A 57671-nucleotide genomic window follows, 5' to 3' on the forward strand; every position below is an offset into this window, starting at 1 on the left:
ATCAAACTTTTTTTGAGTTTGATCCAGAGAAAACATTTCAATGGTCTGTGTCCGATCCGAATTGTTCCTATTCTGCCAATTATTCCATTTTATTAAATTTTGGTTTAATGGACAACCATACTAATCTTTCTTGGTTTGAATCAGCGCAAATACATTTTTCTGCTGCAGATATTTCTCCTGGTATATACAACTTGACACTTCAAGTAAATGACGGATGGGGTGCAGAGGCTAACGATACCATTATTTTAACAATCACACCCAATGAAGCACCTACGATTACTGGGAACAGAGGAGTCTTTATTTTTCTGGATGAAGAATACAACGGCGCCCCAATCAGTTTGAACTGGACTATTAAAGATAATCATACAAATAATTCTTTTTATTCAATTTTCTGTGATTCTAATCCGATCCCGAACCATCAGAATATATCTTGGAATTCTGGAGACCAAATAGCAATAAGAACGTGTAACATAACAGAAAATGAATACACTTATGTTTTGAGGGCATTTGATGGCTATGGTAAAAATTCATCGTATATAGTAGAAATTTTTTGGGATAAAACAGGGTTTGTTGAAGAGATAGTAGAGGAAGTAGCGGAAGAAGTGTTGGAAGAAGTTATCGAGGAACTTTTTGATGGAGATGGGTATTTCCCAGGATATGATGTCTTATGGATTTGTTTAATTGGATTATCTACAATCTTCCTATGTGTTAGAATTGAAAAGAGAAAAAGAATTGTAAAATAACGGCAATAATAGGTGAAATTAAAAACAAACAATTTAAATATCAATAAATTGGTTTTATTCATCTTCTGAATTAATTAGAGCAATTTGATATAAATCACGAAATTCTTCGGAAAGCGAATAGACATAGCTGCCATGGGAGTATTGCTTTTGAACCATGTCTTCCCCAAAACTTTCGATCATATTATACAGAATCATTCCTAAAGCAACAGAGCCTAAATATCTACCTGACTTCTTAATCTTTCTCAACATTTGGCAATCAGCAATTCCTTCAGTAGAACTATGTAAAATTTTCAATATTTGGTGTTTTAGAACTTCACTTTGTTCAAAGAATTGTAGTTTTTCAATGATCATTGTTTTACGTTCTTGTGGATCCATATTTTGAAGTGAATTTTCTGGAACAAGAGTTGATTGTGCAATACTATTATCAAAAGGTGAATTACTTGGATTTTGATGAAATAAGGCAGAATTCAACTGGTTTCTATTTGTTTTATACACATCATCAGATTGGATCGAATTCATTTCCTGAGTGAATTTTCGTTGCACATAAGATGAAGGATCAGGTGATGATATTTCATCATTAGAGATAGGTGATTGATACAGAGGTCTATTTAATGTAAATTGACTTGTAGATTGGTTAGATGGATCATCAATTTGGCTTTGTGAGGGGTATTTTGAATAATTTGAATTGACATTTGAATTGACATTTGAATTAACATTTGAATTAACATTTGAAATGACATTCGAATTGGCAGGATAATTCAAAACATTTTGATTAAATCTAATTCGTCCATTTGAATCGTTGTGATCTTCAGCTAAATGATTTGAATCATTATTTTGGAACGTTTTTTGTTGGCTATTTCGGAAAGATGCACTAAAACGTGAAGGTGCTGTTGTTGTTTTATATTCATCATCTATTCGTGGTGCTTGCCTAATACTAGAATGCTTTTCAGTAAAATTATAGGAATTTTGTAACTTTTTTGACTCATTTCTATTTGTTTGTTTTTTGAAATTAGATGAACTGGATGATTTAGGAAAAACTAAGCTTTGTAAAGGTCTAGTTTGTTGCAAATTTTGACTTGAAATTGAGTTGTGGGCGTCTTCAGATGATCTCTTGTGAGATTTCGCTTGTATATTATGTATATTGGAATCATTCTGCTGATATTCAAATCTTCGGTTAGAATTTAAAGTAGAGTTTAACTTTGCAGTTATGTCAAAGGATTTCGGATTCTTATGTGCAATATGTTTTGGGTTAATTTGATTATGGCCTTGAAAATTCGAAGCGGAAGCAAATTTTTCGCCAGAATAATTCATTTGATTAATCTTGGGAGGCATAATTGGAGGTGGGGGTTGAAGACGTCTTTCAGAAGAAAAGTTCTTAAAATTTAACGAATTTGCATTTTGCATAGAATTTCGAGAAATGTTTTGAATTGTCCTACGCTTAATTAAAGAGTTAACAGACTGATGAGTATGTTCATTTTGATTGGAAAAATTATCTTGAGAACGAAAAGAAGCATTTTGAGACAGATTCAAGTTAGAATTTGATCCTAAGTTTCTCCTTTGGTTGATTTCAGAAACATTTTTCCTTGTATTTTGCTGAGAATCAGGGAACGAAGGATACTCACTTGGAGTTGAATTTTGATAATTTTTTGAATCTTGGGAAATTTCTCTATGTGCTTGACTGTACAAATTTGTGCGATTATGAAAATCGGATCCCATGGTACTTTGATTACATCCCAAATTTGAGGATTGTTGCTTACTAGTAATTTCCCTCATTTGAATTCTTCGGAGCATATTTTCTAATGCTTTATTCCGTTTGGATGGAATAGTGGGTTTTACTATTGGAGAAGATCTCTGAATTTTTTGTTGAGGGGTATTTTTATTTTTTAAAAGAGAATGTGATGTATCTTCCGTTGAATTGCCCTTACACTCGGGTTCTTGGAACATTGTATTCATAAAATAAACTTCATCACTTTTTTGAGGTGCTTTTTTAATAGTCTGAGTATAATCGAGCAAGTTATTTGATTTAGTTTGATACTTTTCCATAGTCTGAATTTCCCCTACACTCAAAAACAATGGTATGAATCTGAAAATAACAAAGATGATATCATGTAGATAATATGGAAATGTGAAAAAATTACTTGAAAAAAGGAAAAAAAAGAAAAAAATGGTTGATTGATATGCAGCGTAATGTTGTAGGTGTTTGTGTGTGATTAAATAAGATTTATTTTTGAATCTGTTTCAATTTTCAATCGTGAGGTCGTAGGATATACATTATTAGAAATATTGATGTGAATATATAGATTTCCAAATGGTAGACTGATTTTTTTTGTGCATAATGGTTCCTTCTTGTGGGTTTTTAAAAAAATTGTTAGTAGTAAGTGGAATGAAAATCAACAGTATTCCATATTTTATTATGAGTAGAATTGGTTTTGATCATAGTTTTTCACTTCGATTGAATGTTAACATATTTTTTATGTTAAATAATTATTCTCTGATCTATATATAGTGTGTATTGTATATAAATATATGTACTTTTGATGTGTATCTATGTGATGCTATTTTTTTTTAAACTTGATTTTGCCCAAAATAAGATTCCATAATTAAAACATTGAAATCTAAAAGATATGCAGATGATTTTGAGCCATTCACATATTTAAGAAAGAAATTTGCAGCTCAATGTTAATATTTGGAAAGTTCGGCAGACCTATTTTTCTTTTCAGTTGATAGGGAAGATTGTCAGTGATATGATTGGAAGAAATCACAACATCAACAATAATTGGATAGTAAAGTGAATAATGAAATGAAATAGATCGTATTCTGCAATGTTCAGAACAATATGAAGAAATTATTTTGTCAACTCTTTTTTTAATGGCCTTTTCAATGTGATCATTTTTTGCTGGATCATAATAGGCTTTATTATCACTCAGGTTGATCTTGTGTTTTAACATTTATTGCATATAAATAATAAAAAAACTTATTAAAAAATGTGTGGATTCTTAATAAGGTAGTTTCTTGTTGAACCTTGTTTTACAGTCTAAAAAGATTATTTAATCTCACTTTTTAAACGATAAGTCAAAATACATTATTTAAGTTAGAAAATATAGTGGAATGACGTAAAATAACTTATATTGGATAGAAAGGGAAGAGATAAAAAAAAGGAACATTGGCCCAAAATTGGTACGATCAATTAAATATATTATTCTGTTTCATCTTTTTTTTTTTTTCTTGAGAAGGGATTCTTGATTTTCTTTCCTATTACTTTGATTTTATCTCCTACGATTTTAACTCCTTGAGTAAATGAATAGTGATTTGTGGCCAATTCTCTAAAATTCTCTGAAGTTACGTAAAAGATCATCATGATCAATAAAATAACTAGCGAGGCTAAAGCAAACAATCGATGACTGACCACAGGAAGCCCAAGATCCACTTCAAAGAAAGTTCCAAAGGGTAAAGAAGCATCTACAGTTACATTTAATAAAATCAATGAATAACCTAAAGCAAATCCTATAGCAATTATAATCAATGATAATTCACCCAACATTTTTTCGATGCGAGCCGAAAATAATAATTTTTTCTGGAAAAAGACTTTTCGACCGGAATCAACTTTTTCTAAACGAGAATCATCAATACTTGCCACAGTATTCGTCTTACTTTGAATATAATAGAAAGCAGTAAAAATCAAGAGAAATAGTTCAGTAAAAGCATTTTCAATTCCTTGTGAAGGGGTGATTGCGGCAGAAAGTTGATAGGTTATGTATATATTAAATAACCCGAGAATAGCGATGAAGTTGCTTGTAGATGCATTTTTTTTTGCTGTAAAACCAAAAACTAAATATAAAATATTAACTCCAATTCCAATGGCTCCAATTATTATTGCATTTAAAGACATGTTTAGTAAAATAAGGGCTATACATAATCCAATAGAGCCGATGGAAACTAATCGTAAAATTCCACCCATAAATAAGTGGTCATCTGATTTTCCTGCAGTGAGTAATTTTCCTTCGATTCCAGTGAAAAAATAAAAGATGATGAAAAACATGGAGATGGACGAAATAAACACCCAAATTAGTAAAAAGACCACTTCTATTGCATCAAAGCCCACCCATACTTCTGGAATACCTATTACAAAGATTAAAATAAAAGCAACAATGATTCCAACAAACACGACGATTACTTGGAATAGATATTGCTTCCAGATTGCAGCAATAATCCCAAAAACCACGAATACAATAGCAATAAATAACCCCAAATGATATAGTGTTGTAACTAGAGAAAGGCTCATCCAGTTAACTTCAAATGAATATAGTATAACAGCACCGATATTGATACCTAAAGTGAGAAACAAAATCATACTAAAGGGCAATAAGCGTTTGGTCAAAAGCGTTCTAAATCCACCAAAAATTTGGTCGACGAAAAATTTTCCCAAGGCGCGTTCCACATAACTTGATTTTGACATAACTTGAATTTGACATCTTGGTCTAATATATTTTTTTATTTTTATCGATATCTTTTCTCTTCTCTTATAAGTCTTGTTTTTCATCCTTTCATAATCTTTTTACTAACTTCTCCTTCAAATTTCAGTTTCATTAAATATTCCTAATGAGAAAAAAATCTTTTAAGCACAGAGAATATTATTATTAATACGAGAATGCTATTTTGGTAAGATAAAAAAAATCAAGCAAGCATAAGATTTTTATCCAAAATACTCAGAATATTAAACAGTGATAATTTATGGCAAAAAAAGAGCTTTTTATTAAAAGAGTATATGAAATAGTTCAAGAATTGAAAATCCCCTTAGTGGACGAACGTGTTTATAATCGTGCAGATATTACAGATGCCAGATATGGATCCACGGTCATTTTTACCTTTGAAGAAGATGAAAGTGTGATTCGTGGATTTCTCGGTTTAGCCGAATATTACCATACAATTGTCTTGAAAAAGAAAGAAGTATTTTATATTTCGAGTGGTAGTATTCTTTTCAAATTGAATTCTAAATAATTTACTAGTTAGAATAGATTATATGATTTTTTTCTATCTATAACCTTCTTTTTTACATCCTTTCTCATAAAACCTTAGAATATTTCTACAAAGATAAATAAAAGAAGTCTTTCAACTGAGGAATTAGTTAATTGAAATATTAAAATTGGTTTTCTGATAAATGACATCGGATTTACTTAAAGAAGGGAGTTTTCTCAAATTAAAAGATCAATATTTAGTGGATAAATTTTTAATTGCAGGAGGATTTTCCGATGTTTACACGGGTATTCGAGTAAAAGATTCGAAAAAAGTAATTATTAAAGTATTACGAAATATCGATTTTGATGATCACATTCAGGCAGAGAATTATTGGAGACGGGAATGTGCGTTTATCGATATTGGTTCTTTTTTCTCTCCCTTGACTATGAAATTACTCGACAGCATGGCCGATAAACGAAATTTTGATCATTTTAAATTTATTCTGGTAACAAATTTTATAGAAGGGCCTGAATTTGGAATTTGGTATGAAAAATGGATAAAAAATGCACCATCAGGAATAGAACAGATAACATTTCTATTGAATTTTGTCTTTATTCCGTTATGTGAGCACTTACAGTTTTGTTCCAATCATGGATTAATCCATCGTGATTTTTCCACCACCAATTTTATTATGAGCACCAATAAAGATAATGGGCTAGTCTATCCTGTGATTATTGATTGGGGTGCTGGTCGAAATTTCGATCCCGCCACATTATACGATAATCCACCCTATATCGAAGAGATGGAAGGCATTGGTACTCAAATTTATACTCCTGGTTTTTCATCTCCCGAGGTTATGGAAGGAAAACCTCCTGTTCCACAAACTGATATCTACAATTTTGGAAGCATCATGTACTTTGCTTTTTCGGGGGGAAAATATCGTAAAAATGATATTTTAACAACTGATTATATACTCAATCCTCGTGAAGAAGTTGAAGATTGTCCCAAATTAATCGCAAATATTGTTAAACGTTGCACCCAATATCAACCACGAGATAGATATATCACATTTAATGAACTTTTGGAAGATTTAAACGAAGTATATGAACAACTATCGGAAGAAACTACGAGTTTTTAAATTCAATGAATTCAAAAATAATTTTAAGATAGATTTTAAAAAATTTTGGACCTAAGGCCCAGGATAGAAAATATTCCAGAAGGTTAAGAGTGCTCCAGAAATAAAATAGCTGAATAAAAACGAAATAATTGCTAACACTACTATAAATATAATAAGTGCCCCAAAAGCACCCAAGAAGGTAGTATTGTGACGTGATTTTAAGATAAATAGACCAATAATCAAAGAAATTATTGAACCTAAAAAGCTCAAACTTGGTTGGAAAAATCCCGTGGCAAATGTAATTAGAATAAATAATGTAATCATTAAAATACCGGTTATAAAAACTTCACCTAATCCAGTTTGCTCACCTTTTACTGCATTAATTCCAATTTTTAATGCTAAGGTCATTACCACAACTACGATCAAGAGCATTATAAGTACCATTCCAATGCCTCCAAGATCAGTGATAATTTGTTGAAAATCGATTTGTGCCATGTATTTTTTAACATATCGTTAAATAAAAGGATTAAGGTTTCGATAATACATGAATTGCTTGAAAAGGTATTAGAAAAAGAGAATTTATAAAAAAAACGTTACACTAGTTCCAACGTTGTCATTAATCTGCATATTTTTCTTGCATTTCTTGAATTTTTTCTTTGTCCAATTTTTTACTTTCACTTTCTTTTTTAACCCCAAACATTAAAATAATGGCAAAAATTTGCCAAATTAAGACGAAAAAGAAAAGCATTCGATATTGGTATCCTTCACCAAATATTGCAATATTTTCAGGATAAAGAGCGATGTATAAATCAAATTCAAGACCCATAACAACAGGACTTAAAATGGCAGCGGTTTGGGTAAACAAATAATACGCTCCGGAATAGGTTCCAATTTGACCATCAGGAGCCATTTGCCAAACCATAACAATGGCGTTCACAGAAATCAGAGCATAAAATAACCCTAAACAAAAAATGACTATCATAGACACAATGAAAGCTGATTCTTCAAAACTTTGGGTATAGTGCAATATTTCAACACATACGGAGAGTCCAACTAAACCAATCATGAATGATCGTTTTCTCCCCAATCTATCTGAGATTTTTCCAGCAGGTACAGCAAATACAAATAAGGAAACCGGAGCCATGATTAAAGCGGTACTTGCCATGGCGTCACTCCATCCAAGAAAAACTGTTGCATAACTGCTATAATATGTTTCAATAGCATTAAATCCAAAAGCACTGGCGAAGATAGCCATTAAAAGGAAAATAATACTTTTATCTTTACTCTTAAATAATAACTTCAAATAATCCATTTTTTTATGTTGAGTTACTTTTTTATCTTCAATTTCCCCAAGGAATTCCAAAGTTGTAGGATCAACAGACATATTATTATTTGAAACTTGTAAAAATTTTGTGCCCGTTGGAGTTTCTTTTATAGTTGTATAAAGAATAACCAAAGCGATTAACATAATAATAGAAATATAATAAAAACCACCAGTACGAGCCGCAGTTCTCCCTTCTGGAATAGATGTGTCATAGAAAAGTTCCATAATAATTGGTCCCAGCATCCCCAAAATAAAGGACAAACCCCCCATAATTTGAATTATAGCATTGCCGGTGCTTCGGACTTTCGGATCTGTAAGATCAGGCATTAAAGAAATCGAGCAACTACGATAAAAAGCCATAGATAAATTAAAAAATGTAATAACGGCGAATAACAATCCAAGTACTTTAACTTGAGGAATAATTGAGAATGCAATTGCGCCAAAAGTACAACCGATCATAATATAAGGCATCCTTCTCCCGTGTTTCGATTTTGTATGATCAGAAAGTACCCCAAAATAGGGCAACATTAGGATTGCAACAACATTATCCAAGATCATTATTAAGCCTACAAAAGTATCTGTCCCCAACCAATAAAACTGAGCATCTTGTAAAAACTCCCGTAAGACTATTGGCATCATAAAATTGTAGTAAGCCCAAGCGGTCTGAGACGAGAGAAATGCTAACCCGATCAAAAAGGTCCGCCCATAATTTACTTTTCCGGGCGTATTTGGTTTCATTCGAGGTGAAAACAATTCATTTTCTGGACGAGAAGGATTGTCCATTGGTTGAGTAGCCATAATATATCGTTGGATAAATTAACCTAAATTCTTTAAGGATTTTCAAGAAATTACTTTTTTTCTTAGATAATGTACTAAAAAGATGAATTTTTCCCAATTTTCTTTGGGAATGACCATTCATAAGTAATTTATAGGAAATCGTGTTTATGTATGTAGGGAATTGCATTCATGCCAAATAACTTAGATAATCTTATAAAAAGAGCGGCAAAAGCATTAAAAAGGGCAAATTATGCAATAGCATTTACGGGTGCAGGTATTTCTGTTGAAAGTGGCATCCCTCCTTTTCGAGGTCCAACTGGACTCTGGTCGAAGTATTCTCCAACCATATTAGATCTATATCATTTTAGAGATTTTCCCGAAGAATCATGGCCAACTATCAAAGAGATATTTTATGATTATTGGGAAACCGCAAAACCGAATCCTGCTCATTATGGATTAGCAGAATTGGAAACAAATGGAATAATCAAAGAAATTATTACCCAAAATATCGATAATTTGCATCAAAAAGCAGGTAGTAAACGTGTACATGAATTTCATGGAACATTGAAAACTTTAACCTGCATGGACTGTTATCATAATTTCAAATATGATCCCATTTTGCTAAAGAAATTGCCTGCCAGTTGTCCTGATTGTCATGGATTATTAAAACCCAATTTTGTTTTCTTCAGTGAAGCAATTCCAGAACAAGCAAAAATATCTTCGATTGAAGCTATAGTGAAAGCAGATTTGATTCTTGTTATAGGAACATTGGGAGAAGTTATGCCTGCTTGTCAATTACCTTATTTGGCAAAAAAAACGAACAATGCGACTATTATCGAAATTAACATAGAAGAATCAAATTTTACAAGAAAAATTACGGACATTTTTCTCAAAGGAAAAGCGGGGGAAATTCTACCAGAAATATTACACTATTTTTGAGGTATTTGGGATTAAACCAGTATTTCTATTACAAATGGTATCTGAAGGTTTTCAAAATCCTCATATAGTTATGACAATAAAGTCATTTCCAAAAAAGTCATTTCCAAAAAAGATATACAACATTATTAAGATTAAAAAAGAAAATTTCTATAATACTTAAAAGGAGGAATTTGTCAAACTGAAAACTCAATTTCTAAAAGCAGAACGAAAATCTATTGAAGAAATATTAGAAATTAATAAAAAAGTTATAAATATACCAATGCTAGAAGAAATATTCAACAACTTACCTCACCTACTAATGGTTTTGAATTCAGAACGGCAATTAATATTTAGTAATCCAAGCTTGCTCGATTTTCTTAGTCTAAAAGATTATCAAGAAATATTAGGGGATAGACCAGGAGAAATCTTTAAATGTGTACATGCTTGGGAAAATCCAGGAGGATGTGGAACTAGTTTAAACTGTCAATATTGTGGAGCGGCTCAAGCACTAAAGAGAGCTCAAGAAACAAAACTAATAGCCGAGCATGAATGTCGTTTATCACACAATGCAGATGGAAAAATAATTACAAACTATTTCAAAGTAATAGTCTATCCCCATAATATGAAGAATTTGGATTTTTACTTATTTTATATTGAAGATTTATCTTCCTTAAAACACAAAGAACAGTTAGAAAAAGCATTTTATCACGATTTGAATAATCTTCTTACAATGCTTCAAGGGAATATCGAAATTTTTTCTACTAATGGTCTTACAGCGGAGCAAGAAGAAAATTTCAATGTAATAAATAACATTAGTAATCGATTGATTGAAGAAATACAGATTCAAAAAGATTTAAGTAATGTTTTAGTTAATCAATATTCTCGAGGATATGAGACATTTTTCTCCTTACCATTTCTTCTGGAGTGTGAAAACTTAGTTAAATTTTCATTTGCAAGAAAAAAAGTTATTCTTAAGCGGGACAAGTCTTCAAGTAACATTGAATTATCAACTGACAAAGTTCTACTACGTCGAACGATATTAAATTTGCTTAAAAATGCCTATGAAGAGTGTAAGATGAAGGATATTATTCAAATAAGATGTTTCAACCAAGATAATGATGTAATATTTTGGGTTCAATCCCCAACTTTAATTTCCCAATCGATTAAAAATAATTTATTCGAATATGGAGTCTCTACAAAAGGGAAAGGAAGAGGAATTGGATTGTATAGCTCAAAACTTTTTGTAGAACAAATTTTAAGGGGTAATCTTAGCTATGATTCCAATACTGAAGAAGGGACAGTTTTTCGCATTCATATTCCTTCCTACTTAGAAAAATAATGTAAGTAGATATAGAGTTTTCACTCCCTAAAACTGTTTTTTTTTAAATCTACATTAATGAGAGTACTACAAATTACACTATTCCTTTTAGGAATATTCATCTAATGCATCATTAATAACTTCTTTTGCATTACCAAACTAGAACAACAGAGTTAATATTGGTTGGTGAAAAAGTATGACTTTAAGTACAGATTACGAAAGTAAATGGAAAAATCCAGAAGGATCTCCTGTCGCCAATAACAAAGCGAAAAAATGGAGGATCTTTTTAGGGCTCTCTTCATTCCAAATTTTAGCCATGTTTCGTCGTGGTCTTTTCTATACATATTTATCTATTTATATGCGCAGTTATTTGCAGTTAAGCGTCACAATCACTACACTATTTGCAACAATTCCTATGCTCTGTAGTGGTTTTTTACAGGTTTTTATCTGGGGAAGATTATCTGACAAACTACAAAAGCGCAGAACCTTAATTATCGTGGGTGAAATTATTGCAGCAATTCTAATTTTAGCAACCTATTTAATACATGCTCAGATCTCTGATTTTCTAATCGCAGGATTTGTAATCATTATTGGGTTATCTGTCACAGAAATATTTTGGTCAATGTCAAATATCAGTTGGAGTGCATTGATATCTGATCTTTATCCTTCTAAAGATAGATCCAAAATCATGGGCCAATTAACAAGTCTAGGTGGAGCCGGAAGAATAGTTGGTGCATTACTAGGAGGGCTTTTATATGATGGATTTGGAAGTAAATATCCTGGATGGGGATTTAGAGAAGGAAGTTTATTTATTATTACAGTAATTATCATGGGATTATCAACAATCCCTATGTTGCTTGTTCCAGAAGGGGGGATTGGTAATCTTCCTGTAACTCAAAAATTTGAACGAGAATTAATAAAATCAAAAAAAAACACTCCATCTAATAAACCAAAAATCCCATTTTTAGGTTTTTTTATTTTGTTTATTATCGCCCTATATGTATCTAACTTCGGAAGGAATAGCACTGAGGTTATTTATTCTCAATTTTTGGTTTTGAAAGATGGATTTGCCCTTTCAAGTCAATTATTAAGCTATGTAGTAAACATTCGATCTGTTGCGGTAATCATTGTAGGAATTACCATAGGTTTCTTAAGTAATAAATTAGGACATGGGAATACATTTTTGATCGGAATAATCATTGGCATCGGTGCTTTACTTCTAACTGCGTTTACAAATAGTCTTGTCTTTGTCTTCATCGGTAGTTTCTTCTTGGGCGCCTCAGAAGTAATTATAGGCGCCAGTTCTTATGCGTATGCCGCTCAATTAATTCCAGAAGAACATCGAGCGAAAATGTTTAGCGTGTATAATGCTGCTTTCTTCCTTTCTTGGGGGATTCCAAGTACATTAGTAACTGCGCCAATTATTGACAAAATGATTAACTCAGGAAACGCAGAAGTGTTTGCCTATCAAACTTCATTCTTGGTTGGATCAATTATTGCTTTGGTGGGCTTTTCATTCCTATTAGGCCTGGAGATTTATCGAAAAAAACACCGAATTGCTGTAAACGAAAATTAGGATCACATTAATCCATTTTTTCTTTACTTTTTCTTTACTTTTGTTTCTTTTGAATCATACAATAGTTATTTAGGGATGTTTATCATTGTGGTGATAATAATATTTCACACTTTCTTAGAGCGTAAAATTATAGTTAGTGTTTAGCTAAGAAATTTCGGAAAATATATCCACAAAATTTAAATCTACCTATTGTCATTTAAAAATTATATGTAGTTCTACATATCCATATAAAAGGAGGGAACTTGTTGTCAGACATAATAAACGTGGAGACAAACCTAGCAATAAATTTTGAACATATATATGTAGGCTATGGAAAGAAGACTATTCTTTATGATATCAATCTGCAGATTAAAAAGGGAAATATGGTCGCAGTTATTGGAAATTCAGGAGCTGGAAAATCAACTGGTATTCGCTGTATGACGGCTCAAATTATTCCGCAAAACGGCAAGGCATACACATCAGGAATTTCGGTTAAGAACCGCGAAGATGTCCAAGGAATGATCGGATATGTTCCACAACTTGAATATGTCTCCCTCTACTATGATTTTAATGCAATTCAAAATGCCTTATTCTTTGGAAGAAATTATGGTATCAAGGACGAAATTATCAAACAACGATGCCAAGAAATTATGGAGATTTTGGGGTTATCCCAAAAAGAATTTCTCAAAAAAAAGATCAAACTTCTCTCAGGTGGGGAACGAAAAAGAGTATCTATAATGATAGGGTTGATTAGTAATCCCGAAATCTTATTTTTAGATGAACCTACCACCGGATTAGATCCCCACTTGCGGATTGAAGTTTTGAATTTTTTACATAAGATCAACAAGAAATATGGAACCACCATTATGATCGTGTCCCACGATTTGGAATGCGTCGATTATTGCGATCAGGTTATAGTCTTCTCTGAAGGGGTCTTAGTAGACTCACGTAAACCACGTAATTGTGTAGAATCTTTACCGAACAAAGGATTCGGATATGAAATCACATTCGAAGAGCTCTCTATTGAACAAGAAGAAATATTAAGTTCAATTAAGAAACTAATCTATTTCTTACATATTGGAAGAAACAAATTCAAATTATTTGTTAATTCAAATACAGATTTTGTAGAAATTGTCCAAATTTTAATTCAAAAGGGATTCAAAATTAAGAAATACAACAAAATGGACTCTACTTTTCTGGATTATTTTCGAATAATGTCAAAATACAAATATCCCGCAATTTCTACAAAGATGAAGCATGATGCAAAAATAAAACAACCTAAACTAAATGGAGAAAATTAAGATGGGATTTGAATTCCAATTACGAAGTGTCAGAAATTCATTTGCTCGTACTTCAGCTCAAATCCATAAAGAAATCGATTGGTTTATTCATGATAAACTATCTTTATCAATATTATTTGGACTACCATTGATAATTTTAGGATTGGTAGGTGGGGGGGCATTTACTGTAACAAATGTAGCAGGAACACCTCGTGTTTTCATTTTGGATTTAGATCAGACGGAATATTCATTGGCTTATATTAACAGTTTTCGCAATTCTACCTATTTTTCAATGGATGTTAAAGATAATTGGCATGAGCCAGAGTTAGTTTCATATGAAAACTGTACGAGCATGATTTTAACTGACAGTTTGGATGCCTTTGTGATAATTCCAATGAATTTCACATCGCACTTGTTAAATAATAGAAGTGCTAATATAAATCTCACGATTGACTATGATTCTGAAACAGGGGCTTTGGTCCCGACATATTTTAGGAATGGACATATCGTTTATCAATCGGAATTTCAAGTTTTTAATAGCGAAATTGTATATGAACCTACATTTCGACCAGATGAAGAGTTTACTTTCATAAAAATAATCCTTCCAATCATTATTCCTCTACTTTTATTTGTTTGTGCCAATTTAGTTGCAAGTCAAAGCATTGTAGGAGATGAACCCCTTAAACGCATCCTCCTTACTCCTGCTCGAAAAATTGAAATTGTATTTTCGAAGTTTACAGCGTACGCTATCATGGGAGTAATACTTGCATTTGCTTCCTTAATTTTACTTAATGTTATTTTTCAGATTGAATTTTATTCATTCTTAAGTACATTTGTAATTGTTGCAGCTGTGCCGATATTCGGAGTATCTTATGGCATATTATTCAGCTGTTTATCCACATCAAAATTGCAAGCTGCTCAATTATCTTTATTTTCGTTTATTTTTCAATTTGTATTTCTAATATTTATCAGAGTAGATCCTTTAGTAAAATTGATTCCGGCGGAAATAATTCGTGAAACTTTTACCCTCGTTGCTTTTCGAGGAGTCCCCTTTACTAAATTATGGCTTCAAATGGGACAAATTTTCTTGCATAACAGTGTTATTCTTTTACTATCTGTGTTATTATACAAACGAAAGAAATTGGAGATTTAAGAAATGGAACTAAACAATTTACCTGAGGCACAAGCAGATCAAACAGGTGATCAAACTTTAAACCCAAAACCAAGTCACGTAGCAAAAAATAAAGCAAAACCTCAAAAAAATAAAACCTTGAATGCTTCAAAACACCTTATTCACTTAAAAAATCGAGTATCACGAATACATTCATTGATAAAGAAGGAAATTTCTGTCTTACTAAGAGATAAAGTTGCAATTATACTGCTCTTAGTTCTCCCAACATCTGTAATACTGTTAACTCACTTCATGAACGGAGATCAAAATGTTAATGCTAATGTTGGTTCTGGAGAAAATGCCATGGGAAGTATGGGATTTACTTTCTCAGTCCCAAAAATTGGAATTATTGACCGTGATAACTCAGACGGGTATTATGGAGCAGATTTATCAGCACAATTTGCCCAAAATTTTGAAATTCTTGAAGAAAATGACCAATGTGTTTTAATCAGAGGCTATACTCAAAATGAATATGAAGAAATGCTGGGAGAAGGGACTTTAAATGGCTATATTGTCATAAATACAGGTTTTGAATATAATTTATCGACTCATTTTGTTGCAATGTTTGATATATTTGTAGATTCCTATGATCAATTTGTAATGCAAGATGTTTTCAACGTTGTTGATAATGCGGTGTCCCTTTTAAAGAAAGACTTCAATTTTACAGGCGCAATAAGCATCAATACGGACTATGTCAATGTTCCAGAAACTGCAGGAGGTTTACGATCAATTTCAGCATTTTTCTATCCACTATTAGTTATGGCTCTTCCCATTCTCATCCAATCTCAATCTTTGATCGGAGATTTACCTAAAGATCGAATGGTTTTAACCCCCACAAATAAAGGAGAGATCTTACTTTCCAAATATATGGGAGGAATCATTGTTAACTCAAGCCTCTCATTTGTTGTTACTTTTGTATCCATAGGTTTGGGATTAAAAGCAGATGCGGGTTGGTTTGTTTATTTAATGCTAATGATAATTACAGTCATTATGGCAATATCCTTCGGTCTTTTAATTTCCGCAATTTCTAAAACCAGTTTGCAAGGTTTCCAATATGCACTTATCGTAATCATTATGCAAGAGATGTTAATGCTGTTTATATCCAATGATAATTTTCTATCCGTTTTTCCTCTATATTGTGTGCAAGAACTGTATCGTGTTGGGGTTTTAAAAGGAATTCCTCTATTTTCTCTAACAAATTCAATAGGTATCCCTTATCTTGTAATTTTATTAATCGAAATCATTATGTTAGTTGGTCTTTCTTATCTATTCTATAAAAAATCACGGAGTGTTATTTAAAATGAATCTATATGCGACAGATGCAGATCTTACAGGCAACAATAATCAAGATTTTGGAGGATTAGGGGAACATGGCTATTTCACAGCATCTCAATTTGAAGAATTATGGGAATGGGTCGATAAACGAATCCAAAATATGTTAAATATTTCAATAATTGGGACATATGGAAAAACAGGAATGGGATTTCAATTAAAAGGAAGAATTATCCCTCAACGCCACTCCTTAGAAAGAAAATCACTTATAATACTTTCATCCAATTTTGAGACATCAGATTCATCAAGTTCGATTCCCTACATCCTTGAGATTCATGGGAAATCTGTGAAAGGATTAAAAATACAGGGAAGAAAAGAAAAACTTTTGATAATCAATTATGTTGTCGAAAATACCTTTCAGAAACCAAAAAAGAAAATGCGTGCATTCTCAAAAAGATATCTCTTTAGAGCATTTGAATATCAAGATCGATACTTGGTAGATTGGCATATTCGCATGGTGGCAATCGGTAAAATAATGGAAGTTGGGATTCCGCAGTATTCTATCATTGATGGTATGGTAGTCTCCAGAAAAAAATATAAAAAAAAAATTCATCTTAAGGACTTCCACCTTCATTCAGATTTTTTGAGAACCGGTGATGATTCCGAATTGCCTTTCAAAAAAGCAGAACTATCGATTTATCTAAGAAAAATGCGAACTCGCGATTATGAATATCACTATTTTGAACCAGAATTAGTGGTTGTGGTATTGGAAAAATCACGATTAATAAAACAAAACATCATCTCGGTCAGAAACTTGACAGTGAAATTTGGAAAACGAGTCATAATTGATAAAGCTTCCTTTGACATTCGCCACGGGTCAATAATCGGAATCATTGGAGAAAGTGGAGCAGGAAAGAGCACGACGGTAAAATCAATGCTCGCACAAGTTCCATATAAAGGTGAAATCTCCATCATGGGAATCAATGCGCAAGAAACAAAAAGAATTGCACCTCATATTGGATTTGTTCCCCAAGATTTAACGATGATTTACCATGAATTCAATGCATTTGAAAATATGGTGCATTTTGGGACACAATATAATTTAGAAGAACAAGAAATCACCCAAAAAGCTAAAAATATTCTGAAAGATTTAAATATGTCGAGATATATGGAAAAACCTGTTGAAGAATTATCTGGAGGACAAAAAAGGCGAGTCTCTATAGCAGTTGCATTAGTGCATGATCCTACTATTTTAATTCTTGATGAACCGACTTCAGGATTAGATCCAATGACTAGATTCTCCCTATGGCGTTTTCTTGATCGAATAAACAAGCTTTATGGAATTACTTTAATCGTTATCTCTCATTATTTAGATGAAATTGAGTATTCAGATAAAAGCGCAATATATCTCAAAGGAATCGGGTTTTTTGATTATGATTCACCAGAAGGTTTAAAGAAAAAATTACCTGGGGGAGGAATGGCTCTCGAAATTACTTTGATGGATATAGATCTGCGTGCGAATGAAATATTGGAAAAAATCCCACATGTTGAAGCAGTAATTCAACGTGGTGTCCGTCTTCGAGTTCTTTCAAATATTCATACGGAAGAAATGAAAATAATTGTAGAAAGACATTTGAGGGAAGCTGGAATAGCGGTGTACTCACTCACTGCAGAAATTGAAGTAGATATGATGGATTATTTCACTTATTTCAGTCGTAAGTTGGGATCTGGAAAAAATATGATCGAAACCAATGAAAAAAATAAACAAAAGCATATTAATTCAGAGTTGGAACATAAAAATTCACAAAAACAAATAGATGAGGAAAATCCCGATGAAATTTAAAACGCACAAATTTCTATCCATGGGGATGTTCATCCTAATTTTAGTTGCAAATAGCAACTCTTATGTTTACAACTGGGATCTGATAGATCTTACAGAAGAATCTCAATTTATTGAAAAATTATCATCTCCAACGCTTTTTATTGATCCACGAATACAAACCGCAGCAAGTCAAGAAATAACAGAATTATCTTTAGTTATTTCAACATATGAAGATTCATTTAGTTTTGTTTTAGAAATGTTGTACTCCATAGACGGAATAAGCATTATCCAAGATTTTTCTGTATTTAATCAAATTGTGATTCAATCGAGGGTAAATTCAATTTCAATTCTTGAGAAAATGGCTGGAATAAAAGGAATTTACCTTAATACTGCCCAAAAAATTGAGACGTTTTCTCAAAAACCCCCAATTAGTTCTTCTACTGATCTTGAAGAACAGAAAACCGATTCTATTTTTGGTTATAATGTAAGCGAATTTCTCCGAAAAAATGAACTTTCAGCACTCACAGGTTTAAATGATTCACAACTACAGGGTAAAAATGCTGTGGTAGCCATGATAGATGCAGGTATTGATTATTTGCTAGAGGATATGGATTATTTTGAAGGAACAGAAGGAATCAACGAGAATATATCAGATTATATGACAGATTTTCAGGAAAATTTCCTCGGATTCAACATGTTGAATCAAAATATTAGCTTCAATATCTTAGGAGCAGTAAGTATGATCCCCTACGAACCCCTCGCTTATACGGATTTTCGTGGAACTGGGACAAATTTTGCGGGACTTATTGGAGGAATGGGGGAAAACATTTCAGTTCACGATGATCCTCTGGATTTGAATTCGACAACTAATATTAATTATACTGGTATCGCTCCAGGCTGTCAGTTACTTAACGTAAAAGTATTGGACTCCTTGGGTTTTACATATTATTCTTTCATCTTATCGGGTTTAAATTGGGCATTAGAAAGAGATGCAGACATCGCGTTTATACCTTGGTCATTTCCAGGTTATGCTGATGATCCTATCTGTCAAGCAGTGGATAGACTCAATCAAGAAGGAGTGGTTGTGGTAACTGCGGCAGGTGATGATGGTCCTGCGTATACTTCAGTTTTCTCCCCTGCTCAAGCGAAAACTGCCATTCGTGTTGGAGCTTATGATCAATATCAAGAGATCATCGCAAATTTCAGTAGTCGTGGACCCACTTCAGACATGCGAACAGCGATCGATTTATCAGCACCTGCATTTAATATTGCTGGACCATCAACTTCATTAGCTTATGATGCAAATAATCAGTCTTTAACATTCTTTAATTCAAGTAAAAGTTCTGCTGCAATAGTTGTTGGGGCGATTGCAATTCTGATCGGTGCTTTTCCATCAATAACTCCGGAAATGATCAAAATTGCACTTATGAAAACTGCAACACCACTTTCTTCCTATGCAAATCCTAATGAAGAAGGGTTTGGATTACTCAACCTTGTAGCAGCCATACAATTTATTCAAAGGTACTATGAAACCGATGAATTCCCCGATCGAGTTTTGACAGTAAATCCATATCCAGGTATGATAACCAATATAGATATGCTAGAAGTCAAAGAAAATTTAAATTTGTATAATAGCTCCCAAGATATTAATCTGTTTGCCATCACCGGTAACCAAGCTTTAATGACAGCGTTAGTATGCATGAATTTGACACAACTTCAAGGATTAGGAAATGGAAGTGTTCCAGATATCCACTTACCCTTGAATATTTTTGGTTTTAGTTTCAATACCACTTATGTTTCCTTTCTGGAATTGGATGTTGAACGTGAGATGGATGTTATGTTTAAGACCACAGATCCATCCTTCTATTCTAGATATAGTAGTGTATTATCCTATCAAGATGAAATATTTATCACAGTATCAATAGAATCATGGAGTTATATATATGATACCACAATTCCAGATTATAATCCAGGATTGCCAATTGATCCAGATAGCCCAGAACTTCCCGAAAATATTACTGCGTGGGAAGATTTTGATTTTTCACAAATAAATTCCACAGATTATTGGACTGAACAATTTGGATTCAATTATACAGGGAGAGTGCCTGTATTTAAGTTTAATTTTGGTTTTATTAACTATGGAAACCGAAATTTTGACAATTTGACTCTTCACTCATCCTTCAAATCGGATTTATATTTGAATGAACAAGGGATAACCGATTATAACGACATGAATGCAATGCCAACAGATATTTTAGATGCAGGTATTGACGATATCTGGGAATATAATGCAACAAATGAAATGTTCTTAACCCATGATCAATACACTCAAGGAGAAAATGCAACCTATGAATGGACATCGATATTATTTAATTCGACAACTCATTCCTTATCGGGGTATGAAATTGGTGAGACGACTGATATATTTAATAGCTTGTTTACCACCACAATTCCAGAATATTCAAATAGCATTTCAAGTAAAGTGAATCTCAATCAAACAGATATGGGTTTTAAAGCAGCCTGGTTAATAGATGATTCTTTGGTACCAGGGGAATCACAAATATTTTCCGCGAATTATGTGGTGTCTAAAGGATCTTCGCTCGAAAATTCTAAATTCGCAGCATATGAGAGCCTCCGTTTCATACAAAACAATGTTTCAGAACTCATTATCGAAGATCTTGCAATAATCCGTACACGATCCCAACGGATGATTTCAATTGATGAAAAATACATTTCAGAATTAGTGGTACTTAACTTAGGTAATACTTTACTAAATTCAACTGAAATTTCCTTCACTTCCAATTTTTCTTCCACAGAATTTGAACAAGAAATTTTTAGCAAAGTTTTCTCCATCCCCCAAATTGCTCCCCACGAAATTCAAAGGTTTAGTGCAAAATGGGTGCCAATATTTGTGGGAATTTATGAAGTTAGTTGGCGTATTGGAGGATATGCAGATTTGGGATCCATTCTCGATGATAGTCCGATTAATAATTTTCAAGGACGCTTTGCGGTAGTTTACGATAATTCACCGTTAATTCCAAATTTGAAGGATTTAATTCTGATCACCCCCAATATTTTTCCAGTGGCACCATTTGTGATTCTTCATCCCCTCGATATAGCTATGACCAACCTTACGATCATTTCTCCGATAAAATTCCAAAATTTCACAACAGTTATTGAAGGGCAATTTGGAAGCTTTTTGACCTTGGAAATTCTTGAAAAAGATGCAGTTTCAACATATTCAAAAGTCGATTTACAAATCATGGTACCTATGGCATATCAACCTGATGTTATTGCAATAAACCTTCACATTGTAAATAAGGATGTGGGATTTGATTCAATTTTACCGATACAATTTCAATTAGAAGAAAACCATGGGAGATTTATATTTGACGGAATTCATTCCCAAATCATGCCAAATTTTGCGTTAGACGACTCAATCTTGGGTGAATTTAATATTCAGCTAGAAGGAGCCACAATAAAAGGAGGATTGGATTTTAATAAGTTATTAGCTGATCGAGTTGAAACTATCTACGGAAATTATTATCAATTTCATGAAGATTTATCTAACTTTGCACCAAAAGGAATGTCTATGACCCAATTAATATCCGGATTGGATCTTTCAGACATGGTTGGAGGAGGATTTGATCTTTCCGCACTAGAAGGGGGAGAAGGAGGAATGAATATTGAGGATTCTTTTGCTCTACAACAAATTTTCAGAGGAGACAATTTCTTTTCGTCAATGGGACCGATGACTACGGATTTTTATTCTTATGATTTGATTAAATTCTTTGATGGAATCATAATGATGGACCCTGAAATAACATTTACATCAGAAGAAACCAATGCAATTCAGAAATATTTAGAATTAGGAGGAAGAATATATTTGTTTACGGAAAATAATTCAAAAACAGATATTAATGCGACAAATTCACTTTTATCCATTTTTGATATTACTGTTGGAAACCAAGTTAATGGAACAGTCACTATACCATCAGAGCAATGGTTAAATACATCAATTTATCCAATGAACTCTCTTTCTCAAGGTTTAGATCCTATAAATTTAGTTGACCCCCTTACATTCCAAATTGATTCGCAGAATAATTCAAATTTTACAATAGTTCAACATAACGATTATTCTCTGGAAATTCACTGTGGATTAGGAATTTTGTTTGTTTTGGGAGATGGAGAACTATTTCAAGAAAGAAATATTCAAAGTAATGATAATCTCGTGTATATCAATACTATTTTCGAACAAACGACTCAAAATCGATTTCATTGGGAAGGAGGCTTAACACAGAATGTGGTGGATCGTAATCAATCTACATATTTAGAATTTAATCAAGTCGCGCAAAACATGACCAAATATCTAGAAGAAGATCTGTTAATGATTGCAAATGGTATTGATTTGAACGGAAATTCAATAGATTTTGAAATTTTTGGATATAGCTCTCCTTTTGTCCCTATGATCCAAACAAATTCTACCGGATTTTTTACAGAAATTAGTTCTAAACAAATTGAAGCGGAAGAAATCTGGGTAACAGTAATGATCGATTCTCCTACAGCGCTGGCAGAAACATTTTCTTTTCCACTAAAAGTGAACCAAAATATCAGTTCAGCACAACCACCTGTACAAATCTATGAATTGAAAGAGTATGCTTACCCAAAATTTCTTGAAATCATATTTGTCGGACAACTATTTCTGGTAATAATTATTACCTATTCCTATACTTCAAAGAAGTGGAAAATTCGGCAAAAATATATTCCAATAAATGATGAATTACAAGCTAAAGTGAAGACAAATCTCTCTAGTTTATCACGGATGTTTAAAATGTTAAAAATTGGAATTGATAATGAAGAATTAGATGATTTAGAGAGGATACGCCATATTGTCCAAAATCGAGATCTTATAGACACAACAATCGAAGATGTGTATGATTTAGCATCCGAATTAGGAGAACAATAAAATTTCAGGAGAATAAAAAAAATGAAGCGATTGGAAAAAATTCGGATGTTAGATCGACTATATTTCTTATTCATATTTGCGACTTGTATCTTTGCTGGAGTTGTTCTTACATATAATCAATTATATATCAACAGTAGCCAATTATTTTTGCAGTTTGCCATAATTTTAGTACTAGGAATAATAGGGCTTATGGTATGGCGAAAACATAAAGCTTAGTCGAGGTCGAAAAATCTTTAGGTGCAAACACAATACAAAACCTACTGAAAACCAAATTATAATCACGTTGAAATCTTTGGGGAAAATAAAATGGCCATGGGATTAACTGAACGAGAACAGGAATATATATGCCGTTTAATCAAGGATCGGATCAAATATATCGAATCCCATCTGAACCCGATTGAACGAGATACAATTATTAAAGATTTAAATAATTTAATCCAAAAAATTCAAACATTTTCGATTTCTAACTTAACAATATCAACTAATACTCCAGTTCAAAGCACTTCAGATCGGCAAACCGAACAACTTGACTCAATAAAACAGATTGATCGCCGAATTAAGACTGCTAACGCACCTTCTAAGGAGAAAATAAAAGATTTTCCCAAGAAGCTTAATAAGAACCAAGATAAGATCTCATCTATTGATTCCGAACATCCTAAAGTTAAATCAATTGAAGAAATTAAAGTGGTGTGCGAAAAATGTGACAAGTACATGGATCTATTCAAATCGTTAAAAAGCGAATATTTCCGGTGCCGTAGATTTCCCCGCTGTAATGTGACTGGTGATGTGACGCAAGTAAAAAGAGCTTTAATTGAAAAAATAGTGACCAAGCGGAAGAACGCAGATACAGTAAAATTATATCGCTTTGCTGAAAATGAAGGTGTTGTCTTTGTTTCTGAAGTAACTAAAGAAAAAGGTTTACTAAACTCGATTGATGAAGGAGTTTGGAGATAATAAATAAGTTTATCTTAATAATTTCTACATTTCTAATTCTGCATAGATTTTTTTTTCCAATTCATTAATTTTCTTTAATTTACGATTCCATTTAAGAAAATGTTTCCATTCAAATACCATGTAGAAGAGCAACCCAAATTCTGCGATAATGTTAATATAATGGAAGTAATTACTCGGATTTTGATTTAATCTAGGAATAATCCCAAAAAAGGACAGAAGGAAGGTTAAAGTCCATTGAATGTAGAAAATAAAGGCAATATTCATCAATATGAACACTATACGTATTAGTTGCATGTGATCTACAATATCATAAAAAATTTGAGTAAGTCCAATAGAATTCTGGATATCAGAATAATCATCAGAATTTTCAACTGTATTTTTATTTAATTTTGTTATTAATTTTTGTTGGATCTCGTACCTATGAACTTTTTTCATCCATATATACAAAAAGACAAATTTTACAAGGGCGAAGGAGGCAATAATGATGAAAATTATAATCGGGGCCAATATATTGTAGATATTTTGCGGATGTAATGGTGGTAAGGGAATTTGCTCGGGAGGAGGACGATTAATTTGTCCGATTGTGTGAATTAAATTAAAAACTTGAACAAATAATGCAAAGATGGGGAAAACAGCGGTAGTAATTAAATAATTCTTTTGATGATTGATATACTTAAACCCGTAGGATTCTATATCAGTATAGAGATCTTGATTAATAGAATTTTTAGATACTAAATGTTCTATAGTATCATCGGGTATTTTGTTTTGATTATCCGCCATTTAAGGTCCTCTTGTTTTTTATTCCAGTTCCATATTTAACATTACAAACCATTTATACCGTTCTTTTCCTTTTTCCGTAATATCTACGATGGTTATTTTTCTTTCCCCCCATGGTTCTTCATGGGAAATAATATAACCGGCCTTTTCCATTTTTGAAAAATATTTTTCTGCAGTACTCGCTTTTAATGCACAATATTTAATCAAATGTGATTTAATAATTCCTTTTTTGATTAAGACGTGATTTATGTCAGCCCTCAATATCCCTTCTAATATTTTCTGAATGATCATATTAGTGGAGCGGTATTTTGAGGCTGGCATGATACTTATCACGGGTAGGTATTTTAAATTTATCAGAACAAAGGTAAATCAAAAAGAACCAAAGTTCTAAAACCACTTATTAATCCTATTAATTTTGTTGTATTTAGACCTTTCCTTTCTATTATTTTCAAGACAAGGAGAGGAAAATCAATTAATCAGGTATTGTAATGAAAAAAAAAATGCTAATAAAAACCATAAATTGGAAAAAATTATCAGTATTTCTGAGTTCGGTAATTTTGGCTATTTTGATTCTAAATATCTTGCCATCACTTACAAGTTCTACGTTAGAAGATGGAATAACTACCGATGAGACAGTAATTTATTCTCAATCAGGTAATTTATCCGATTTAAAGGAACCAATTAGTTCAGAAAACGAAAAATGGAGTCAAGCAACCACCCTTTATGATCAAGCGGAAGAATTTTTTGATGATAGCTATGTTCATGAAATCAAGTTGTACTTTGATGATGAAGAAGGATGGTATGATGAACTTCTGGATGCACATGCAAATGATCCTGATGATCCCTACTTTTCGGCTAAATTCGTTTATGATGATATCGAAATAGATCCCATTGGGATTAATTTTAAAGGACATTCATCATTTATGGGAGAATCCTATAAAAAATCATTTCGGATAGACTTCAACTATTATGATTCAGATGCAGAGTTTTATGGACTTCAGAAACTGAACTTGAATAATGGTCATATGGATCCTACGATGTTGCGGGAAAAAATCTTTTGGGATTTTGCAAGTAACTATGTAAGCACGGTAAGATGTGTATTTACCAGGGTATATGTGAATGATGAATACTTTGGATTATATACAGCCATCGAACAAATTGATGATGAATTTATTGAAAGTCGATATGGAAGTAAGGAAGGTGGAAATCTTTATCGGGCTGAAACTGCAGGGACACTTAGCTATTTAGGAGAAGCAGAATCTCTATACGCTTCGAGCTATGAACTGAAAACGAATGAAAATGAAAATGATTTTTCAAAGTTAATCAGTTTAACTAAGATACTCGAAAATACACCAGTAGAAGATTTCGAAGAAGAAATTGAAAAAGTACTCGATGTTGAAGATACTCTATATTGTATGGCGCTTTTGAACATTTTTGCGAGTTTGGATTCCTTTATTGGCTCAGCCCATAATTTCTACTTGTATGAAAATGAAGAAACAGGTTTAATCAACTACATACTTTGGGATGCCAATGAGGCTTTTGGACGATTTACTTTTGGATTAGAAGAAGGGCAAGATGTTCGACTAATTGATCCTTTTTGGACACCTACATCATCATCAATGGGTGTGATGGCAGCATCTGAATCATTAACAGACGAATCCACTTCTACTATTGATGGTCCTGCTCCACCAGAAGGACCTCCCCCTATTGGACCGGATGGACCGGGAAATGAATTCAGCCAATTGGGAACTGATCGACCGCTATTTGAACGTCTAATGGAGGTTGAATCTTATAATCATACTTATTTAAGAATTTTAGCCGAAATGATTCGAGATGGTTTTAATATAGAGTTTATGGAAGGTGAAATACAAGAACTTGCTGATTTGATTCGAGAGGATATTTACGCAGACCCATACAAAGTGTACACAAATGAACAATTTGAGTTAACTTTAACAGATGGCTATTCTAACCAAAAAAATATTTTTGGATTAGAGAGCTTCATTGAGATTCGTTCAACCTACTTGAATGAAACGCTTGACGCTTATGCAAAAAAGATGGATATCCAATTGAATGAAATAAGTTTAGATAACGGAGGAATTATTGCTGATGAAAAGGGAGATTATGACCCTTGGATTGAGATCTACAATTTGGGGCCAGGTCAAGTTAATTTAGATCATCTTTATCTAACAGATGACGTTAATAATCCGGATAAATGGGCTTTTCCCAATTTTACATTGGATGATGGGGAATTTTATCTCATCTGGGCGGATGTAGAATTAACTGAAGGATCCAATCATCTTTCTTTTGAACTTTTGGAAGAAGGAGGTGAAGTTTTTCTATATGTGGAATCAGCCGAGGGAAATTTTAGACTTCTCGATGAAATAACTTACCCTCCAAAAATTCAAAACTCATCTTATGGAAGATATCCTGATGGAGATGGGGAATGGCAAGATTTTGGCGATTATCCAACTCCAAATCATGCTAACCAAGAGAATGATCTAATAGTTAAACTCCCAACCACACTTTTCATAAATGAATTCATGGCAGAAAATCAAAATACTATTGAAGATCCGGATGATGATGGAAATTATGCCGATTGGATTGAATTATATAATTCCGGAAATCAGTCAATAGATCTATCTGGGATGTACCTTACAGATTTCATTCTCGATCCAACTCTTTGGGTATTTCCAGAAGGTAGTATCATCGAAGCAATGTCATTCTTAGTAGTTTGGGCAGATAATGAACCAGAGCAAGGTGAACTTCATACCAATTTCAAGTTAAGTGGGAATGGAGAAGAAATTGGACTGATCTCCAACGATGGTTCGACTCTCATTGATTATATTCAGTTCGTAGAGTCAATTCAAGATTTTTCTATGGGAAGAATTCCCGATGGAAGTGACATTTGGGATTACTCCATCTCCACTCCTACACCCGGTGAAGAAAACTCGGAATTAGAAGTTGAAGATACTACTACAATTGAAACAGGTTTCTTTTATATTTTTGTTGGTGGTCTTGCTAGTTTAACCATTGGAATCAATCTTTTCCATAAAAAAATGCGCCTCAAAAATAATGGAGATTTTTGGATATCCCCCCAAGATCTTAGAAATCCAAGTCCCAAAGATGGTCAAACAGGCATTCGAACGACAGGAGGAAATTAAAAGATGATTCAAAAGTTTTTTAAAAGATTTGAAATAAAATATCAAATTTCAGCCAATGAACGCCAAAAATTAGTCAAATATTTGAAAGCTTTCATGAAACTCGATGGTCATACTCAAAATTGCTTAGATTATGAAGTTCGAAGTCTTTATTTTGATTCTCCCCAAAGAAAGGCCTATTATGAAAAAACTAATGGGGTTGAATATCGAAAGAAACTCCGAGTAAGATATTATCCAAATTCCATTAATGATGAAGAGAAAAGGATGTTCATTGAAATAAAACGAAAAGTTAATGAAAATGTATCTAAAGCCCGGATAAGTGTACCTGCACATCAAGTGTTCCAAATAATTGATGGAAATAATATGATTGCAGAGGATCTCTATCAAAGGTCATCATTTCAAGATCGTAATACTTTAGAAGAAATTTGGTACTTGAAAAAGCGATTCAATCTGAAACCTGTTTGTGCTATCTCGTATAAGCGCCAAGCATTAACAGGAAAAGTGGAAAAAAAATTTCGTGTAACATTTGACACTAATCTCTTGGTGACAAAACATAATTTTGATCTCTTAAAGTTCCATCAAGGATCATCGAAATCAATTCTTCCCCGTGATATTGTAGTCATGGAGGTCAAATTTAATAATATTATCCCCAAATGGGCGGTAAAAATTTTGGAGGGAAATGATTGTATGCAAGAAAAAATCTCCAAATTTGCCACTGGGTTAAAAGAAGCAAATTCTTACTGCACTGTTTAATTTTTTTTAAGTACCAGCTAAACGCTCAATACAATCGTGAAAAATATGATAAATACAGCCACAACATTTGTTGGAAAGTTTATTGAAGATTCATTTATGACCTTCAGTCCTGAAGTAACCTCGCTTACTTTTGCCGATGCGGTAATTGTACTTTTTTGGAGTATAACATTATCGCTTATTGTTTCAATTACTTACCGTGGTACACATAAAGGTGTGTCTTACTCCCAAAGTTTTACCCAAACCTTAGTCCTCTTAGGAGTAGTGGTCTCTATAGTAATGTTAATCGTAGGAACCGATATTGCCCGGGCGTTTACATTAGTAGGTGCTCTCTCAATTGTCCGATTCCGAAATGCTATAAAAGAAACCAGAGATGTCGGATTTATATTTTTCATAATGGCTGTTGGAATGGCTTGCGGCACCAGATTCTACGCTCTTGCATTATTCTTTACCTTCATTGGGTGTTCATTACTATTCTTTATGTACTCATCTCAATTCGGCCAAAAAGGGTTGGCTCAAGATATCTTAGAACTAAATATTCCAACGAAATATGATTATTCCTCAGTGTTAAGTCCACTCTTTATACGGAATTTAAAATATTATTCCATTTTAAGCGTTGATTCAGTCAATGAAGATATTCACCGGCTGAGTTTCATTATTACTTTTAAGAAGAAAATGAAATTGTTCACATTCAAGAAAAGCGAAGAGATATCAGATGATTTGACGTCAAAAGCAAAACTCTTAACGGAGTTGAAAAAAATGGATTATTTGACAGATATTAAGGTTATTAATGGAAGTCATTCTACTGAAATCTAATTTTCAGAAGTTTTTTTTTTTTAACAAACTAGACTTAAACCACTTGTTGTAATCAATAATTCGATTTTAATTTAATATGTCCTTTAATAAAAATGAGAAAATTAAAATCTCCATGAGAAAGGGAAAGAATTCGGATTGGTTGAATAACGGTGTTAAAACCTACTCTATCAATATCATCAAGGATCTGAATTCGATTAATTGCGAGCAGAAATTCTTCAAAAATTTGAAAATAAAAAAAGAAGCGAGAGATAGAAGTCAATTTTTATAAAACAGAACCACAATGAGGACAAAACTTGGCATGTTCATCTTTATTGATTTCAGTTCCACATTCATTACAAAATTTCAAATCACTACGAACTTCTGGGGTAGGAACATCTTGAGGAGGTCGCTTTTGCACTGGAGGTGATGCAAGTTGCATCTGACCGGTTTGAGACGAAAATGTGCCCATTAATGCTCCAGAACCTTTCAGATCCAAAATAATGGCTTTAATATCTTTTCGACTAATGCTTGTATGTTGAGCAATTTCTTCTTGAGTAATGTTCGGGTTTTTTGTAATCTCAGTTAAAACGATATTTTTTAGTTTAGAACGATTTTTAATCGCAGCGATTTGACCGAATAAAGTGCTTAAACCAATTGCAATTAAAATCCAACCCCACCATGATCCACCACGGATATTGTTAAAACCCCAGAAAAGGAACGCTCCCGCTATCACTAAACTACAAAAAGAAACGCCTTCAGAATATTGATTTTTTTCATATTTCATATGTTTTTACCTACATTTGTAAATTAAGAATATATCATAACTTTTCCCTTTAAATTTTCACTAGGCCAATATTTATGAATATATGAATAAATAAACAATAAATAAACAAAAAAAACTTTCAAATTAGTTTTGGCCCTTCTTATTTTGAAGTCATTTCAGGTTCCATTTCTACAGGAGCATCTCTTTCATAAACTTCCTTCATTTTGGGTAAAAACCCAAGAAATACCAGAATGTAACCAATCCCCATAAAAATTCGGGCAATTATCACATATTGTAATAATTCTGTGGGTAAAATTGCATCCATTATTGAACCAAGCCCGAAAAGAGCCCACCCAACTGCTAATTGGGTTATCTTTTTAAGTTCTTTTGATTCAGGGTCTTGCTTTTTTATTTTTCTTCGCATACCAAAAAATCCCCCACTGATCACAAAAATTAAACTTACAATATAGAAGGCTGTTTGATATTTAATTATATGTTCAAGATTGATATCAAGAAGTTCCCCTGCTAAAGGTACATCTGCAGAAAACATCATATCAGTGAAGAAAAACATCGCTACCCAATAATCAATGCATAGAATCGAATAGAAAATAACAAACCGTTTTTGATATTTAGGTCGAAATATATTAAAACCTAAATAGAGAATCGCCACTGTCGCTATCGGAATCAAGATGTAAGACAATTTAAAATAAAGTTCTGGATCCAGATTTTCTCCAAAAAACACTAATTTTAGAAAAGAAATTGCTGGTCCTAAATAAAAAGATCCCATACTGAAAGCAACAAAGCCAACTATTGGTAAGAGTTTCTTTTTTTCGTCAAAATATAATTTCAAATAAATCAATGAAAAAGTTAAGCCTATAAAAACTAGGATTAAAGCACTACCGCCATTTAAATACGTAATAGGAGTTATCGCCAATTTTATTCACCACAAATATCAAAGTGATATAATTGACTTCGGTTTATATCCATTTAAGATTTACATTTTATAAATTAAGATCAAAATAGGAATCATTTTTGATTGAAATCAATATTTTTTTTCTCTTCTGGTGTTAAACAATCCCAACAAGAGAGATATTTGATCTTCTTATAATTCTTTTTACAAGAGGGACATAAATCATGGCCATTTTCCAAGGCATAATGACAAGTTTTACATAATACAATTGTATCTTGGCTGAGGTTCATATAATCAAATGAATCAGGGGCATTTTTTTCGTTTAATAATCGTTCGATTTCCTCCCGATGATTTCTAATAAACATCTTAACACCTGTTCTTCCCAAATTATAGTTATATTCACGAGAAATTGTTGTGTTTAAATCAGTCAAGGCTTGAAAGGTCGAACAATTTTTACAAGTAACATTTTTGAATCTAATGCTTCGAATAATTTGAGAATGACCACACTTTTCACACGTTAACATTCGATATTCTTTACCAAGAAAAGGAATTTCTCCACTATGCATTTTTTCTTTAATTAATTCTTTAACAACCCGCCGTTCCATCATGTTTCGGAGTTTTGAATCAGAATAATTGTGATGCACTTGTAATTCTGCAGCTTTTCCACATTGAGAACATTTAGCACCTTTAATCAATGCTTTACGCTTGGATTTCCACTCTTGTGTATGCCAATCTTTCATTATTACATTGTGTAAAAATTTCTTTTAAAAAAATATATCCACCTTGATTTTATTTGATCTTATAGCTCAAAATTTGAAATTGATAATTATTGGTTGAATAACCATCATTGTGATAATGATTTCAATCTACACCGAAACTTTTATTTATAACAAAAATCCAGATTGAGTGACATAATATGAAAAAATTCACAAAAATGACGCAAGTCCTTTGCTTCTTTTTATTACTTCCAATGATATTTTCTGCAACATTTGTCCAATCCACCAATGTTAATCTCCCAGAATCTCAAAATTTACCCGGATCTGGGACTATTCAAATGTATTTAAGGGTTTCCAGTGCTGTACAAGGAGATATAGATGGAAGTGTAACAACTGCAGGACATGAAGGATCAATTCAAGTATTGGGATACCACCATCAAGTAACAGCTCCACCAAGCGGTGGAAATGTACACTCCCCTTTAAGAACTGTAATAGTTCTAGACAAATCTTCCCCTCTGCTAATGCAAGCGCTCTTAAATCGTGAAAATTTAGATCTGGTGGAATTAAGTTTTTATCGGGAAAGCGCAACAGGAGTGATGTATGAATATTACCGGATTACTTTAAACGATGCAAGGCTAATCGAGAAAGAATCCCATTCCGTAGAAGGAGGAGAAACAACCGAACAATTGGCTTTCGAGTATGACACAATTACATGGAATTGGGCAGACGGTAATATTGAATATTCTGATTCACCAGGAGACAGAACTTAATATTTTGAAATCGCAATTATTTCATTTTTTTTAGCAAACCTATAAGGAACCACGCCAAATGATAAAACGAAAATATTTTCTGACACTGTATCTGTGTTTCTTAGTTGGAATTTTTTCATCAACTCAACTTTCTCGGGCAGAAGGTACAAGGATCAGTATTGCTTCTATAACCAGATTTCAGTATTCAGCAATAATTGTCTATTCGGAAAATATCCAAGATCAATTAGATAACCCTGAAAACTCAAACAAGAATTTTACCACATACATCACCATTGAAGCAAATTCGGAAATAATTGCCTCAATGATATGCATACTAAGTTCAACGGAACAGATGATAGTATATACGCTCAATGACCCCCGAAGTCAAACACCTATTTGGAACAATGGAGAACCAGGAATTCATATCAAATCATTGGATTCAACATCAATTCAAATAAATTTATTGGAAATTACTATGATTTCAACTGCCACATCTCTTATTTTCAAGGCTTATTCCATTTTCGATGAAGGAGGAATTGAGGACTATAAACAAAAATGTGGCACTTTTCTGATGTGGAATTATCCCGATTTTACTGTCAGTTCAAATATGGAAGACTCTACCACATCATCTTCAACAAACACTACAATTTCTGATACTATATCAAATTCTACAAATGGGAATGAAAATGATAGTAAAAGATTATCCATCACGGGTATTCCGTTAAAGTACCTTATATTTTCATCAGTTCCAATAATATTAATATTGATAAGGCAAACAAAAAAGAAATTTTAAATATAATTTATTTTAACAACCTATTTTTTCTTGATTCTTTTCAAATGTAGAAGAAGATGGCATCCTACTGACAAAATAAAAGGATTTTTCACAATTTTTCTATTATAATGCGAGATTAGCTTTTTAAAATTTCCCGTATATTGTTCTTCGATGGTAACGAAAGCATTTACAACAGATTCTATCCACAAGAAATTCTTAAAACCAACTTATTTTATTAATTCCAACCATGATCTTGTACATCAAAAAGCACAAGAATTACTTCAAGGTCTTGATCCTCATGATTTCGTTCAAATTGCAGTGAAACTCTTCTATTTTGTACGCGATGAAATCAAATATGTGGTTAAGTTTTCACCAAGTTATTATAGTAGAAAAAACACTCGAGCATCCTCAACCCTTGCCCGTGGTTATGGATATTGTATCCAAAAAGCAACGCTTATGGCCAGTTTAACTCGTATTGCTGGAATTCCCACCCGTCTTCATTTTGTAGATATGAAGAACCACCTCACCCCCCAATCCTACATTGAAAAAGTAGGAAGCAATTTATTTGTTTATCATGCCTATCCCGAACTTTTTCTTAATGGAAAATGGGTCGAAGCGAATGTTGCCTTCGATAAAGAGTTATGTGAACGAAAAAACTTCCCAATTGTTAAATTTGATGGCATTAAACCAGGGTTATTTGCAAAACAAGATGATTCAGGAAAACCATTTGTGGAATATATCAAAGATCATGGTACTTTTGCTGATGTTCCTTACTGGAAGATTATGTGGGCTTGGAAACAAGAATATAAATTCAAGCTATTGAAAGGATTTAAAAAATAAACGATTAATACGTTTTATATCAATTTTTTTAGACTTCCAAGCAATTTATTATAAAATTCGGATTCATCGAGTTGATATTTTTGAATACCTTGAATTCTCCTAAGGCGCATTTTCATTCCTGGACTTAAATTTGTTTCATGCAGATAAATTCCAAAATAGGGACGATTTTCGTTTAGAGCAAATTCAATCTCATCAATAGTGTTTGTAGACTGAATTGCATTATCAGATATGAAAGATAAAAAAATAGCACAATTCATCAATCTGGTTGCAATATAATCGGCCCAATCTAATCCCGAAGGAATACCATGATCAAACCACACTTTGAAACCTTCGCGATGGAGGCGTTCAATTATAGGGTAAACTTCTAGTTTATCTGCATGAGCGTATGACACGAAAATATATGGTTCAAATCCATTATATGCTTCAAATGGAGGAATATCGACGTCCTTTTTAAGTTCTGATTTCAATTTCGCCATATTTCCTAAATCAGATTTTAGCCACAAGAAAATATCTTCTTCATTTTGAGGTAAATCAGGTAAACCTGCACATTTTTTTATAATTTTTAATAGTAATTTGGGACTTTCGGAAATTTTATTAATCACATTTATACGATCTACTAAAATTTTATACGGTTGGCCTACTTTTTGTTTTTTCTTAATTGGTTTGAGAAGAATATCAACAACTTTGGATGCAATCCATTCTTGAGATGTGGAATATGGGCTAAAATTAGACACTTTTTTCTTTCCCGCAAATTCACCACCCCACTCTATTCGAATAAAATCCGATTCATCATAAATCTTGTAATTATTGGAAATTAGAATATCGGGTTCACTCGAATATAGCTTTTGTGCTTCAACCTTTTGTAATGCAGCCATGCATGCATCGAAATGAGTTTTAGAAATTATAAACGGAAATTCTTTAAGATTTACAAGATTTCTCCGGAACAAACTAATAAAGCAAGCCCCCACATGAAAACAAAAACCCTGAGATTTTCCAATAGAACAATCACATTCATAAGTGATCTCTTGCTTCTTTTTCGTCATACTAGCAGTTAAAATTGTACCTTTTCGATTGAATTTAGCAAAAATTCCTTTTTTTCCCGGCATTCGCTTAAGTTGAATTAATTTGTCAAGTTTATGCTCATTTGCAAGAAAACTAACAGCATTTTGACAAATTTCTTTACTCAAAATAGGAGACATATTCTCAATAATTATAGGATAATACTGTTCATTCATCATTTTTACAACATGATTTGCAAGATTTTTCTTCGTTAAAGCAGAATAGTTGGTAATTTTATCAAAATCTTGTTTTTTTTTCGATTTTTGGTTGAATTCTTTAATGATCTTATGAATTTTAGCTTTTGTTAGTGATAGAAGAATTAGTTTTGTTAATTCTTTTTTTGCCGAGGTGTTAAGTAATGTAGTAATATTTATGCCTCCTTTATATTTATTCTTGGCTTAATTTAGACATTTTTCATTCTAATGGAATTACATTGAATTCTATTGAAATTAAATATTGTGGCATATTTTTTGAGTTCATTTCAATAATGTCAATTATTTAAGTTAGAAACACAATATCAAAGTTATGAAAGAGGATGAACTATTAAAATCCGAAATTTCAACAGGAGAAGGGATTATCCGATATCTGAAAGAACTCGGTGTTTCGAAGGTTTTTGGGATTCCGGATGGACACACACTTGCTCTTTACGATGGGATGTTAAAAACAGAAGGGATCGATCATATTTTGTGCAATGATGAACGAACTGCTGCTTTTGCTGCAGATGCATACGCTCGCGTGACACATTCTATTGGAGTGTGCGATGCCGGGGCAGCAGGTGCAATGAATTTTCCAATAGCATTAGCAGAAGCGAAAGGATTTGGAAGTCCAATGCTTGCTTTAATTGGAGTAGTTAAATCAGAAGATAAACTTCGTAATGTTCCTCACGATATTGATATAGCAGGTGTGTTAAAACCTTTAACAAAATCAACCCAAGAAATTTATCGATCCGAACACGTTCCCCGATTTTTAAAATATTCTATCCGAAAAGCCATGAATGGAAAAGAAGGGCCAACAGCATTAATCATCCCCGAAGATATATTACAATCTAAAGAATTAAGCATTAATGAGTTTATTCCAAAATATCATCATCGTTCTTGTGAAGAAAAATGTGGGATTGCTCCATCAATTTCTGAAATTAATGATGCAGTCGATTTGATTCGTGAAGCGGAGCAACCTGCACTCTTTGTTGGAAGTCAAGCCATTAGTTCCGGAGCGTTTGAAGAAGTTAAACAACTTAGCCAATTGCTTTGCGCTCCTGTATTTTCAACAATTTCAGGTAAAGGTATTATGATAAGTAATGAATCCAGCAACTATTTTGGAACAATTGGACTTTTTGGAGAAAAACCAAATCATACATTCATACGAAAATCCACAGATTTATTAATTTTAGTTGGAAATCGAATGACTGAGGATGATACCGCCAACTTTAAAATTCCTCCACCCAAGGTAAAAATTATCCAGATAGATTTAGAACCGGGTGAAATTGGATTAAATTTTCCTGCTATGGGTGTCATCGGTGATAGTAAAATTGCATTGGATTTAATAATTGAACGAATAAAATTATTGGGTTTTACAAAGCGACAGAATGCTAAGGAACTATTAGATACGAGATTTGAAAGCTTAACTAAACTTCGAGCAAAGCATGTTAAATTTAACCAAAAAGATGAACGATCATGGATGACCAATATCCCTTTAAAACCCCAAAGAGTCCTTTTTGCTCTTTCTAAGGCGATGGGGGCCGAAGATTATTTAGTGACGGATGCAAGCGCCAGTTCTCGATGGATCGGCCCTTATTTTCCTGTGAAAATGATTGGTCGCCGCATTGTTACCCCCCGAGGAGTTGGACCCACAGGATTTGGTTTAGGGGCCTTAATTGGAACCAAAATCGCAATTGATGAGACTTTTGCATCCAAAAATCGACCTAAAGTAGTATTATTGACTGGAGATGGAGGATTTATGAATGGAGGTCTTAGCGATTTGGAAACGATTCAACGATTAAAACTGGATTGTACTATCGTGATTCTCAATAACCAAACATTAGGATTTATTAAATTTGGGCAAGCTATGATGTACAAACAAAGATATTATCATACTGATAGACCAAAGTCACCATTCGTTCAAATAGCAGAATCATTTGGTGCTACTGGAACTGAAATAACCAGTCTTGAAGAACTTGACACGTTATTGCCCAAAATTATTAATACAAAAGGATTTCATGTCTTGGATATCCAAACAGATCCCAAAGAATTGCTTCCTCCGAATTTCTACTGAGACTAATTTAAAAAAAGTCAATTTTTTTTTGCTTCTCATAGATGACATGAAATTCTTCCATTCTTTTCCAAATATCTCTGATGATATTCTTCTGCATCATAGAATGGTTGGGTTGAAGTAATCTCAGTTACAATAGGAGAAGAATATCTTCCCGACTGATTCTGTTCCAGTCGAGATTGCAATGCAATTTTTTGTTGCTGTTCGTTTTGGAAGAATATTACTGATCGATATTGACTACCAACATCGGGACCTTGACGATTTCGGGTTGTAGGATCGTGAATTTCCCAAAAATGCTCTAATAATGTGTGATAAGATATAAGCTCAGGATCAAAGATCACTTTGACAACTTCCGCATGACCGGTATTCCCACGACATACCTCTTTATAGGAGGGATTTTCGAGTTTTCCTCCACAATACCCCACTCGAGTATCAATAACTCCTTGCAAGCGATGAAATGATGCTTCAACACCCCAAAAACATCCAGCACCAAAAATTGCTATTTCCATTATAGTTAAAATAGGAAATTAAAAAGATGTAAATCTTTGGTTAAAATTCTAAAAGAATTTTGGCTTCTCAGATTATTTTTGAAAATAGAGGCAAAATGTGAATTACTGCGTTTATTATTGAACAAAAAGAAAAAACTTCAATAATAAAAGTCATGTAAAAAATTGTGCCAAAAGCATAATTTTCTTTTTCAATAAGTATAATAATAGAAATTCAGATGTTTTGAAGCAAGACCACCATGATTCAAAAATGATAGATTTTCATTTGACATTTCCATAATGTTGAAACAAAAATCCATGAAAGGAAAAAACCGGATATACTTTCAATACATCCTTTCATCAACACAAAATTTCTTATTTTTATCAAACAAAACACTTACTATAATTTATTTGAAAATACACACCCAAGGATTGATTACAATGGAAGAATTTTCCGCTCAACTTGACATCAGTGAAGACACACAAAAAGTCTATGGCATGGTTATCATGCGAGGATGTATTACTGCAAGTTCTATCGCATCCTATTTGGATATGGATATATCCAAAGCAGAAAAGGCAATTTCAGAATTAAAAGAAAAACAATTGATTAAAGAGGCTTCTGGAATTATCCCCCGATATATTCCCTTACCCCCTCTGAAAGGATTCACATCATATTTAGGTAGCTATTCGGACAAAATTGGGGAGACCATTCAAAAAATCAAAGCAATTGAACAAACTAAAACGATAAATTATGATAAAATCACTTCAAAAGCAACTGAGGATATGAAAACCAGTTTAGCCGATCAAACTGGAAAACTCCAAGCAAAATATCTGGAAATAGCCGAGAAGACGGAAAAATCGGCAAAAACTATACAAGAAACTATTCAAAAAGTAGAATCGGAAATAACTACTGAAAACACAAAGAATACGGAAAATTTCATCTCAAGAATCAAAGAAAAAACAACCCATTTTCAAAATGAGAAAAGTAAAACCTTTGAAGATCATGAAAAAGCGCTTGAAGTCACTCTTGAAAAATTTCCCGCCACAATCGAACAAAAATTTAATGCACTCACTCAAGATAAGCAACAGGCTCTCGGAACATTGAAAACCAGCTATGAACAAAAAAACCATGAATTGCTGTTACAATTTAAAACCGATACGAACAATATGGTCCAATCCATGGAAAGTGCAATAAATGATGTTAAGAATGCAGATACGGAATTATTTGGTACCCATGAGAATGATTTAAAATCTACAATCCAGCAAACCAACATAGTTCTCAAAACTTTGATGGATGCTTCAGTGAAAGATACTACCTTATTAATCGAGTCTTTGAAAACAAGCTTATCATCTGTCATTGGGTCATTCAACGATGGATTTAGTAGCCAAACATCCAATTCAATTCAAGGTGCCTCTTCTACTTATGCAACAAGCATCCAAGATATTGATCAACTTTTAACGAGTTTTAAAGAAGATATTGCAGAAAAAACGGCCAGTTTGTATAATGTTGCCAAAGATGAATTAACAAAAAAAATTGGTGACTTAAAAACCTCCATGGAAGAAAAATTCACTCAAAAAACCACTGATTTGGGGTCCCAATTTCAAAGAATGCAAGATAAACTTACCAGTTCCTTATCAACGTTACAGGAGAACTATGGAAAAACCACAGAAACATTTCTGCAAGACATCCAAATCAAATTTGGTGGCCATACCACTCAAATTGAAGAATTATCCCAGACGAATGAAACGGCATTCACAGATTTTTCCGAGAAACTTATCCAAGAATTCACAACCTCAGTTTCTAAGCTGAAAAATGAATATATTAGCCAAATTACAGCCCAAAATTCTCAACGAAAGGACTTCACTAAAAAAATGGAACAAGATCTAAACCAACAAATAACAACTAACAATGTAGAACTAGGTAAGATCACAGAAGGGGCCCAAAATACGATAAAAATGGATATTGAGGAAATTTCAAAAGCCCTAAATCAAGATATCAAAACAACCACAGAAGAGTATAAAGAAATATTATCGAATGCCGATACTCATTTCAAAACGGAATTTGATCAATTTTCAACACAACTCACCGAAAATCTAAAGACATCCACCTCTATGTATGCTTCCAAATTTAAAACAAGCATAGACGGCTCCCAATCAAAAGTAATAGAAATTCTTGAAAACCAACAGAAATTACTGCAGAATACAGTTGATACTTCCACCCTTGATATATCTACTCAAGCAGAAGCCACCATAACTCAGATTTCAGACCATACCAGCAAAAAAATTGAAGAATCAAACTCAAAACTTGGTCAAATTGAAGGAACTCTGCTCGAGAAAATATCTACAATAAAGGAGAGAAATGCAACCCAATTTACAACATTGAGTGATAAGACCAAAGCAATCTCCACAGGATTTGTAGAAATACTTACCAAATCAATTGAAGATCTCACGGCCCAAGTCAACGAACATTTTACTAATCAAATATCATCTTTTGATGCCTTCAAGCAAGAAGGAACCGACTTAGTAAAGGATCAATATCAAGGATATCAAAAATCAATCGCAGAATCATTTGCGCTCTTAAAATCAAATATCGCAACCTTGACATCTACAGACGTAGATCAACTTGCTAGTGAGATTGAAGAAAAAGCAGCGAGTTTCATGACTAATATAACAAATATTACAAAAAATGTCACCGGAACTTTAGAACTCACTAAAGGAGAAACCACAGGGATCTTTAAGGATATTGAAACATCTATTAATGAAGCGATTGAACAAATTAAAGCATCGGTAAGAGATAGCATCGCAACAGGAAAGAAAGTGTTGGAAATTGAACTGGGAAATGTTTTTGAAACTGCCCTAACCACCATGGATTCTGTGAAAGATTTAGGAGATCAACCAATTCAAATCTTGAACAAAGTTTGGGACCAAATGACAGCCATTGATGCCCAAAAAGCAGAAAAAACATGGTATTTGGTCGGAAAGGAAGCAGTGATTCCCTATATTCAAAGTATGATCGAACAAGCGAAAGGAAAAATGACAATTGTAGTTCCTAGCTTAGATGATCTACCTCTAGAACTTATCTTAACAAAACGTGTCAGGTTTACAATCATCACAAGTGTTGGAGCGGGGATGACCGATGGTCGTGTGGATAAGTTAAAGGAAAAAGGCGTTACAATCATGGATTATGAAGGAAAGGACTTCATTGCGGTTGATCGTGACTCCGAAGAAATCTGTTTTGCTGCTGTGGATGAAAAAGTCGATCCTATTACCGCAATCATTAGCGAATTAGATCCTATGATTACGATTATGGGCTCCATGATTGCTGATTATTGGCGCCGAGTGGCAAAAAAACTATAATATCACTTTTTTTTCTCTACTTTCGTTCGTTTAACATTCTGTATGATTTTTTTATTTTTTAACAATATTCGGATTCTATTAATATCTTTGAAATATTTAAAATTGCATATTCCATATATAAAACTCAAAGAAGATGAATGAAAGAGAACAGATCTTAAGAGAAGGATATAAAAATCAACACCATTATGGAGAATAGCGAGCAATGGATCCTTCCGATTCAGCCACCTCGACTTGAAGGGTATAGGAGGCAAATACGGTACAGAGTTGATCATAGATATATTTTGCTAAAACTTCTGCAGTAGTAGCAGGAATAGGGAGTAGTCGCACATCTACTTTTGGAAATATATAGGTCTTTTCATTAAATTTAATCTGCACTTGGGAACCGGATTCAGTTCTTTGCTCTTCCACATGGATTTCTGCACTATGAGCGGGAATTAAGACAGCATGATCTAGTTGAGTTGTGATTTCAATCAATTTTTGTTTCAAGATATAAAAATCCACTACAAAGAAATGCTCGTTCAAATCACCGCTGACTTCAACATTCACACTATAATTATGACCATGCAACCGTGAACATTTATCGTGCTGATAAAGAAAGTGAGCTGCGGAAAATTTACACCGAGGATCAGAAACTCTTACAGTATATCCCATGATAATTAATGGTGAGCAGGATTGCTTTAATGTCCTCCGCTTCATTTTTAAAATCAAAGATATGAGGAAAAATTGAAGAAAATACAGAAATAAAAAAGATCTTATTCATAATCTAATGGGTCTGAAACATTGTTCACTTCAAAGGCTTTCAAACGTTCATCACAGCTGCCACATTTTCCACATGCTTGTTCCCCCCCCTTATAACAAGTCCATGTTTTGGCATAATCCACATGCAACACAAGCCCTTCTTTCACTATATCACCTTTGGGCACATGTAAATAGGGTGCATGGATCTTTATAGGCCAATAATGGCACACTTTCGCGGCCTGTTGCATGGCTTCCACAAAAACTGGACGACAATCGGGGTAAATTGCATGATCTCCAGCATGGGCCCCGTAATAAATTGCTTCAGCCCGGATAGAAATCGCATAGGCCAAGGCTAAACTAATCATAATCATATTGCGATTGGGCACGACAGTACTCATCATATTGGTGTCGTCATAATCTCCTTCGGGAATGGATAAATCGGATGTGAGGGAGCTTTTCCCAAAAAGACCTGCTTTGGTGATAGATTCTAAGGAGAGAATTTTATGAGGTATGTGATGCATTTCACAATTTACTCGAGCACATTCAACCTCTTTGATATGTTTCTGCCCATAGTTGAATGTGAGCGCAAAAATATCTTTTTTTTCAGCCAATAACCGATATAGCAAAGTTGTAGAATCCAAACCCCCTGAAGCAATCAAGACAACTCGATTTGGAATAAACGTAGATTTTTCCTGTGACATTTTAAAAACCTGTGATAGATTTCCGAGATAAAAAAAATAAAGGATTCTTCCATGAAAAGCTTATTTCATTCTCATTGAATATTATAGATTTTATGCAATTGGAGACCTAAACGAAGATCGGGATGTTCCATCACCAAGGAATAACATTTTTTCTGAGAAACAGGAAGATCCATCGCATTGGGTTGCAGCCAAATGGGAATGCTTCCTCGAAAACGGGCAGGGATCACATCCACAGAGAAAATTGCATCAACCACATACTTCAATTCATCAGGATCACACCGAATGATGTAATCCACATCGGGTTTTGGGGAACATACCACCCAATCGATGACCGAGGGTACGGGATTGGTCCCATTTGTTTCAATAGCAAAAGTAATTGTGGTGGTTTGTGGAAGAATTTCTCTGAGACCCGTAATAAAAGCTTCCAAATCATAAAGGGTGGGTTCTCCGCCGGTTAAAATTACGGTCGAATAATGAATTTGTTTTGCAATCTCTGCAACAGCCATTGGAGTTCCCTTTCCCCACGATTGTTTGGTATCACACCATGCACACTGCAAATTACATCCCGCAAATCGAATAAATGTTGCCGGAATGCCCAACCAACTTCCTTCTCCTTGCACGGAATCGAAAATTTCAATAATTGGATAGTTCACAAATTCATCAAGAATGGAAAAGAAATAGATATTACTATTTGTTAAAATGTTAATGGCAACGTTGAATCCAACATTCTTGCCCCATTTAATTATATTTCAGTTGTCACCACAGAACATCGAATTAAACTTTATGTCCCAGATATGGATGATGATGAAAATGGTTATTTACAATCTTGAAATCTATTTTTTTACTTTTTTTAGCCTTTTCCACGACAGAGTCGACACACACCCGTCCCCTGACAATAAGAGCAAGGTTGATCGGAGGACTTCCCATATCCGCGGTAATTGCGTTTGCCGGATCCCCGACACATCCAACAACGACCTGTTCCATGACAGCGCCGACAAGGTAATTTTGACATTTTTTCTTCACATCACTCCAATTTTTGAAAGGGAACCGGAAGATATTGTAAGATCGCCTATTTCATGAGACTTCTTGCGCCCGCGACGACCTTTGCCCAGAATATAATTGGAAGCTCGGGCCCCTTGTATCGCCGCTTTAAGTAATTCATCCTCATGGTTGCGAAGATACTTCACCCAATTTTGCAAATACGAAGCACTATTTTTTTGGACTACGGGTAGAATATGGGCTTCTCCCGCGAGAAAGCACGCCCCAAATTCTGCAATCAATTCTTCCCGCGAATAACTTTCTCGATGCACAAAACTTTTCATCGACCGCTTCAACCGTGTAGGATGGGCTGTGGAATGAACCATTTCATGGAATAACGTTCCATAATATTCTTCGACGGGGCGAAAACCATCTTTGGCCTGAATCCGTATAATATCGCTACCGGGATTATATAAGGCGCCAAAGAGAGAAAGATGAATTTGCGGCGAATCCTTATATCCAGCAATAATCGCTTCGGCTTTTTCAATGGGATTGAAATTTTCTTTCACAAGTAATTTGGGATGATACCGCTCGGGAATGGCACATTGATCTAGGTTAAATACATGACGGACAATAAAGTTATAAATCCCCGTAGTTTCCTCATGCTGGAATTTTTTTGGAATGGGTCCATATACTTGTGGAATCAAGATCGGCGTGCCTTTTTCCCCTTTTTCGACCCGTCCCCTCAATTTTTGGAGCTGTTTATAACCCACCCAAAATGGAGTACTATAATTTTTCACACGGCGGGTAAACGTTAACATCATCGCATTTATACTTCGATAGGGGCGTAGGGTAGCCCAATTGAGCGGCTGATCCATATCTAACCAAGATTGCTTCCATGGAAGTAAGTTGGATTTTGTGATCAGGTCAATCATTCGTGCAGTTATTTTTTTGTATTGTTTTTGAATGTCTTTTGTTTGGTGAAGGTGTACCATTTTATCTCCAATCTTATAAAACCAGACCAAAGATATGAACACTGAGATGTTAGCAAAAGTTTGGAAAATTGGAAAAACGACCCCCAGAAAGTATCGGAAGAAAAAACTGCACCTTTTTTCTTGAAAATTTACAGGAGAGCCATAATTTACCCATAAAAGAATGAAATATGAAGGATAAGAAAAAAAAGTGAAGAATCTTCAATCAGAAAAAAAATTGTAGCAAAAAATAAGATAAAAATAATGAAAAAAATCAACAACCCGATATCCACATAATTAACTTATTCGAAAATGATCATTCTATTTCCTTCAGCATTTCTTCCATACAATCGGGGCAAATACCATGGGTAAAATTCGCCTCACTGTGCTCCTTGATATAATGTTCTAGCTGAATATAATATCCCTGATCATCCCGAATTTTTTTGCATTGGGCGCAAATCGGCAACATCCCCTGCAAGACTTTTTTTTCGGCTTCCATGGTCTTTTGCTTGGTGATATCAATAAAAATATGTTGAAACACGGGAATATCATAATTCACGATCGGATAGGTGATTTGTTCCACCCATATCACCTCTTTAGCCTTGGTCAAGAACCGAAACTGATAGAAATTCTCCGAACCCACGAGGTGATTTTCTAAGGAAAAATGAGAGATTACTTTGGGAAGATCGTCAGGATGGATCTGAGCCTTGAGTCGCTCTTCCGTCCATTCGATTAGTTCGCTTTTCCGAAAACCCAAAAGATGTTCCATCAAGCGATTCGTACTAATGATTTTACCTTCTTTGATTAAATAGGTGCCTACGATCTCTTCGTTGATCAATCGCTGAAAGTTACGTTTCCCAATTTTACTATAGTCTTCATCCACCTTAGGAGACACTTCGAGGGGTTGACGAATACCTAAATTCAGAAAAATGGGAGAAATGATCCAAAAAACATGCCCGAGAGCCGTAAACAATGCGGATACTTGAAAATCACTGAATGCAGAGGGGATCAGAGACCGCAAACCACCAAAAATAGCCCAATATAAATTACCCAATCCCATTAATGCTAGCCCCAGAATAAGATAACGGATATGAGGCTTTAAATGATTTGAAGTCCAAGCATTAGTTTCATGCCGGAGGCTGTAAATAAGAATAGAGACGCTTATTACAAAAATAAGAATAAAGAGAAAGAGCACACTTCCCCCCAACCAACTAGAGTCGGCGTTTACATGTGGTCCATCGGAAGTGATTTTCACTGTAATCTGATCGAAGACGATGATCAGTAGGGAAATTATTCCGATAAGCAACCCAACCCATTTTTTATGGAAAAGTTCCGTTGCAGTCGTTTCTCCCAACCAAATCATGAGAGAAGCATAGAGAAAAGCCCAAAGCATAATCAAAGCACCGGAAAACGCCACATCACGTAAAAAATTAGAAAGAAATAATGAAAAATAGATTGTTGAGTAGCCTCCGTATTCACCAACTAAGGCAAATTCCATACTCGCAGGGGCCACAAGGAAAATAAAAATATCTAAGGTAATATAAACAAACCACCCGATCATGCCCATGAGATAGAGACGTTCAACTAACGGACGATCTTTCCACGCATAACCTTTAAATTTCTGAAACCCGAGAATAATGTTGAATATCCACAGAAGGGACTCTATAACTTTGGGGATCACCAAAATAAATTGGAGCTGTTCATAATACATAGAAAAAAACAAGGAGTCTGCACCTAAAAAAAAATGCTTTCCCGCAATCTTTCAGGCCAAAAGTTTCAAAAGTTCTCATTTAACAAGGAAGAGAATTTTCATAGCGAGAGGGTAAGGGAAAAATGATGTGAGAAAAAAAGAGGAAGACTGCAAATTCCCATCGCACCCAACAACAATAAGGAAAAGTGTCTCTACTGGAGTCTTTTTTGATAAATCGACAGGAAGATCTGATTTAATTTCGGATGCGCCCGTAAGGCTTCCAAGGCGACCACTTTCGGCGTCTGATCCATTTCAAAGTACTTTATGAATGCTTGGTAGGGTTTGTGCTTTTTATTATTATGACGATCCAGAGCATGACCCGTCACATTGAATTCATTTTCAAAATCCCCTTGAAGCTCAATGTAATGCCCTTTTCCGGCATCAGCCATTTGTTTGATAAAATAATTCTGATCCCTCATCGTGGGATCCGTGGAGCTGGCATCGTCATCAATAATGACCACATAGGGGATCTGAAACCCGTTTAACATTTCTTGATATAATTGCATGTTGAACTTCCCATTGCAGTCCACATAAGTCGTCGTAGTTCGTTTCACGACCTCATCTGGAAAGAAATAATCGGCCCATTTGGATATCATGATTTTTTCAGTCTCCCCCTCCACGAGAACAACGGTATCAGCAAAAAAAAGTTGCGATCGGTGGGGATTCATATAATAACACAGATTGATCTGATTTATTTGATGAAATTTAGCACGTTCTTTCCCGTGTGTATGAATAATATCCTTCAAGATGAGTTTTCCTTCCTTTTCAAACACAGGTTGCAATGTTTGGGTTTGTAATTGGGACCCAATTTTCTTTTTTTGAACTTTTACTACCGATTTATAATCGTTGAAATCGATAAAATTGGGGGAATGGGTATTGAGTAAAATTTGGTGATGGTCGATGACGGCAATCTTCATCAAATAATCACGCATCATGAGCTGATATTGGGGATGTAGAAACAACTCGGGTTCTTCAATGGCAAAGAAAACTGAATTGCACTCCGCTTTAATTGGAACAGGCTTTCCATCTTTCGTTTGGATGTCGGATTCGACAGTTTCTTGTTGTTTTAACAAAATATCGCCCCAAATTTTAAAGAGAGAGACCATGAAGTACCGTTGCAAGCCATGACCTTTATCCGCCACATAGGTTTCGACTCCATCATCCATGTAAATTGTAAGGGAATCACGGACGAGTTTATTAATAGAAGGGAGTTCGGTGTCGAAGCGAATCTTCGATCCGTCAAATTGCTGCAAAGTTTCATTCATATCCTTCGCCAGTTGATTTAATTCAGATCGGCTATCTTCGAGTTGATAAATGTCCCGCATTATTTTTTGAATCCGTTCATTTTGCTCTTGCTCTTTCTCCCGATCCCGCATTTGATCGAGAATATAATTCATGAGCAAATTAATATTGGTTTTCCCCTTCGCTTTGTAGGTGGTTTCATCATCAATATCTTGCACCGCGGGGATGAAAAAGTAGGTGCCGAGATTCTTCTGGGGATTAGTCTTGGAGATCTTCAGGGGTGAAAATATTTTTTTCGTCGGGAGGGTTCGAAGGGTGGGATTCGAGGCAATATAAGCTTGATTAATCACCTTCAGCAAGTCGTTAGATAAGCGTTTCGATTGACCGGTTGCCGTTCGTTTTTCTAAAAAGGTCGCTAAAAAGGTGCGATATTCCTCAGGAACATTCGGATCGGAGTCAATTTTCGATTTCGAGGTCAACTCCGGATTTAGCAAAAACCCATAACGTGATTTCGCAGCCGGCGTGGTGAGCTGGATCAGATCTTGAGCATATTCATACTGGACTTCAATCTTTGCCCCATAGACGAGGGTTTGTTTGAGAGTCAATTGTTCTTTAGGTGTGTTGGGGTATTGAGTTTGCGCTTTGTAGAGCTTCAATTCTTCAGGCGATAGGTCAATAAATGTCACCGAAATAGTGGTCGTTGTTTGGCGAGATTTCCCTTCCAGGCGAAAATCTTCGGTTTCTGGCTTTCGCCCAAAAAATACATCCAAAGCCTTCATTAAATTCGATTTGCCCGCATTGTTTTTACCCACAAAAACCATATAAGGATATAAATAAAAGGTATCGTCCTTGATAGATCGAAAATTTGTGATTCTAACTTTTTGCATCTTCATTTTGATTCAAGATCTAGTTGATTAATTGGGACTATAAAGCTTCACTAGTTAGCATTTCCAATTTTGGCACATTTTTAGAAATTTTGTCAAAATTAGAAGAAGAAAAGAAGGGATTTTGGTATTGAATATGTATCTACATGCACTAGACTCCCAAGAGAAGCTTAGAACCACTTGTCTTCAGTGATGGGATACATGGACCGCAAGGGATTAAATATCGGATGATCAAGAAAAGCAGTGATATTTTGGGTTAATGTAAGGTCCGTTTTACATTTGGAAAGAAAGGCCAGAATACGAGACACCACGGATCCCGATTGTGTTGTAAAAGATAAGAGTTGTTGATCCTTTTTATCCGAGGCAACAAAATTCAAGTACATTTTCCACCACTCACGAAAATTAATTTTCGGGACACTTTCAAAGGAAAACGAAACAGTCGGAAACTGTGATTTGGTATATTCCCAATAGACCAACGGATAGATCAGCCGTTGCTGCAGATATTTTCGCTCTTCATGATATTTTTCCCGATAGAGGGCAGTAGAACTTAAAATAATCAGATACTGACAAAAATGGGTTAATACCCCGCTATGATGAATTTGAGCCGGCATTGGAAGAAGTGAAATATAGGGATCATCGAGCACCCGTGAGGTTTCGGTGGTTTCACTAAACACCATCTTTTGGAGAAAGAACGAAGGTAGGGGAGAATTAAGGAGTGCCATCCATGCAAACAGATGATCTTCATATTCCTTTTTGGGGATAATATTGATCAATTTTTCGGTCGTGAGAAGGTCTCCCGATGAATCGAGAAAACAGACGAGTCGATTCCCCCGTAACACTTTGAAAATTAAGCGAGGCTGTGTTATTTTGTCGATCTTCCTTTTCAAGGAAATTTTTTTGTTCTGCTGACTAGTTTTATCCCGAGTTTCATCGATTGACTTGAACTTCTCAAGGGTAGACGCCAGATCAATGAATTGCACCTTCGAAAGAGCATATTTTTTCACATCGGGCACTTTATTTAACCAGAGTGTGTTTCCCGGTTGAAAGGCGGCTTTGATCTTATCAGGAATATACCAGCCCCGAAAGGCTTTTCCTTGATACATTGTGGTGAACGGAGAGGAATTTTCTGAGATCACCCGAAGCAACTGTTTTTCCCGATCGCTAAAGGGACGGAACAACACGAAATTCCCCTCTCGCATTAAGGCTTGGTTGCCAGTCCCGAGAAATTTAATCTGTTTGAAATTGGTGCGCTTCTTTAAGGGATACGCCGCGTAAATGTTCACATTATCTGTGATTTCGGGAGTCTTTTGGGAAATGAAGGCGATTTGTTCCCCAATCACATCGGCAAAGCCCTGGCCCAAATCCAATAGGAGTTCGATCTTCGAGGCTAGAAGTAATTGTCTGACCTTGGCCCACGCGTTGTAAAATCCGATGCTTTTTGGCACCACATAACAAATGCGTCCCCCCAGTTTCACCATTTCTAAACTCCGTTGAATAAAAATGGCCGACGCTTCCCTCCCTTGGGCATAGTTTCGTGTCTTACAGATTTTTTTTTCAGCGAGGGAAAGAATGTTTCCATAGGGCGGATTTCCGATCACCACATCAAAGCCGGCATTTTTTTGTGCTCCGGGTAAGAGATCGAGTAAGGTGTCGGTGATCGAATTTCCCTGCCGAAGATGATGGACCATGGAAGGCAAAAGATCCTGGAACTTTGGTGCCACCTTCATCTCTGCAACCAAGGACAAAGCGAACCGAAGCTTCACAATTTCAATCGCGTCTTGCTCAATATCCACTCCGTATAAGGAGCCCATAATTATTTTGCGCTTAATCAGATATTGCCACTGCGAATTGGTGTTGAAAGCTTCGAAATCTTCAAGGCTAAAATCTAACCCGCTTTCCCAATTTGGATCGGAAGATACGATTGGAGCCAAAATGGAGGAAATTTCGTCGGTCTTCAGCAAAGGAAATAATGCATGGGACCAAATGGTTCGCAAAACTTCCAAACACGCCAGGAGAAAGGCCCCGGATCCGCAAGCATTATCCAGAAGGGTAAACGGATCCAAAATCGACAGAATCACCTTACAGCTCTCGACCTCCGATTTTTTCTCAAGCACGGGAATTATCGACGGAATGTTTTGGTGGGTTCCCTGATTATAGGCATCGGTAATTTGCGGATAGAGCGTGTTCTCAGCCAAAAACATCGTAATGGCTTCGGGAGTATAAAAAGCGCCGGTTTCCTTTTGCCCCCTTCCAGTTTTTGAAAGCGAATTGAGCGTTTTTTCAAAAATCGAGCCAAGGATCGCAGGAGATAGAGTCAAATCGGCCCCAACCTCAACTGATTCCTTGGTATTCCAGCGATATTTTCCAAAAAAGGTTAAAAGATATACAATCATATCATTAGAAATTTGCAGGTTCGGGAATTGTTTCTCCTTGTGTGATTTACTCGTCCCAAACATGTCGTTTAAGAAATTTACATAAAAATTGTCACCCTTTTGGGACATTGCCTTAAGTTTATTTTCAAGGAAAAATAAATCTTCATTGAATAGTCCTTTTTTCTCTATAAAATATAGATAGATCATTTGATTCATCAAGCGAAGAGCATAGCGCTTCCGATCCAGTTCCGTGGGGATGCTTGAAAAGGATGTTGCTAGGACATTACATTTTTCAATGAATTGCTGATATATTCTTTGAATTCCATCCTGATTAGCAAATAACCCTTCAAAGGTCTCTGGATGATCATAGGACAGAGCATTCATTTTTTTCACTAAATTATCGGAGAGATTTGCCTTCGTGAATTTCAACTTGTGATATTTTGGGGGGCCCAATTTAGGTGTTTTTTTTTTCACAAATTCAAAGCTTTCAAAATTATAGGAAGTTATGAACAAATAAAGGGTATTTTTTCCCAATTCTGAATAAAAATGGTCCGGCGTTTCACCTTTTTTTAAATAAATCACTACACATGACTCCTTTGAAGCCGAAGTCAAACCAATGTTGGCGAAATTCTTATCTTTAATGGTAATCTGAAGAAAACCAACTTTATTAAAGAGAGAGACAACATCCCTTAAGGAATGAAGTGCTTCTATATCTAGTTTATTTATCGCCATCATCGGATCTTGTCCGTAAGCTCTGACCATTTGTTAAAAGAATTTACTGCCCTAATCAGTCACGAATCAACCTCTGAACTTTTTAGAAATTAATAATCAAGAATGTTGATATTCCAACAGTTAAAATGCGAAATATTGCGTGTGAGAATGGCATCTGCACAAAAATATTTTGCCGAAGCTCCAATGATTAAATCGACCAGGTCGATAGGATTTCCTGCCACGATTTGTGCGGCCCGTTTTTTTCCCGCTAGCACCATAATAGCTTCATTTAATTCAAAAATTTCAAAGTGGGATAAAACCTTTTGAAGAATCCCTTCTTTCTTGGTAAACACTTCATCCCCTAGTTTATTTTTAGTATAATAGAGCCCCGTATATAATTCGCTAATTGATAATAGCGAAAGTCCAATTGTCTCATCCTTCATCTTCTTCTGGAGTGTTGTAACATTATGACGACTCCTCAGGAGGTCAATCACAAAAGTTGTATCGGCTAAGATCATTTGTTTACTCAATCCGTCCAAGATTCGATAATCAGATTAGATTTCTTTTTATCATGCTTCCGGGCTTTCTTGATACCCTCTTCAAAAGAGTCAAATGCGTCCCAATCTTCCCAAATTCCCATAAATTCGAAGACATTTTTGCGTTTCTCTAAGATACGCTCCAAGACCCCTGAAAAACTTTCATTAGGACGCATTAAGCGTTTCAACTTTACATAAATTTCTTCAGTAATGGAGATATTTTTTGATGCCATATACTCATATGAGTATAGAGAATTTTCTTATATAAATGTTCATGAGAAAATAACTTAGAACCCCCATAACAGGAGTACCGTCTATAATGGTTCAATTTTGGGTAGAATTATGGTCGGGAAGTGTATTTTCTTTTCTTACTTCAGGATGGTAAACTTAAAATAAGATTTATTTTTGGCTTTCCCAAAGTATTTGGTTATATTGACACATTCCCTTCGAGAATTTTAAATTTGTATTAAGTATCCAAGAGGTTATAGTGAAATTGGATGTTCTCCGAGAAGGATCAGTTAAGATTTCTTGATTTCACCACTTTCTCCTTCGAAAATAAGCTAAAAATTAAAATTCTTGTGAAAAGTTGCAAATTGTTCTCATCCAAAGATCGAACCATCTCAAGAGGAAGGATTTGAGCCTCATAATTTAGATATCATTGTCTCGCAACGAAAGAATTGTTTAAAAAAACAAAGATTTATAGGAACATTTGATACCATTGAAATTAGATAGTTTCCGAATGAGTTCACCCGAGTCAATATTTCTCATAGTATCGATCATTTTCTTAATTTTACAGATAATTACAGCGACATTCTTAATTTATAATGGAATTAGAAATAAAATGGGGAATGTAGTAGTTTTAGGATTAGCAGTATTTCTGAGTTTCAGTTCTTCAATTCTCGTTTTTGGGTTAAAACTCACTTGGGTTCAGGTTGTCATCCCGCTAATGTTTGCCTTTATTTTAATGGTTCCGTTTACTCAAATGACATTTCACAGAAACACCAAGATAAATTATCACAAAATCTACGCAATTATCTTATTTCTTTTTGTGGGAAAAGTAGTTTTTGCCAATCTCGAATACAAAAATAGTTTCGTAATCCTGTTCTTTTCTCTCTTGTTTGAATCTCTGTTGATGTTTATTTGTTTTTATTGGACAGGCAAATCTTCGATGGATGCCTATAATGCAATTAAAATTGATCCTCTTGAACATTGGATAAAGATTAGACTAAAATATATGGGAATTATATGCAAAATCTACGCTTTCGCTGGATTTCCCCAATTTTTAATACTTATCGACCAATCTCATTTTATTGTAGGACAAGAAAGCCCAATTTCGGTGATCTCATTTGTAATTGTGTTGGTTTTCAATGCAATTTTCTTGATTGGGATGATCTTAATTTGGGTTATGCCAAAAAAATTTAAAAATTATTTAAATCGAAAATCCCCACTAAAAAGTCAAAGTGATGAAGAATTATCTGAAGAAGAGATAGAACATCAATTCATGGAGCGTAAATAAATGGACTTGATCAATTACTTTGGGAATATCCTCGCAATGGAAACGGAGAAAAACCCCATTGTTTGCAAGGGTTTAATTCGGCTTGCCCTAAGAGATATTTACCCAACCCCTCCCCAGCAATTGACCTTTTTCCATCTTAAAAAAATTTTTGAAGAGAGCTTACAAAAGAGATTACAAAAAATGCACATTGACAACGCAAATGAAATCTCCAATTTCTTGGTGGATGAGCTAACTAAAAAACAATCAATTCTGACATTGGGATTTTTATAAAAAGGATAAAAATTTAAATGATTCCTATAATATCGACTGAGATCCTTGAGTTCTTGAAATTTCTGCCAGATCCTGCCTTTATTATTAATAATGAAGGCATTGTAGCCGGGTGGAATGAACCCATGGAAAAAATAACAGGTATTTTGGAAGAGAACATTCTCGGAAAAGGAGATTATGAATATGCCCTTCCTTTTTATGGGAAACGAAGGCCAATGTTAATAGATCTGGTTTCAAAATCAGAGAAGGATATTAAACAGTATTTTTCTTTGGTGGATCACCATGGAACTTCGTTAATAGGAGAGAATTATCTCCCAAAATTTAACAACGGTTCCCATTTCGAGATAAAAGCCAAACTTCTGCACAATCAAAAGGGAGAAGTGATTGGAGCAATTGAAATTCTGAAGGATATCACCGAAAGTGTTCAAGCGGAAGTAATGTTGGCAGAAAATGAAGAGAAGTTTAGTGCTTTTTTCCATGATTCTATGGATGCGATTTTAATAACTAACATTGAGGGAAAAATTACTGAGTGCAACCAAAAAGCAATAAAATTGCTCGGATTTTCTCGAGAAAACTTATATATGAAACCTTTTCATGAATTTTTCCACGCTACAAAGCAGCAAGTATCAACACAACAATTTTTCCAAATATTGGATGTAGACCATGTTCAATTTGAAACTCAACTAACAAAAAAAAATAAATCTGTAATCTATGTGGAGATCCAAGCCATAAAGTTTGAAGTTGGCCAAAAACAAATGATTCAATGCATAATCCGTGACATCACTGTAAGGAAACTCGCGGAAAATAATCTAATCAAAAGCCGAGAACAACTAGCAGTGACTCTACGAGTTATTGGAGATGGAGTTATTACAACAGATACAAATGGAAAGATTGTATTAATTAATAAAGTTGCGGAGAATTTAACTGGTTGGACTCAAGAAGAGGCGATTGGAAAAGATATTATGACTGTTTTTAAAATCATAGACACCGTATCTTTAGAACCTCGAGAAAATCCAATCAAAAGAGCCATTAAAAATGGGGGATTTGAAGAATATATTCGAAAAACATCTCTTATCTCCAAAACTGGTAATTCTTATTCCATATCAGAAAGTGGAAAGTTGATCTTAGATAAACAAAATCAAATCCAAGGTATTGTTATAGTTTTTCATGATATCACCGAGAAACAGAAAATGGAAGAAATTTTCTATAAAAATCAGAAAATTGAATCTATTGGAGTATTGGCGGGGGGAATTGCCCACGATTTTAACAACTTTCTTACTACAATTTTAGGAAATTTGACGATTGCACAAACGAGTGGTGGAGATAATTCTGATTTGCAAGAAATCCTTGAAGAAGCTGAAAAAGCATGTATTCGTGCCAGAGATTTAACAAAACAATTATTAACCTTCTCTAAAGGCGGAGCTCCGATCAAAGAAATAACAACTATTCAGGAATTAATTTTAGACACCACCAATTTCACACTTCGAGGAACAAAATGTGCAAAAAAGATCACATTTCAGGATAATCTATGGTCTGTAGACATAGATAAAGGTCAAATATCCCAAGTTTTGAATAATATTCTAATTAATGCAGATCAAGCCATGCCCAATGGGGGAACTATCGTTTTAGATGTTAAAAATATTATATCCGCACCACACCAAAAACCATTTTTAGCAAAGAATCAAAAATTCTTGCATATAAGTATCAAAGATGATGGGATTGGGATTCCTAATGAAAACTTATCACGAATTTTTGACCCTTATTTTTCGACAAAAGAAACCGGAAATGGGTTAGGATTGGCAGTTTCCTACTCCATAATAAAAAATCACGGAGGGGCACTTATAGTTGAATCAGAAGTGGGAAAAGGGACTACGGTTTCTATTTATTTGCCTGCAGTTGAGAATATTAAGAAAACCGATTCCAATGTGCGATACCTTTCAACGCCAAAAGGTGGAAAAGTTTTAGTAATGGATGATGACCCTACAATTTTGGAAGTCTTAGAAAAAATGCTCATTCTCCTTGGATATCAACCAGTAAAGACTACCACCGGAGAAGAACTGTTAGAAGTTTTTATGACCTTTCAAAAACAATCAGAGAATATTTCCGCTGTCATTTTGGATCTCACTATTGCTGGAGGTATGGGTGGAAAAGAAACTATGGAAAAACTTAGAGAGATCTCTCCCTCTGTTAATGCGATCGTTTCGAGTGGATACTCCAACGATCCTATAATGGCGAACTATAGCGCTTTTGGTTTCAAGAATCTGTTGGTTAAACCCTTTACAATTAATGAACTGAAAAATGCGCTTCTTTCATTGAATCAAGAAATATAAAGCCACAAAATCAACCAATCCAATTATCTTCCTGTAAATTCAAGAAGTTTTTAATTCACGAATTGAAGTCATGAAATCATCCTATTCTAATTTTAAGCCAAGTGGGATGGATTTGGAATTCTTGAGATGGAAGTGTAAAATTAAGTACAAATTTTCCCAAAAAAAAACCCCGTTTGTTCTTGGTCTATTACTATAAATATTAACTTATCTGAACGGATGTTATGGCAGAAATCGGAACAAGTTTAAAAAACTCATCGAAAGTAAAACGATTTGTATTAGCAAGTTCGCTTATTGGGATAGTCACTATAAGTACATTTGTTGGAATGAATCTCAATCTTTTTGGCTTTGGGGAAGCCGATGGTATTTTTCCTGTTTTAATATCTCCCAATCCGAGTATGGAGTCTGATTTCTATGAGGGAGAACCGATTGTTTTTAATGCGACAGTATATAAAATTCTTAAAGGAGAGGTCGAGACAACAAGTGCGGATAATTTTAATTTCCAAACAGACTTGAATTTCACGTGGTATTTCCGGTCCATCGAATGGGAAACCCCGATTAAACTATATGAAAGTCCCGGGGCAGCTCATATTGCGCTATCAGCTCTCAAACCAGGAACCTATGAAATTTCTGTGGAAGTGATAGGGATTGAAACGGATTACGATCTTCTGAATCCTAATGATTATTTAATAGATAATGCAAGCGAACCGATTAATTATGCACTGGCTCAATTTACTGTTCACCCTCTTATTTCTTTAGATTCATGGATTAGTCATCCCGCGGACTATTCGAATCATATTATGGGGGAACCGATCCAATTTAATGGAATCACACGATCGACGGTGAACTCTTCCGTCACCAATCATTTGGTAGAAGCAAATGTAGATATTGTAAATCAAGTCACACATTTTATCGATCAAACCGAGTTAGAACAGGTTGTGACCTCCCAACTCCCCTTTTTAGATGTATCCACTGTGGTAGGTTCCATTGAATATTTGGACCCTATCCAATTAGAGTATTTAATTCCTTCCAAAAGTGCCCAAATAGAATGGATTGATGATTATATTGATCCCCAGGGGCAGGTTACCCAAAATATTCTCATTGGT

At 34.4% G+C, this 57671-nt stretch carries 47 protein-coding genes (2 of these 47 running past the window's edge); 25 read left to right on the plus strand and 22 right to left on the minus strand.

The genetic code is table 11. The annotated features are described in order from the left end of the window. Positions 1-743, plus strand: partial view of a hypothetical protein gene (locus NEF87_RS02085; RefSeq protein WP_457918416.1) — the 3' portion only. The gene continues 217 nt to the left of window position 1, outside the view; the window shows 743 of its 960 coding nt (coding positions 218-960); its start codon lies off the left edge, out of view; it ends in the stop codon at positions 741-743. A gap of 54 nt (positions 744-797) precedes the next feature. Here NEF87_RS02085 and NEF87_RS02090 read toward each other — a convergent pair whose 3' ends face one another. From NEF87_RS02090 to NEF87_RS02100, 3 genes are all read right to left on the minus strand, one after another. Beyond that, positions 798-2786 carry a hypothetical protein gene (locus NEF87_RS02090; protein ID WP_457918417.1) on the minus strand — a complete coding sequence of 663 codons (1989 nt, stop codon included), beginning with the start codon at positions 2784-2786 and terminating at the stop codon, positions 798-800. A gap of 602 nt (positions 2787-3388) precedes the next feature. Further along, positions 3389-3691, minus strand: coding sequence for a hypothetical protein (locus NEF87_RS02095; RefSeq protein WP_457918418.1), 303 nt, complete (start codon positions 3689-3691; stop codon positions 3389-3391). Between the two features lie 248 nt (positions 3692-3939). Continuing rightward, entirely contained in the window at positions 3940-5199 is a 1260-nt protein-coding gene (locus NEF87_RS02100) for a hypothetical protein (RefSeq protein ID WP_457918419.1), read from the minus strand. Between the two features lie 275 nt (positions 5200-5474). Here NEF87_RS02100 and NEF87_RS02105 point away from each other — a divergent pair, with 275 nt between their 5' ends. Together NEF87_RS02105 and NEF87_RS02110 are read left to right on the plus strand one after the other, a co-directional pair. Then, positions 5475-5741, plus strand: a complete 267-nt coding sequence (locus NEF87_RS02105) for a hypothetical protein (protein ID WP_371804735.1) — start codon at positions 5475-5477, stop codon at positions 5739-5741. Positions 5742-5901: 160 nt separating this feature from the next. Further along, entirely contained in the window at positions 5902-6837 is a 936-nt protein-coding gene (locus tag NEF87_RS02110; RefSeq protein WP_457918420.1) for a protein kinase domain-containing protein, read from the plus strand. A 51-nt stretch (positions 6838-6888) separates the two neighbouring features. Here the strand turns inward: NEF87_RS02110 and NEF87_RS02115 are convergent, their stop codons facing one another. Together NEF87_RS02115 and NEF87_RS02120 are read right to left on the minus strand one after the other, a co-directional pair. Continuing rightward, positions 6889-7311, minus strand: coding sequence for a hypothetical protein (locus tag NEF87_RS02115; RefSeq protein ID WP_371804737.1), 423 nt, complete (start codon positions 7309-7311; stop codon positions 6889-6891). A 121-nt stretch (positions 7312-7432) separates the two neighbouring features. Continuing rightward, positions 7433-8938 (minus strand): MFS transporter, encoded by a 1506-nt coding sequence (locus NEF87_RS02120; RefSeq protein ID WP_457918421.1) that lies wholly within the window; start codon positions 8936-8938, stop codon positions 7433-7435. Positions 8939-9106: 168 nt separating this feature from the next. On the opposite strand from NEF87_RS02120, the gene NEF87_RS02125 reads away from it, so the two are divergent. The 10 genes from NEF87_RS02125 to NEF87_RS02170 all read left to right on the plus strand — a co-directional run bounded on the left by NEF87_RS02125 (position 9107) and on the right by NEF87_RS02170 (position 24173). Continuing rightward, a complete protein-coding gene (locus NEF87_RS02125) occupies positions 9107-9856 on the plus strand; it encodes an SIR2 family NAD-dependent protein deacylase (RefSeq protein WP_457918422.1) in 750 nt (249 codons plus the stop codon). A 259-nt stretch (positions 9857-10115) separates the two neighbouring features. Further along, positions 10116-11174: an ATP-binding protein gene (locus NEF87_RS02130; RefSeq protein ID WP_457918423.1), complete on the plus strand. Its 1059-nt coding sequence runs from the start codon at positions 10116-10118 to the stop codon at positions 11172-11174. A gap of 175 nt (positions 11175-11349) precedes the next feature. Further along, complete coding sequence (locus NEF87_RS02135; RefSeq protein ID WP_457918424.1) at positions 11350-12729, plus strand: MFS transporter; 1380 nt, start codon at positions 11350-11352, stop codon at positions 12727-12729. Positions 12730-12974: 245 nt separating this feature from the next. After that, positions 12975-14009, plus strand: coding sequence for an ABC transporter ATP-binding protein (locus NEF87_RS02140; RefSeq protein ID WP_457918425.1), 1035 nt, complete (start codon positions 12975-12977; stop codon positions 14007-14009). Between the two features lies 1 nt (position 14010). Beyond that, the gene (locus NEF87_RS02145) at positions 14011-15141 is read left to right on the plus strand and encodes an ABC transporter permease (RefSeq protein ID WP_457918426.1); all 1131 of its coding nucleotides are present in this window, start codon (positions 14011-14013) and stop codon (positions 15139-15141) included. Between the two features lie 3 nt (positions 15142-15144). Further along, positions 15145-16458, plus strand: a complete 1314-nt coding sequence (locus NEF87_RS02150) for an ABC transporter permease (protein WP_457918427.1) — start codon at positions 15145-15147, stop codon at positions 16456-16458. Between the two features lies 1 nt (position 16459). Then, positions 16460-18274 (plus strand): ABC transporter ATP-binding protein, encoded by a 1815-nt coding sequence (locus NEF87_RS02155; protein ID WP_457918428.1) that lies wholly within the window; start codon positions 16460-16462, stop codon positions 18272-18274. Continuing rightward, positions 18264-23219 carry a S8 family serine peptidase gene (locus NEF87_RS02160; protein ID WP_457918429.1) on the plus strand — a complete coding sequence of 1652 codons (4956 nt, stop codon included), beginning with the start codon at positions 18264-18266 and terminating at the stop codon, positions 23217-23219. The genes NEF87_RS02155 and NEF87_RS02160 overlap by 11 nt, the downstream gene beginning before the upstream one ends. A 21-nt stretch (positions 23220-23240) precedes the next feature. Continuing rightward, a complete protein-coding gene (locus tag NEF87_RS02165) occupies positions 23241-23435 on the plus strand; it encodes a hypothetical protein (RefSeq protein ID WP_457918430.1) in 195 nt (64 codons plus the stop codon). A gap of 90 nt (positions 23436-23525) precedes the next feature. Beyond that, positions 23526-24173, plus strand: a complete 648-nt coding sequence (locus NEF87_RS02170; protein WP_457918431.1) for a hypothetical protein — start codon at positions 23526-23528, stop codon at positions 24171-24173. Between the two features lie 24 nt (positions 24174-24197). Here the strand turns inward: NEF87_RS02170 and NEF87_RS02175 are convergent, their stop codons facing one another. Both NEF87_RS02175 and NEF87_RS02180 read right to left on the minus strand, forming a co-directional pair. Next, a complete protein-coding gene (locus NEF87_RS02175) occupies positions 24198-24953 on the minus strand; it encodes a hypothetical protein (protein ID WP_457918432.1) in 756 nt (251 codons plus the stop codon). Between the two features lie 18 nt (positions 24954-24971). Next, the gene (locus NEF87_RS02180; protein WP_371804749.1) at positions 24972-25271 is read right to left on the minus strand and encodes a hypothetical protein; all 300 of its coding nucleotides are present in this window, start codon (positions 25269-25271) and stop codon (positions 24972-24974) included. A gap of 179 nt (positions 25272-25450) precedes the next feature. Here NEF87_RS02180 and NEF87_RS02185 point away from each other — a divergent pair, with 179 nt between their 5' ends. Genes NEF87_RS02185 through NEF87_RS02195 form a run of 3 tightly spaced genes read left to right on the plus strand, consistent with a single transcriptional unit; the run spans position 25451 to position 29674 of the window. Further along, the gene (locus NEF87_RS02185; RefSeq protein WP_457918433.1) at positions 25451-28111 is read left to right on the plus strand and encodes a CotH kinase family protein; all 2661 of its coding nucleotides are present in this window, start codon (positions 25451-25453) and stop codon (positions 28109-28111) included. Between the two features lie 3 nt (positions 28112-28114). Further along, positions 28115-28861 (plus strand): VTC domain-containing protein, encoded by a 747-nt coding sequence (locus NEF87_RS02190; RefSeq protein ID WP_457918434.1) that lies wholly within the window; start codon positions 28115-28117, stop codon positions 28859-28861. Positions 28862-28906: 45 nt separating this feature from the next. Further along, the gene (locus NEF87_RS02195; protein WP_457918435.1) at positions 28907-29674 is read left to right on the plus strand and encodes a DUF4956 domain-containing protein; all 768 of its coding nucleotides are present in this window, start codon (positions 28907-28909) and stop codon (positions 29672-29674) included. A 262-nt stretch (positions 29675-29936) separates the two neighbouring features. On the opposite strand, the gene NEF87_RS02200 is transcribed toward NEF87_RS02195, so the two are convergent. The 3 genes from NEF87_RS02200 to NEF87_RS02210 form a co-directional block, all read right to left on the minus strand. Continuing rightward, entirely contained in the window at positions 29937-30437 is a 501-nt protein-coding gene (locus tag NEF87_RS02200) for a hypothetical protein (RefSeq protein WP_371804756.1), read from the minus strand. Positions 30438-30576: 139 nt separating this feature from the next. Next, on the minus strand, positions 30577-31350 hold the full coding sequence (locus NEF87_RS02205) for a hypothetical protein (RefSeq protein WP_457918436.1): 774 nt from the start codon (positions 31348-31350) through the stop codon (positions 30577-30579). Between the two features lie 92 nt (positions 31351-31442). Then, complete coding sequence (locus NEF87_RS02210) at positions 31443-32066, minus strand: hypothetical protein (RefSeq protein WP_457918437.1); 624 nt, start codon at positions 32064-32066, stop codon at positions 31443-31445. Between the two features lie 176 nt (positions 32067-32242). Between NEF87_RS02210 and tssD the strand changes: the two genes are divergently transcribed. The 3 genes from tssD (at position 32243) to NEF87_RS02225 (ending at position 34403) form a co-directional block, all read left to right on the plus strand. Next, on the plus strand, positions 32243-32812 hold the full coding sequence (gene tssD / locus NEF87_RS02215) for a type VI secretion system tube protein TssD (RefSeq protein ID WP_457918438.1): 570 nt from the start codon (positions 32243-32245) through the stop codon (positions 32810-32812). 58 nt (positions 32813-32870) lie between these two features. Continuing rightward, a complete protein-coding gene (locus NEF87_RS02220; RefSeq protein ID WP_457918439.1) occupies positions 32871-33584 on the plus strand; it encodes a hypothetical protein in 714 nt (237 codons plus the stop codon). Between the two features lie 150 nt (positions 33585-33734). After that, a complete protein-coding gene (locus NEF87_RS02225) occupies positions 33735-34403 on the plus strand; it encodes a transglutaminase-like domain-containing protein (RefSeq protein ID WP_457918440.1) in 669 nt (222 codons plus the stop codon). A 14-nt stretch (positions 34404-34417) separates the two neighbouring features. On the opposite strand, the gene NEF87_RS02230 is transcribed toward NEF87_RS02225, so the two are convergent. Further along, positions 34418-35641 (minus strand): toll/interleukin-1 receptor domain-containing protein, encoded by a 1224-nt coding sequence (locus tag NEF87_RS02230; RefSeq protein ID WP_457918441.1) that lies wholly within the window; start codon positions 35639-35641, stop codon positions 34418-34420. 346 nt (positions 35642-35987) lie between these two features. On the opposite strand from NEF87_RS02230, the gene NEF87_RS02235 reads away from it, so the two are divergent. Continuing rightward, a complete protein-coding gene (locus NEF87_RS02235) occupies positions 35988-37733 on the plus strand; it encodes a thiamine pyrophosphate-binding protein (protein WP_457918442.1) in 1746 nt (581 codons plus the stop codon). Positions 37734-37768: 35 nt separating this feature from the next. Here the strand turns inward: NEF87_RS02235 and msrA are convergent, their stop codons facing one another. After that, the gene (gene msrA, locus NEF87_RS02240; RefSeq protein WP_457918443.1) at positions 37769-38239 is read right to left on the minus strand and encodes a peptide-methionine (S)-S-oxide reductase MsrA; all 471 of its coding nucleotides are present in this window, start codon (positions 38237-38239) and stop codon (positions 37769-37771) included. A gap of 417 nt (positions 38240-38656) precedes the next feature. On the opposite strand from msrA, the gene NEF87_RS02245 reads away from it, so the two are divergent. Next, the gene (locus tag NEF87_RS02245; protein ID WP_457918444.1) at positions 38657-41572 is read left to right on the plus strand and encodes a hypothetical protein; all 2916 of its coding nucleotides are present in this window, start codon (positions 38657-38659) and stop codon (positions 41570-41572) included. 183 nt (positions 41573-41755) lie between these two features. On the opposite strand, the gene NEF87_RS02250 is transcribed toward NEF87_RS02245, so the two are convergent. The 10 genes from NEF87_RS02250 to NEF87_RS02295 form a co-directional block, all read right to left on the minus strand. After that, entirely contained in the window at positions 41756-42223 is a 468-nt protein-coding gene (locus NEF87_RS02250) for a 6-pyruvoyl trahydropterin synthase family protein (protein WP_457918445.1), read from the minus strand. 101 nt (positions 42224-42324) lie between these two features. Then, on the minus strand, positions 42325-42987 hold the full coding sequence (gene queC, locus NEF87_RS02255) for a 7-cyano-7-deazaguanine synthase QueC (RefSeq protein ID WP_457920114.1): 663 nt from the start codon (positions 42985-42987) through the stop codon (positions 42325-42327). 95 nt (positions 42988-43082) lie between these two features. Beyond that, a complete protein-coding gene (locus NEF87_RS02260; protein ID WP_457918446.1) occupies positions 43083-43664 on the minus strand; it encodes a 7-carboxy-7-deazaguanine synthase QueE in 582 nt (193 codons plus the stop codon). 197 nt (positions 43665-43861) lie between these two features. Beyond that, entirely contained in the window at positions 43862-44023 is a 162-nt protein-coding gene (locus tag NEF87_RS02265) for a hypothetical protein (protein WP_457918447.1), read from the minus strand. A gap of 7 nt (positions 44024-44030) precedes the next feature. Next, positions 44031-44984 carry an ArdC family protein gene (locus NEF87_RS02270; RefSeq protein ID WP_457918448.1) on the minus strand — a complete coding sequence of 318 codons (954 nt, stop codon included), beginning with the start codon at positions 44982-44984 and terminating at the stop codon, positions 44031-44033. Between the two features lie 292 nt (positions 44985-45276). Then, positions 45277-46671 carry a PAS domain-containing protein gene (locus tag NEF87_RS02275; protein ID WP_457918449.1) on the minus strand — a complete coding sequence of 465 codons (1395 nt, stop codon included), beginning with the start codon at positions 46669-46671 and terminating at the stop codon, positions 45277-45279. 191 nt (positions 46672-46862) lie between these two features. Continuing rightward, positions 46863-48845: an ATP-dependent nuclease gene (locus NEF87_RS02280; protein ID WP_457918450.1), complete on the minus strand. Its 1983-nt coding sequence runs from the start codon at positions 48843-48845 to the stop codon at positions 46863-46865. Between the two features lie 161 nt (positions 48846-49006). Continuing rightward, the gene (locus NEF87_RS02285; RefSeq protein WP_457918451.1) at positions 49007-51970 is read right to left on the minus strand and encodes an Eco57I restriction-modification methylase domain-containing protein; all 2964 of its coding nucleotides are present in this window, start codon (positions 51968-51970) and stop codon (positions 49007-49009) included. Positions 51971-52029: 59 nt separating this feature from the next. Beyond that, the gene (locus NEF87_RS02290; RefSeq protein WP_457918452.1) at positions 52030-52437 is read right to left on the minus strand and encodes a PIN domain-containing protein; all 408 of its coding nucleotides are present in this window, start codon (positions 52435-52437) and stop codon (positions 52030-52032) included. A gap of 8 nt (positions 52438-52445) precedes the next feature. Further along, positions 52446-52688: an antitoxin VapB family protein gene (locus NEF87_RS02295; RefSeq protein WP_457918453.1), complete on the minus strand. Its 243-nt coding sequence runs from the start codon at positions 52686-52688 to the stop codon at positions 52446-52448. A 506-nt stretch (positions 52689-53194) separates the two neighbouring features. Between NEF87_RS02295 and NEF87_RS02300 the strand changes: the two genes are divergently transcribed. From NEF87_RS02300 to NEF87_RS02315, 4 genes are all read left to right on the plus strand, one after another. Next, complete coding sequence (locus tag NEF87_RS02300; protein WP_457918454.1) at positions 53195-53971, plus strand: hypothetical protein; 777 nt, start codon at positions 53195-53197, stop codon at positions 53969-53971. Then, complete coding sequence (locus NEF87_RS02305; RefSeq protein ID WP_371804772.1) at positions 53972-54241, plus strand: hypothetical protein; 270 nt, start codon at positions 53972-53974, stop codon at positions 54239-54241. A gap of 17 nt (positions 54242-54258) precedes the next feature. Continuing rightward, positions 54259-56568 carry a PAS domain-containing hybrid sensor histidine kinase/response regulator gene (locus NEF87_RS02310; RefSeq protein ID WP_457918455.1) on the plus strand — a complete coding sequence of 770 codons (2310 nt, stop codon included), beginning with the start codon at positions 54259-54261 and terminating at the stop codon, positions 56566-56568. 221 nt (positions 56569-56789) lie between these two features. After that, a protein-coding gene (locus NEF87_RS02315) for a hypothetical protein (protein ID WP_457918456.1) crosses the window boundary here: on the plus strand, positions 56790-57671 show its 5' portion. The gene runs 4008 nt beyond the window's last position; the window shows 882 of its 4890 coding nt (coding positions 1-882); the start codon lies at positions 56790-56792; its stop codon lies beyond the right edge, outside the window.

The organism is Candidatus Lokiarchaeum ossiferum, from assembly GCA_025839675.1.
GTDB lineage: Archaea > Asgardarchaeota > Lokiarchaeia > Sigyniarchaeales > Promethearchaeaceae > Lokiarchaeum > Lokiarchaeum ossiferum.

Coding starts and splice junctions, on each gene's coding strand:
- NEF87_RS02090 (WP_457918417.1), bottom strand. CDS start 2,786: ATGGAAAAGTATCAAACTAAATCAAATAACTTGCTCGATTATACTCAG.
- NEF87_RS02095 (WP_457918418.1), bottom strand. CDS start 3,691: ATGTTAAAACACAAGATCAACCTGAGTGATAATAAAGCCTATTATGAT.
- NEF87_RS02100 (WP_457918419.1), bottom strand. CDS start 5,199: ATGTCAAAATCAAGTTATGTGGAACGCGCCTTGGGAAAATTTTTCGTC.
- NEF87_RS02105 (WP_371804735.1), top strand. CDS start 5,475: ATGGCAAAAAAAGAGCTTTTTATTAAAAGAGTATATGAAATAGTTCAA.
- NEF87_RS02110 (WP_457918420.1), top strand. CDS start 5,902: ATGACATCGGATTTACTTAAAGAAGGGAGTTTTCTCAAATTAAAAGAT.
- NEF87_RS02115 (WP_371804737.1), bottom strand. CDS start 7,311: ATGGCACAAATCGATTTTCAACAAATTATCACTGATCTTGGAGGCATT.
- NEF87_RS02120 (WP_457918421.1), bottom strand. CDS start 8,938: ATGGCTACTCAACCAATGGACAATCCTTCTCGTCCAGAAAATGAATTG.
- NEF87_RS02125 (WP_457918422.1), top strand. CDS start 9,107: ATGCCAAATAACTTAGATAATCTTATAAAAAGAGCGGCAAAAGCATTA.
- NEF87_RS02130 (WP_457918423.1), top strand. CDS start 10,116: ATGCTAGAAGAAATATTCAACAACTTACCTCACCTACTAATGGTTTTG.
- NEF87_RS02135 (WP_457918424.1), top strand. CDS start 11,350: ATGACTTTAAGTACAGATTACGAAAGTAAATGGAAAAATCCAGAAGGA.
- NEF87_RS02145 (WP_457918426.1), top strand. CDS start 14,011: ATGGGATTTGAATTCCAATTACGAAGTGTCAGAAATTCATTTGCTCGT.
- NEF87_RS02150 (WP_457918427.1), top strand. CDS start 15,145: ATGGAACTAAACAATTTACCTGAGGCACAAGCAGATCAAACAGGTGAT.
- NEF87_RS02155 (WP_457918428.1), top strand. CDS start 16,460: ATGAATCTATATGCGACAGATGCAGATCTTACAGGCAACAATAATCAA.
- NEF87_RS02160 (WP_457918429.1), top strand. CDS start 18,264: ATGAAATTTAAAACGCACAAATTTCTATCCATGGGGATGTTCATCCTA.
- NEF87_RS02165 (WP_457918430.1), top strand. CDS start 23,241: ATGAAGCGATTGGAAAAAATTCGGATGTTAGATCGACTATATTTCTTA.
- NEF87_RS02170 (WP_457918431.1), top strand. CDS start 23,526: ATGGCCATGGGATTAACTGAACGAGAACAGGAATATATATGCCGTTTA.
- NEF87_RS02175 (WP_457918432.1), bottom strand. CDS start 24,953: ATGGCGGATAATCAAAACAAAATACCCGATGATACTATAGAACATTTA.
- NEF87_RS02180 (WP_371804749.1), bottom strand. CDS start 25,271: ATGCCAGCCTCAAAATACCGCTCCACTAATATGATCATTCAGAAAATA.
- NEF87_RS02185 (WP_457918433.1), top strand. CDS start 25,451: ATGCTAATAAAAACCATAAATTGGAAAAAATTATCAGTATTTCTGAGT.
- NEF87_RS02190 (WP_457918434.1), top strand. CDS start 28,115: ATGATTCAAAAGTTTTTTAAAAGATTTGAAATAAAATATCAAATTTCA.
- NEF87_RS02195 (WP_457918435.1), top strand. CDS start 28,907: ATGATAAATACAGCCACAACATTTGTTGGAAAGTTTATTGAAGATTCA.
- NEF87_RS02200 (WP_371804756.1), bottom strand. CDS start 30,437: ATGAAATATGAAAAAAATCAATATTCTGAAGGCGTTTCTTTTTGTAGT.
- NEF87_RS02210 (WP_457918437.1), bottom strand. CDS start 32,066: ATGAAAGATTGGCATACACAAGAGTGGAAATCCAAGCGTAAAGCATTG.
- tssD (WP_457918438.1), top strand. CDS start 32,243: ATGAAAAAATTCACAAAAATGACGCAAGTCCTTTGCTTCTTTTTATTA.
- NEF87_RS02220 (WP_457918439.1), top strand. CDS start 32,871: ATGATAAAACGAAAATATTTTCTGACACTGTATCTGTGTTTCTTAGTT.
- NEF87_RS02225 (WP_457918440.1), top strand. CDS start 33,735: ATGGTAACGAAAGCATTTACAACAGATTCTATCCACAAGAAATTCTTA.
- NEF87_RS02230 (WP_457918441.1), bottom strand. CDS start 35,641: ATGATGAATGAACAGTATTATCCTATAATTATTGAGAATATGTCTCCT.
- NEF87_RS02235 (WP_457918442.1), top strand. CDS start 35,988: ATGAAAGAGGATGAACTATTAAAATCCGAAATTTCAACAGGAGAAGGG.
- msrA (WP_457918443.1), bottom strand. CDS start 38,239: ATGGAAATAGCAATTTTTGGTGCTGGATGTTTTTGGGGTGTTGAAGCA.
- NEF87_RS02245 (WP_457918444.1), top strand. CDS start 38,657: ATGGAAGAATTTTCCGCTCAACTTGACATCAGTGAAGACACACAAAAA.
- NEF87_RS02250 (WP_457918445.1), bottom strand. CDS start 42,223: ATGGGATATACTGTAAGAGTTTCTGATCCTCGGTGTAAATTTTCCGCA.
- NEF87_RS02265 (WP_457918447.1), bottom strand. CDS start 44,023: ATGTCAAAATTACCTTGTCGGCGCTGTCATGGAACAGGTCGTTGTTGG.
- NEF87_RS02270 (WP_457918448.1), bottom strand. CDS start 44,984: ATGGTACACCTTCACCAAACAAAAGACATTCAAAAACAATACAAAAAA.
- NEF87_RS02275 (WP_457918449.1), bottom strand. CDS start 46,671: ATGTATTATGAACAGCTCCAATTTATTTTGGTGATCCCCAAAGTTATA.
- NEF87_RS02280 (WP_457918450.1), bottom strand. CDS start 48,845: ATGAAGATGCAAAAAGTTAGAATCACAAATTTTCGATCTATCAAGGAC.
- NEF87_RS02285 (WP_457918451.1), bottom strand. CDS start 51,970: ATGGTCAGAGCTTACGGACAAGATCCGATGATGGCGATAAATAAACTA.
- NEF87_RS02290 (WP_457918452.1), bottom strand. CDS start 52,437: ATGATCTTAGCCGATACAACTTTTGTGATTGACCTCCTGAGGAGTCGT.
- NEF87_RS02295 (WP_457918453.1), bottom strand. CDS start 52,688: ATGGCATCAAAAAATATCTCCATTACTGAAGAAATTTATGTAAAGTTG.
- NEF87_RS02300 (WP_457918454.1), top strand. CDS start 53,195: ATGAGTTCACCCGAGTCAATATTTCTCATAGTATCGATCATTTTCTTA.
- NEF87_RS02305 (WP_371804772.1), top strand. CDS start 53,972: ATGGACTTGATCAATTACTTTGGGAATATCCTCGCAATGGAAACGGAG.
- NEF87_RS02310 (WP_457918455.1), top strand. CDS start 54,259: ATGATTCCTATAATATCGACTGAGATCCTTGAGTTCTTGAAATTTCTG.